General features: G+C 60.1%; 46 protein-coding genes and 2 pseudogenes (2 of these 48 running past the window's edge). 30 read left to right on the plus strand and 18 right to left on the minus strand.

Features of this window, described 5'->3' with window-relative positions:
• A protein-coding gene (locus NH396_RS04090; RefSeq protein ID WP_253061903.1) for a UTRA domain-containing protein crosses the window boundary here: on the minus strand, window positions 1-536 show its 5' portion. Its footprint begins 178 nt before the window's first position; the window shows 536 of its 714 coding nt (coding positions 1-536); the start codon lies at window positions 534-536; the stop codon falls past the left edge of the window.
• A 336-nt stretch (window positions 537-872) separates the two neighbouring features.
• Window positions 873-1505, minus strand: a complete 633-nt coding sequence (locus NH396_RS04095; RefSeq protein ID WP_253061904.1) for an antibiotic biosynthesis monooxygenase — start codon at window positions 1503-1505, stop codon at window positions 873-875.
• Window positions 1506-1884: 379 nt separating this feature from the next.
• Between NH396_RS04095 and aldA the strand changes: the two genes are divergently transcribed.
• The 4 genes from aldA to NH396_RS04115 all read left to right on the plus strand — a co-directional run bounded on the left by aldA (window position 1885) and on the right by NH396_RS04115 (window position 7292).
• Window positions 1885-3309, plus strand: a complete 1425-nt coding sequence (gene aldA, locus NH396_RS04100; RefSeq protein WP_253061905.1) for an aldehyde dehydrogenase — start codon at window positions 1885-1887, stop codon at window positions 3307-3309.
• Window positions 3310-3482: 173 nt separating this feature from the next.
• Entirely contained in the window at window positions 3483-4718 is a 1236-nt protein-coding gene (locus NH396_RS04105; protein WP_077373025.1) for a mandelate racemase/muconate lactonizing enzyme family protein, read from the plus strand.
• Window positions 4719-4723: 5 nt separating this feature from the next.
• The gene (locus NH396_RS04110; RefSeq protein WP_253061907.1) at window positions 4724-6352 is read left to right on the plus strand and encodes a GMC family oxidoreductase N-terminal domain-containing protein; all 1629 of its coding nucleotides are present in this window, start codon (window positions 4724-4726) and stop codon (window positions 6350-6352) included.
• Between the two features lie 181 nt (window positions 6353-6533).
• Complete coding sequence (locus tag NH396_RS04115; RefSeq protein ID WP_107335081.1) at window positions 6534-7292, plus strand: IclR family transcriptional regulator; 759 nt, start codon at window positions 6534-6536, stop codon at window positions 7290-7292.
• 306 nt (window positions 7293-7598) lie between these two features.
• On the opposite strand, the gene NH396_RS04120 is transcribed toward NH396_RS04115, so the two are convergent.
• The 5 genes from NH396_RS04120 to NH396_RS04140 form a co-directional block, all read right to left on the minus strand.
• Window positions 7599-9032, minus strand: coding sequence for an aldehyde dehydrogenase family protein (locus NH396_RS04120; RefSeq protein ID WP_253061909.1), 1434 nt, complete (start codon window positions 9030-9032; stop codon window positions 7599-7601).
• A gap of 108 nt (window positions 9033-9140) precedes the next feature.
• Window positions 9141-10100 (minus strand): NAD(P)-dependent oxidoreductase, encoded by a 960-nt coding sequence (locus NH396_RS04125; RefSeq protein WP_253061911.1) that lies wholly within the window; start codon window positions 10098-10100, stop codon window positions 9141-9143.
• 310 nt (window positions 10101-10410) lie between these two features.
• Window positions 10411-11325: a LysR substrate-binding domain-containing protein gene (locus tag NH396_RS04130; protein WP_253061913.1), complete on the minus strand. Its 915-nt coding sequence runs from the start codon at window positions 11323-11325 to the stop codon at window positions 10411-10413.
• Window positions 11326-11602: 277 nt separating this feature from the next.
• The gene (locus tag NH396_RS04135) at window positions 11603-12850 is read right to left on the minus strand and encodes a Xaa-Pro peptidase family protein (RefSeq protein ID WP_253061915.1); all 1248 of its coding nucleotides are present in this window, start codon (window positions 12848-12850) and stop codon (window positions 11603-11605) included.
• An 86-nt stretch (window positions 12851-12936) separates the two neighbouring features.
• A complete protein-coding gene (locus NH396_RS04140; RefSeq protein WP_366071411.1) occupies window positions 12937-13842 on the minus strand; it encodes a phytanoyl-CoA dioxygenase family protein in 906 nt (301 codons plus the stop codon).
• A gap of 98 nt (window positions 13843-13940) precedes the next feature.
• Here NH396_RS04140 and NH396_RS04145 point away from each other — a divergent pair, with 98 nt between their 5' ends.
• The 5 genes from NH396_RS04145 to NH396_RS04165 all read left to right on the plus strand — a co-directional run bounded on the left by NH396_RS04145 (window position 13941) and on the right by NH396_RS04165 (window position 21465).
• Window positions 13941-14858, plus strand: coding sequence for a LysR substrate-binding domain-containing protein (locus NH396_RS04145; protein ID WP_253061917.1), 918 nt, complete (start codon window positions 13941-13943; stop codon window positions 14856-14858).
• A gap of 361 nt (window positions 14859-15219) precedes the next feature.
• Window positions 15220-16830 carry a BCCT family transporter gene (locus NH396_RS04150; RefSeq protein WP_176676806.1) on the plus strand — a complete coding sequence of 537 codons (1611 nt, stop codon included), beginning with the start codon at window positions 15220-15222 and terminating at the stop codon, window positions 16828-16830.
• A gap of 313 nt (window positions 16831-17143) precedes the next feature.
• Window positions 17144-18766 carry a BCCT family transporter gene (locus tag NH396_RS04155; RefSeq protein WP_253061919.1) on the plus strand — a complete coding sequence of 541 codons (1623 nt, stop codon included), beginning with the start codon at window positions 17144-17146 and terminating at the stop codon, window positions 18764-18766.
• 825 nt (window positions 18767-19591) lie between these two features.
• Window positions 19592-21283, plus strand: coding sequence for a sodium:solute symporter family protein (locus NH396_RS04160; protein ID WP_253061921.1), 1692 nt, complete (start codon window positions 19592-19594; stop codon window positions 21281-21283).
• Window positions 21284-21336: 53 nt separating this feature from the next.
• Window positions 21337-21465, plus strand: a complete 129-nt coding sequence (locus NH396_RS04165) for a putative transporter small subunit (RefSeq protein ID WP_217485951.1) — start codon at window positions 21337-21339, stop codon at window positions 21463-21465.
• Between the two features lie 264 nt (window positions 21466-21729).
• Here the strand turns inward: NH396_RS04165 and NH396_RS04170 are convergent, their stop codons facing one another.
• Complete coding sequence (locus NH396_RS04170; RefSeq protein WP_253061923.1) at window positions 21730-23208, minus strand: carbohydrate porin; 1479 nt, start codon at window positions 23206-23208, stop codon at window positions 21730-21732.
• A 444-nt stretch (window positions 23209-23652) separates the two neighbouring features.
• On the opposite strand from NH396_RS04170, the gene NH396_RS04175 reads away from it, so the two are divergent.
• From NH396_RS04175 to NH396_RS04220, 10 genes are all read left to right on the plus strand, one after another.
• On the plus strand, window positions 23653-24921 hold the full coding sequence (locus tag NH396_RS04175; RefSeq protein ID WP_253061925.1) for an ABC transporter substrate-binding protein: 1269 nt from the start codon (window positions 23653-23655) through the stop codon (window positions 24919-24921).
• 15 nt (window positions 24922-24936) lie between these two features.
• Window positions 24937-25911, plus strand: a complete 975-nt coding sequence (locus NH396_RS04180; RefSeq protein WP_253061927.1) for a sugar ABC transporter permease — start codon at window positions 24937-24939, stop codon at window positions 25909-25911.
• An 11-nt stretch (window positions 25912-25922) separates the two neighbouring features.
• The gene (locus tag NH396_RS04185; RefSeq protein WP_043334057.1) at window positions 25923-26765 is read left to right on the plus strand and encodes a carbohydrate ABC transporter permease; all 843 of its coding nucleotides are present in this window, start codon (window positions 25923-25925) and stop codon (window positions 26763-26765) included.
• A 26-nt stretch (window positions 26766-26791) separates the two neighbouring features.
• Window positions 26792-28432, plus strand: a complete 1641-nt coding sequence (locus NH396_RS04190) for an alpha-glucosidase (protein WP_253062192.1) — start codon at window positions 26792-26794, stop codon at window positions 28430-28432.
• Window positions 28433-28477: 45 nt separating this feature from the next.
• Window positions 28478-29584 carry a sn-glycerol-3-phosphate ABC transporter ATP-binding protein UgpC gene (gene ugpC, locus NH396_RS04195; RefSeq protein WP_253061929.1) on the plus strand — a complete coding sequence of 369 codons (1107 nt, stop codon included), beginning with the start codon at window positions 28478-28480 and terminating at the stop codon, window positions 29582-29584.
• A 151-nt stretch (window positions 29585-29735) separates the two neighbouring features.
• On the plus strand, window positions 29736-31385 hold the full coding sequence (locus NH396_RS04200; protein ID WP_253061931.1) for an alpha-amylase family glycosyl hydrolase: 1650 nt from the start codon (window positions 29736-29738) through the stop codon (window positions 31383-31385).
• Between the two features lie 41 nt (window positions 31386-31426).
• Complete coding sequence (locus NH396_RS04205; protein WP_253061933.1) at window positions 31427-33091, plus strand: alpha-amylase family glycosyl hydrolase; 1665 nt, start codon at window positions 31427-31429, stop codon at window positions 33089-33091.
• Window positions 33092-33183: 92 nt separating this feature from the next.
• On the plus strand, window positions 33184-34488 hold the full coding sequence (locus NH396_RS04210) for an ABC transporter substrate-binding protein (RefSeq protein WP_253061935.1): 1305 nt from the start codon (window positions 33184-33186) through the stop codon (window positions 34486-34488).
• Between the two features lie 136 nt (window positions 34489-34624).
• The gene (locus tag NH396_RS04215) at window positions 34625-36343 is read left to right on the plus strand and encodes an alpha-amylase family glycosyl hydrolase (protein ID WP_253061937.1); all 1719 of its coding nucleotides are present in this window, start codon (window positions 34625-34627) and stop codon (window positions 36341-36343) included.
• 144 nt (window positions 36344-36487) lie between these two features.
• Complete coding sequence (locus tag NH396_RS04220) at window positions 36488-37543, plus strand: LacI family DNA-binding transcriptional regulator (RefSeq protein ID WP_253061939.1); 1056 nt, start codon at window positions 36488-36490, stop codon at window positions 37541-37543.
• An 84-nt stretch (window positions 37544-37627) separates the two neighbouring features.
• Here NH396_RS04220 and NH396_RS04225 read toward each other — a convergent pair.
• From NH396_RS04225 to NH396_RS04245, 5 genes and pseudogenes are all read right to left on the minus strand, one after another.
• A pseudogene (locus NH396_RS04225) lies at window positions 37628-37813 on the minus strand (IS3 family transposase); the annotation flags it as partial.
• A 16-nt stretch (window positions 37814-37829) separates the two neighbouring features.
• Window positions 37830-38066: pseudogene (locus NH396_RS04230) on the minus strand (IS481 family transposase); the annotation flags it as partial.
• Window positions 38067-38273: 207 nt separating this feature from the next.
• On the minus strand, window positions 38274-39047 hold the full coding sequence (locus tag NH396_RS04235; protein ID WP_253061941.1) for a phage Gp37/Gp68 family protein: 774 nt from the start codon (window positions 39045-39047) through the stop codon (window positions 38274-38276).
• 246 nt (window positions 39048-39293) lie between these two features.
• Window positions 39294-39527, minus strand: a complete 234-nt coding sequence (locus NH396_RS04240; protein WP_253061943.1) for a hypothetical protein — start codon at window positions 39525-39527, stop codon at window positions 39294-39296.
• Window positions 39528-39661: 134 nt separating this feature from the next.
• On the minus strand, window positions 39662-40474 hold the full coding sequence (locus NH396_RS04245) for an isocitrate lyase/phosphoenolpyruvate mutase family protein (RefSeq protein ID WP_253061945.1): 813 nt from the start codon (window positions 40472-40474) through the stop codon (window positions 39662-39664).
• Between the two features lie 117 nt (window positions 40475-40591).
• Here NH396_RS04245 and NH396_RS04250 point away from each other — a divergent pair, with 117 nt between their 5' ends.
• Together NH396_RS04250 and NH396_RS04255 are read left to right on the plus strand one after the other, a co-directional pair.
• The gene (locus NH396_RS04250; RefSeq protein WP_253061947.1) at window positions 40592-41638 is read left to right on the plus strand and encodes a helix-turn-helix domain-containing protein; all 1047 of its coding nucleotides are present in this window, start codon (window positions 40592-40594) and stop codon (window positions 41636-41638) included.
• A 765-nt stretch (window positions 41639-42403) separates the two neighbouring features.
• Window positions 42404-42898 (plus strand): phosphate-starvation-inducible PsiE family protein, encoded by a 495-nt coding sequence (locus NH396_RS04255; protein ID WP_176676791.1) that lies wholly within the window; start codon window positions 42404-42406, stop codon window positions 42896-42898.
• A 558-nt stretch (window positions 42899-43456) separates the two neighbouring features.
• On the opposite strand, the gene NH396_RS04260 is transcribed toward NH396_RS04255, so the two are convergent.
• From NH396_RS04260 to NH396_RS04275, 4 genes are all read right to left on the minus strand, one after another.
• Window positions 43457-44647, minus strand: coding sequence for an MFS transporter (locus NH396_RS04260; protein WP_253061949.1), 1191 nt, complete (start codon window positions 44645-44647; stop codon window positions 43457-43459).
• The gene (locus tag NH396_RS04265) at window positions 44644-45051 is read right to left on the minus strand and encodes a heme-binding protein (RefSeq protein ID WP_176676797.1); all 408 of its coding nucleotides are present in this window, start codon (window positions 45049-45051) and stop codon (window positions 44644-44646) included. Before NH396_RS04265 ends, NH396_RS04260 begins: the two co-directional genes overlap by 4 nt.
• Before the next feature lie 147 nt (window positions 45052-45198).
• Entirely contained in the window at window positions 45199-45879 is a 681-nt protein-coding gene (locus tag NH396_RS04270; RefSeq protein ID WP_253062194.1) for an IclR family transcriptional regulator, read from the minus strand.
• A 104-nt stretch (window positions 45880-45983) separates the two neighbouring features.
• Window positions 45984-46355: a helix-turn-helix domain-containing protein gene (locus NH396_RS04275; protein WP_253061951.1), complete on the minus strand. Its 372-nt coding sequence runs from the start codon at window positions 46353-46355 to the stop codon at window positions 45984-45986.
• 191 nt (window positions 46356-46546) lie between these two features.
• Between NH396_RS04275 and NH396_RS04280 the strand changes: the two genes are divergently transcribed.
• From NH396_RS04280 to NH396_RS04310, 7 genes are all read left to right on the plus strand, one after another.
• The gene (locus NH396_RS04280; protein WP_253061953.1) at window positions 46547-47173 is read left to right on the plus strand and encodes an NAD(P)H-dependent oxidoreductase; all 627 of its coding nucleotides are present in this window, start codon (window positions 46547-46549) and stop codon (window positions 47171-47173) included.
• A gap of 29 nt (window positions 47174-47202) precedes the next feature.
• Window positions 47203-47550 carry a cupin domain-containing protein gene (locus NH396_RS04285; protein ID WP_253061955.1) on the plus strand — a complete coding sequence of 116 codons (348 nt, stop codon included), beginning with the start codon at window positions 47203-47205 and terminating at the stop codon, window positions 47548-47550.
• 26 nt (window positions 47551-47576) lie between these two features.
• Window positions 47577-48377, plus strand: a complete 801-nt coding sequence (locus tag NH396_RS04290; protein ID WP_253061957.1) for an SDR family oxidoreductase — start codon at window positions 47577-47579, stop codon at window positions 48375-48377.
• Window positions 48378-48480: 103 nt separating this feature from the next.
• On the plus strand, window positions 48481-49197 hold the full coding sequence (locus tag NH396_RS04295) for a glutathione binding-like protein (protein ID WP_253061959.1): 717 nt from the start codon (window positions 48481-48483) through the stop codon (window positions 49195-49197).
• 135 nt (window positions 49198-49332) lie between these two features.
• On the plus strand, window positions 49333-50007 hold the full coding sequence (locus NH396_RS04300) for an NAD(P)H-dependent oxidoreductase (RefSeq protein ID WP_253061961.1): 675 nt from the start codon (window positions 49333-49335) through the stop codon (window positions 50005-50007).
• Window positions 50007-51914, plus strand: coding sequence for a monovalent cation:proton antiporter-2 (CPA2) family protein (locus tag NH396_RS04305; RefSeq protein ID WP_253061963.1), 1908 nt, complete (start codon window positions 50007-50009; stop codon window positions 51912-51914). Before NH396_RS04300 ends, NH396_RS04305 begins: the two co-directional genes overlap by 1 nt.
• Before the next feature lie 66 nt (window positions 51915-51980).
• Entirely contained in the window at window positions 51981-52652 is a 672-nt protein-coding gene (locus tag NH396_RS04310) for a DsbA family oxidoreductase (protein ID WP_253061965.1), read from the plus strand.
• A 371-nt stretch (window positions 52653-53023) separates the two neighbouring features.
• On the opposite strand, the gene NH396_RS04315 is transcribed toward NH396_RS04310, so the two are convergent.
• The gene (locus NH396_RS04315) at window positions 53024-54733 is read right to left on the minus strand and encodes a sigma 54-interacting transcriptional regulator (protein WP_253061967.1); all 1710 of its coding nucleotides are present in this window, start codon (window positions 54731-54733) and stop codon (window positions 53024-53026) included.
• 284 nt (window positions 54734-55017) lie between these two features.
• Between NH396_RS04315 and NH396_RS04320 the strand changes: the two genes are divergently transcribed.
• Complete coding sequence (locus tag NH396_RS04320) at window positions 55018-56403, plus strand: xanthine/uracil/vitamin C permease (RefSeq protein ID WP_152483100.1); 1386 nt, start codon at window positions 55018-55020, stop codon at window positions 56401-56403.
• 248 nt (window positions 56404-56651) lie between these two features.
• Window positions 56652-57671, plus strand: partial view of an FAD-dependent oxidoreductase gene (locus tag NH396_RS04325; RefSeq protein ID WP_253061969.1) — the 5' portion only. 669 nt of this gene lie beyond the right edge of the window; only the first 1020 of its 1689 coding nucleotides appear in the window; it begins with the start codon at window positions 56652-56654; its stop codon lies off the right edge, out of view.

Genomic DNA, 57671 nt, shown 5'->3' on the forward strand with positions numbered 1-57671 from the left:
AAGCGCAGCTCACGATGGGCCAGCGTGAGGCCATAGCGTCCGCGCAGCTCCGCCCACAGTGACACCCCGAACTGGCCCTCCTCGAGCAGTCCAGGGGCGCGCTCCGGCACCACCCACATCGACTCGCTGAGCACGGCGCGCTCATCCACGAAACGCCGGCGGCGAATATGATATAGCGGTGTCTGGGCCGCCAGGCCCAGCGCTTGCGCAGCCGGTGGGTAGGCCTGAACATCGGTCAGCAGCACTTCTGTCCGTGGCCGCCGCCCCTGCGCCGTCACATAGTCATTGAAGCCGGAGTCACGCGTGGGGTCGTAATCCAGCCGCGGCGGCGACACGAACCACCCACGCCGATTGCTGCGATGAATGCGCCCTTCTCCCTCCAGCTGCCCCAACGCCTGACGCAACGTCACGCGCGTGGTATCGAAGCGCTCGGCCAGCACGCGTTCAGAAGGCAAACGCCCCTCTTCAAAGGCATCAGGGTCCTTCAGCTGTTCGCGCAGGCGATCGGTAAGGTGGAGGTAATACGCATCACTCATGACGAGGAGTCCTGACCAAAGATGAAGAGGGTTGCCACTACCAGGTAATAACACGGCGCCGCTTGCCCCGCCGGCGAAGACAATGCCCGGGACCCTGCGCCGCCAAACGGCTGGATGCTCCAGAAACTATCACATTCGCGTGACTCGCACTGGCCTGCCAGCTTTCGTACCGGTGGCGCTGCAGGGTTTCATGACAGCCGCCTGGTTGAGCTCACAGGCGTGGATGGCGGTGGGATGGCACGCTGATGTTCAAGGAGGGGGGGAACGCACAATGCGCAGCCTCTAAGGGCTGCGCATTCAGTGGGCAAACAGAAAACGAATGACCGGTGGGATAACTCAGAACTCGCTGACGATATTCAGGTACTGCTGCATATCGCCGACCATGGCCTGCTCCAACAGCTTGCCTGTCTCGATGGCATAGGGCCGCTGGAAGTGAATGTCCCACAGGTCTGATTCCGTGCGCCAATGCTCGTATATCACCAGCGTGTCATCCTGTCCGTCGATGGTATACAGATCAAACACGAGATTGCCCGACTCCTCACTGCGCGTCTTCGCCACATGCGTGGTGAATTGCTTCAGCAACCGAGCGCGATATTCTTCCTTGATCTTGAAGATGAAGAAGATACTGAATACCTCATCTTCCGGCTGCACGTGCCTGGGGTTCGCCTCATGCAATGGCGCCGGGTCAGTATCGTTCAAGGGCATCACCTCGAATGGCGATGCCAACGCCGTGTCAGCCAGTTTCAGCAGGGCTTGCGCGTATGGCTGATTCACATGTGCCTGATGCGCCTCAGCACTTGCCCAGCGCTCGTAGGCGAAGATGGTGGTGGGAGAATCCTTGGCCGCGAAGAAACGCATTTCCAGCATCCCCGGTTCAGCCGCTGAGCCCAGCTTGTTGTCAGCCAAGGCCTGCTTGAAGGTAGCGAGTTGTTCGGGCTTGACGTCAAATTTCACGATCAAGGTGAGCATGGAGATGCCCCTTATAGTCAGTGGTTGTCATCGGCCCAACGGCAAGAGCTGCTGCGTCACGTGGCAGCAGGCCTGTCTCGGGAAGTGACTGACACTATCTTTCGCTGCCTGGCTGAAAAACCCGCGGCACGGAGAAAGACTTTCAATGAAAACTTGAACGTGAATGCAGCCCCTTCCACAGCAATGCGCCGCTTGAAACATGAGACCGCGCGCTCACGCAGATCCAGAACCAAAAATCCCGCAGCCAAGGCTACGGGATCATCGACTAGAAGCAAATCATAAATTCCATATGTGGAAATCTATTTCTACATGTGAAAAACAGTTTGACACCCCTGACGTCACTTCATAGCCTGTAGGCCAAATTCAGGAGGAGTGATGCATGCGCACTGACAAGAACTTCATCAACAACGAATTCGTCGCCTCATCCCAGGGCGAGATGATTTCGGTCTACAACCCGGCCACCGAAGCACTGGTAGGTCAGGTGCAGGCAGCAACCACTGACGAAGCGCTTGAAGCGGTGAGCATTGCGGCCAAGGCGCAGAAGGACTGGCGTGCCAAGACCAGCACCGAGCGTGCCGGCTACATGCACAAGCTTGCCGAGGCGCTGATGGCGCGCAAGGATGCCATCGGCCAGGCATTGGCAGATGAGTCCGGCAAGAGCCTGGAAGACGCCACCAATGAAGCCGTCTACGCCGCTGACATCACGCGCTACCACGCCGAGTGGGCACGTCGTATCGAGGGCGAGATCGTCCCCAGCGACACCCCCAATGAAAGCCTGCTGCTGCAGCGTGAGCCCATCGGCGTCGTGGCCTGCCTGATTCCGTTCAACTACCCGGTGTTCACCCTGCTGCGCAAGATCGCCCCGGCGCTGATCACCGGCAATGCCGTGGTCGTGCGTCCGAGCAACAACACCCCGACCTCCGCTTTCGAGATCGCCAAGGCGATCCAGGATGCCGGCATTCCGGCAGGCATCGTCAACATCCTGGCGATGGACCACGGCACCGCGGAAGCCGTCTGCACGCACCCCAAGGTGGGCATGATCACCCTGACCGGCAGCGTCGGCGCCGGTCGCAAGGTGCTGGAATATTCCCAGGTCAACATCGCCAAGTCCTCACTGGAACTGGGCGGCAAGTCACCGGCCATCGTCGAGCCGGATGCCGACCTGGCCAAGGCAGCGGCACAGATCGCGGCCTCTACCCTCACCAACTGTGGCCAGCTGTGTACCGCCATCGAGCGTGTCTATGTGCACGAATCCGTCTATGACGACTTCGTCGCCCAGCTGAAGCAGCAGATGGAAGGCGTCAAGTTCGGCAACCGTCTGGACGACGCCAGCCTGATGGGGCCGCTGATCAACGAGAATTCCCGTCTCAATATCCATCAGATGGTGGAACGCGCCATCGATGACGGCGCCACTCTGGAAATCGGCGGCTATATCCCCGAAGGCAAGGGCCACTTCTATCCGCCAACCCTGCTGACCGGTTGCCGTCAGGACATGGAGATTGTGCAGGAAGAGATCTTCGGTCCGGTGCTGCCAGTGCTGACCTACAGCGATATCGATGAAGCCCTGGAGCTGGCCAACGATCACCAGTTCGGCCTGGCCTCCGTGGTCTTCACCGAGAACTATCGCACCGCCATGAAGGTCGCCAACAACATCGAAGCCGGCGAGCTCTACATCAACCGCACCCCGGCGGACCCCTACCAGGGCTACCACGCCGGCTGGAAGCGCTCTGGCCTGGGCGGTGATGATGGCAAGCACGGCATGCTCGACTACACCCAGACCCGTCTGGTCGTGATGAACTACTGATCACGCCATTCCGTTTTACCTGTCACGCCTCCGGGGCGCCCTACTCCCCGGAGGCGCTGACGCCCTACCCCATTTCTTTCCGGAAGCGCGCTGTTGGCGTCGAATGACGGCATGCCAGGCAGTGCGCTTCCACCATCTCCTGCTAGCCAGTGACCACTGAAAGGCCTGCCACCATGAAAGTTGTCAGTTGCGAGACACACATCGTCGCCACGCCGCCGCCCCACGTCGGCGGCATGTACTGGATCTTCGTTCAGCTACGTACCGCTTGCGGCATCGAAGGGGTCGGTGAAGTCTATGCCGCCACCTTCCACCCGGAAGTCATGAGCAAGGCGATCGCCGATGTCTTCTCGCGTTATCTGGAAGGCAAGAACCCGCATCATATTGAACGTCTGTACCGCGAAGCCTTCTCCAGTGGCTTCACCCAACGCCCTGACCTCACCATGATGGGTGTGCTCAGCGGTCTCGAGATGGCCTGCTGGGACATCGTCGGCAAGGCGGCCGGTCTGCCGGTGTATGAGCTGATCGGGGGCAAGGTCCACGACAAGCTGCGCTCCTACACCTACCTGTACCCCAAGGATGCACGCGGCAACTACGACTATGACAACGTCGAGCTGGCTGTCGAATGCGCACTGGAAAACCGCGAGAAGGGCTTCACTGCGCTGAAGTTCGACCCGGCCGGCCCCTACACCGCCTACTCCGGCCAGATGCTGTCTCTGGAAGGCATGGACAAGAGCGCCACCTTCTGCCGCCGCATCCGCGAAGCGGTCGGCAACAGCTGTGATCTGCTGTTCGGCACCCACGGCCAGATGACGCCGGCATCCGCCATTCGTCTCGCCAAGTATCTCGAACCCTATGACCCGCTGTGGCTGGAAGAGCCGGTACCGCCGGGACAGAGCGAGGCCATGGCACGTGTGGCAGATCACACCTCCATTCCGGTCGCGACCGGTGAGCGCCTGACCACCAAGTACGAATTCCACGATGTGCTCAAGAACAACGCGGCCTCCATCCTGCAGATGAACCTGGGACGCGTCGGCGGCATTCTGGAAGGCAAGAAGATCGCGGCGTTGGCAGAAGTCTATTACGCCCAGATCGCCCCGCATCTCTACAACGGCCCGGTCGGCGCCGCGGCCAGTATCCAGCTGGCGACCGCCACGCCCAACTTCCTGATTCAGGAAAGCATCGGCACCTGGGATGGCTTCCACGCCGATGTGCTCAAGGAGAAGATCGAGTGGCGTGATGGTTACATCATCCCCTCCACCAAGCCGGGCCTGGGGGTCGAGCTGGACATGGACGTGGTCAAGGCCAATTCGCCTTACACCGGCCGAACTCTGCACCTGAGCATGGACCCGCGTCCCTATGACGTGAAGGAACAGTCCAGCACCGACTGGAAGCGCAAGCCGGAGGCGTAACGCCGATGCAATACGATTTCATCATTGTCGGTGCCGGGTCGGCGGGGTGTATCCTCGCCAACCGGCTCAGCGCCAGCGGACGCCACAGCGTGTTGCTGCTGGAGGCCGGCGGCAAGGACACCTCGCCCTGGATCAAGGTGCCGGTCGGGTTCGCCAAGACTTACTACAACCCGACCTACAACTACATGTATTACAGCAAGGAAGAAGCCGCGATGGGGGGGCGCAAGATCTATACCCCCCGCGGCAAGGTGCAGGGTGGCTCCGGCTCCATCAATGCGATGATCTATGTCCGGGGCCAGGCCTCGGACTTCGATGACTGGGCGCGCGCCGGCAACGACGGCTGGTCCTATCGCGAGGTACTGCCCTACTTCAAGCGTCTTGAATGCCACCCGGATGGCGACACCGAGTATCGCTCCGGCCAGGGGCCGATCGGCATCACGCCGCTGAAACATGGCGCGCACCCGATCTGCCAGTCATGGCTGGAAGGTGCCCGCGAGCTGGGTTACACGCTCAATGATGATTTCAATGGCGAACACTTCGAGGGTGCTGGCATCTATGAGGCCAACATCCGCAAGGGACAGCGGGATTCCAGCAATACCGCCTATCTGAAGCCGGCGCTGTCACGCGACAACCTCACGCTCAAGCATATCTGTCGGGTGGAACGCGTGACGCTGGAAGAGACGCCCGATGGCGGCAAGCGCGCCACGGGTGTCGTCTACCGGCTTGATGACGAGGTCATCGAGGTGTCAGCACATCGCGAGGTCATTCTCTGCGCTGGCGCGGTGGACTCCCCGAAGCTGCTGCAGCTTTCGGGGATCGGCGAGCGTGAGGCGCTGGCGACGCATGGTATCCAGACACAGGTAGACCTGCCGGCCGTCGGGCAGAACCTGCAGGACCATCTGTGTGCCAGCTACTACTACCGCGCCAATCGCACCACGCTGAATGATGACTTCGCATCCTTCTGGGGCCAGGCAAAGGCAGGGCTGCAGTATCTGATCAACCGCAGCGGGCCGCTGGGCATGAGCGTGAATCAGGCCGGAGGGTTCTTCCGGGGCAGCGAGGCGGAGTCAGAGCCGAACATCCAGCTCTACTTCAACCCGATGTCCTACCAGATTCCCAACGACCCGAAGGCCAAGCTGACACCGGAGCCGTATTCCGGCTTCCTGCTGGCCTTCAATTCCTGCCGACCGACCAGCCGTGGCAGCATTTCACTGGCCTCGGCAGACCCGGCGGTGCCGGCGACCATCTGCCCCAACTACCTCAGCACCCAGAAAGACATTGATGAGGTCATCCAGGGCAGTCGTCTGGTGCGCAAGCTGATGGGCGCGCCCGCGCTCAAGGCCATCACCGAGTGCGAGGTCGCCCCGGCCGAGACGGTCCAGGATGAGGACAGCATGCTTGCGTATTTCCGCTCCCAAGGTGGCTCCATCTACCACCTGTGTGGCTCCTGCGCGATGGGTCCGGACAAGGCGAACGCCGTGGTCGACAGCCGGCTGAAGGTGCATGGTGTGGCGGGACTGCGCGTCATCGATGCCGCCATCTTCCCCAATATCACCTCCGGCAATCTGAATGCGCCGGTGATGATGGTGGCGGAAAAAGGCGCGGACCTGGTGCTGGCCGATCACGCCGAGTGAGCCGAGATCAGCCACCAGACAACCCGCGCACGGCCCATGGGTCTGGTACCCTATGGGCCGTTTTATTTTCAGCGCATGAGAGATGCCGTGTGTGGCATCGTTCATCCGTCGTCAAAGCGTCACAGCCCCGGATGCACGCCGCCTGTGACCAAGATTCGCGTTTCGGAGTGTCCCCGCGTTCATGAATCACGAGAAGACCAAAGCCCCTGCCGTCGACCACAGTGTCATGATTCTGGATCTGCTTGCGGCAGCCTCCTACCCGCTGACGCTCTCGGAAATCTGCGAGTCCACCGGCATCTCGCCTGCCACCGGACACCGCGTGATCAACTCCCTGCTGCATCACCAGCTGGTCGCCCATGATCCCGGTCGCAAGAAGTCCTACTGCATCGGCTCGCGCATCTTCCAGATCTCCTCGACGATCTACAACAAGCAGAGCCTGATTCCGGTCTTCTACCCCATCGCCGAGATTCTCAAGAACGAGATTCACCGCTCGATCTTCCTGTGCATTCCCATCGGGGATCAGGTGGTGGTGATCTCGAAGGTCGATGCCTCCGGCAGTGGCAGCTACAACCTCTACATCGGCAAGACCATGGCCCAGCACGCTTGCGCCGCCGGCAAGGCGATTCTCGCCATGCGCCCCGAGGCCTCATGCCAACTGTATCTGGAAGCTGCGACGCGGAGCACGCCCGGCCTGGCCGAACGCCGTGACGAGATGGATGCCGAGCTTGAACGTGCACAACGCCTGGGATATGCGGTGTCCAGCGGTGAGGCCGAAGGACAGCTGAGCTGTATCGCGGCGCCTGTGCTGAACATGCGCAACGAGCCCATTGCCGCCATCAGCGCCGTCATCAGCCAGGACTGCCTGAATCCGCAGCAGGCACGCGCCTACTCCAAGCATCTGGTGCAGGCAGCGCGTCAGCTCTCCTCGCGCATCATCTGAGGTCCAAGACGGCACTTGGCGAGCCAGTTATGCTGCACCGCACAAAGTCTTGCCACTATATATAGGTATTTTTAGCACTGAGCATATAGGTATTTTTCAGTACTCAGCGATGTGACAGACGCGATGGAGTTGCTCTGATAGCAAAGCGCATCCGCGACAGCCGACAAGCGTCTTGAGGGTGTCTTTTGTCGATGGCGCGAATGGTCGATGGCGCGAATGCAAGATACCCGTGATTCACAAGGCCAGCCTGGCCTCACGAATCACGGGTATCTTGCGTGGCATCACGGCGGCGTCAATCGCCTCCTGTCAGGAGATGACCGGCGCGCCGAGCAGTGCCTTGACCTCGACATATTCCGCCAGGCCTTCGTCGCCCCATTCACGGCCGTTGCCGGAACGCTTGTAACCACCGAAAGGCGCATCGAAGGAGAACTCTGCCCCTTGCAGATAGCATTGCCCTGCCTGCATGCAGCGGGCGATCGGCAATGCTGCCTCGGCGTCACGCGCATAGACCGCAGATGACAGGCCATAGACGCTGTCATTGGCGATGGCGATTCCCTGCTTCACATCGTCGTAAGGCAGAATGCACAGCACCGGGCCGAAGACCTCCTCACGGGCGATCTCCATCTCATTGCTGACATTGGTGAAGATGGTCGGCCGTACATAGCAGCCCTTCTCGAGCCCTTCGGGCGGCTCGACGCCACCCAGCGCCAGCTCGACACCGTCGTTTATGGCCCGCTGCACCAGATCAAGCACCCGCTCGCGCTGACGCTGGGAGACCAGCGGCCCCATGGTGGTCGCCGGATCATTCGGGTCACCCACCACCTGCTCATTGGCGATCTCGACCGCCAGACGGGTCGCCTCTTCCATGCGCGAACGCGGTACCAGCAGACGCGTGAAGGCGTCGCAGGTCTGGCCGGTATTGGCCATCACGTTCTCGACGTTCAAGCGCACGGCCGCGGCCAGGTCGGCATCTTCCGTCACCAGCAGCGGCGACTTGCCGCCCAGTTCCTGACAGACCCGCTTGACGGTAGGCGCGGCACTCTCGGCGACCTTGCTACCGGCAATGGTCGAGCCGGTGAAGGACACCATGTCGACCTGCGGGTGGCCGGACATCACCGGGCCTATCTCGCTGCCCTCACCCGTCACCACATTGAAGACGCCTGCAGGCAGACCGACCTTCTCGAGGATCTCGGCCATGATGAAGTCCTGCAGCGGGGTCTGCTCCGCCGGCTTGGCGATCACGGTGCAGCCTGCCGCCAGCGCCGGAGCCAGCTTGCCAATCAACTGATGCAGTGGATAGTTCCACGGGTTGATCAGCGAGCAGACACCAATGGGCTCGCGCATTAGAGTCACATCGCCCTTGCGCTCGTCCTCTTCCATCTGGAAGGCGCGCTCGGCGTAGTAACGCATGCCTTCGATGGGGCCTTCCACGTGCAGCGCGCCGGCCAGTTGCACCGGGCAACCCATGGTGAGCACCTGCACGTCGCGCAGCTCATCGAAGCGACGCTGCATCTCATCCGCTGCCGCCATCAGGATGTCGTGGCGTTCCTGCGCGGATGTCGTGGACCAAGCAGGCAGCGCCTGACGTGCTGCCATGATGGCAGCCTCCACATCCTGCTCACTGGCGCGCGGCACACTGGCGCACAGCTCACCGGTGGCCGGATTGATGACCTTCATGCGCTCGCGCCCGAAGGGTGCCTGCCAGTGACCATTGATGTAGAAGTTGTCGTGATGTTGCATGCCAGACCTCTCGTTGCTGGTGGGAGATAACACTTTCCCTGAGGGTGAGTCTCAAACGCAAATGCCCCGGAGGCCATTCGCACGGCGCTCCGGGGCAGTCTTCACGGCTCAGTTGCGGCCGGTAACGCCGACTTCGTAGCCGACTTCTTCCGGCTCGTCATCGGTCAGCTCTGCCGGGAAACCGGTGCCGAGCACACGGACATCGGCGGCTTCCTCGAGACGACGGATGATGTTGGAGGACCACTCACGCGGACCGAAGCGTTCCTGACCATCGCGGAAGATGTCCATCAGCATCGGGGAGATTTCCAGCGGCACATCCAGGTTCTTGGCCAGGGTGTCGAACAGGCCGACATCCTTGAGCACCAGATCCATGGTGAAGCTGATGTTGCGGCTTCCGTTCAGGATGACCTGGGACTCGGTCTCGTGGACGAAGGAGTTACCCGAGGAAATCTTGATCGCCTCGTAGGTGGTGTTCATGTCCATGCCGGCCTTCTTGCAGACAGTCAGGGCTTCGGCGACGGCGCACAGGTTGGCGGTGGCCAGATAGTTGGTCATCACCTTGAGCACGGAGGCGGTACCCAGCTCCCCGGTGTGCAGGACACGACGACCGAGATTGGTCAGCACCGGCAGCACCTGCTCGAAGGATTCACGGTCACCGCCGACGAAGATGGAGATATTGCCGGTGGCGGCACGGTGGCAGCCGCCGGAGACCGGCGCTTCCAGTGCCTTGGCACCGGTGGCCAGCACCTTGTCGGCGATACGACGCAGTTCGCCATCGTCGGTAGTGCTCATCTCGAGCCAGATCTTGCCTTCACGCAGACCGGCGATGATGCCGTCGTCGCTTTCCATCACGGCGCTGCAGGCCGCCGGAGACGGCAGACAGGTGATGACCATGTCGTTGGCTTCGGCGAGCGCCTTGCAGGAATCCGCCCACTTGGCACCCTTTTCCAGGAAAGGCTTGGCGGCTTCCGGGTCAAGGTCACGCACGGTTACGTCATGTCCGTTGCGCAGCAGACTACCTGCCAGCTTGCCACCCACGTTACCGAGACCGATGAATCCGACTTTCATGTGCTGTCCTCTCTGCTGTCTGCCTGCTGGCTATCCGGTGTACTGCACAGGGCCGCTTGGGACGGAGTGGAATCCTGTCCGGCGCGGCCCATGTCATCTTGAGGCTCACCCTACTGGCCGACCTGTCTGCCAACAATTCATAAGAATTTGGCGATTGGTAACAATTTTTGTGAGCCCCCCAGACCCCACGTCTCCGAACAGCGAACAACCGGCAGATGCCCAGCCCCCAGAATCCAGAAGTCAGAACCCGGAAACAAAAAAACGCCACCCGAAGGTGGCGTTGTCACGTAACAGCTCTCGCTCTGGCGGATCAGGTGGGCACGCTGCGACTCTGTGCCTCCAACCAGCCAAGGAGGGTCGCGACGCGCGGATCCCGCTCCAGCTCGCGATGACAGACAGCCCCCCATTCACCGCGCCCGGTCGTCACCTGTCCGATCGGGTTGATGAGTCGACCGTTCGCCAGGTCATCGTCGGCAAAGGGCCCGTTGACCAATGCAACGCCCTCCCCGCGCGCCGCCATCTCCAGGGCGACGGCCAGGGTGTCGACCACGATGCAATTGCGGGTGGGGCACGGGCCTAGCGACAATGCCTCGAAGTAACTCTCCCAATTCCAGCCCTCGGTGTAGACCCCGATCAACGGCAGCGTCTTCAAGGCATCCGCGGGAACCGGGTGTGCGTCGTCGCCCAGCAGCTGGGGGCTGCATACCGGGAGGAGGCGTGACTCGAACAACGGCTGCCAGTGCAGGTGGTCCGCCAGCGGCGCATCGCGAAAGACGATACCGACATCGGCATTGGCCTCATCGAACTCCCAGCCGAGACTGCACGTCATCAGCTTGAGCTCGACCTCAGGATGCATGGCCTGGAAATGCGACAAGCGCGGTGCCAACCAGCGAATCGAGGTCGTCACATAGACCTGAATCGTCAGCGGCTGGGCATGCTGCATCTGGCGCAGAGACTCGGCGCCTTGCACCAGGCCCGCCAGCGCTTCACGCACTACCGGATAGAAACGCTCGCCAGCCGCCGTCAGCACCACATGACGGCCTTCACGGGCAAACAGTTTCACCTCCAGACTCTCTTCGAGACGCTGAATCTGGTTGGCAATGGCCGGATGCGTCAGGTTCAGTTCCTCGGCAGCCGCGCGGAGACTCAGCAGACGCGCAGCCGCTTCAAACCCTTTCAGCGAACTCAAGGGCGGCAGTTTCTGCAGTGGCAGAGGGGTTGGCATAGACGACACTCACGAAAGGCAAAAGGCGAGCAGGAAGCAACCGGTATCCCATGAACGATAGACGTTCTCGACACACTTTCCCGTTCACGGTACACGGTTGCCATCTGGCCCTCTTTCGCCATGAGACAATGGCAAAGCGGGTGACTGTCACAGACAGCCACCCGCACAATTGACCTCATGTTACCAAAGGCGCCATGCCGCGTAATGCCGATGCGCTTCGGCAAGCTACCCGGGACCGGCTCAACAGGCACGGCTCAACCGGCCTGACTCAGACAGCCTAGCTCAGCAGGCGCTCGTCGAAGGGGTAGTCGGACAACAGCTCCACCTGACCATCGTCACGAATGTACAGCTGCTCTTCGAGCTTGACGCCTTCACCGCCGGACTCATGCCCGATATAGCTCTCCACACACAGCGTCATCCCCGGTTGGAGGATGCCGTCGTACCCCTTGTCCTCGATATCCTCGCGATGAACGATGTAGGGATACTCGCCGTTCATCCCGACACCATGCGCCAGGGCGAAGTAACGACGCGCGCGGTAAGCGGGCGGGATTCGCCAGGCGCGTTCGGCGTACTCCTTGAAGCTGACCCCCGGCTTGAGATTTTCCATGTTGGTCTGGATCTGGTCATACGCCATGCGATAGAGCGATTTCTGCTCGGCGCTGGCCTCACCCGTGCCACACAGGAAGGTTCTCGAGAAGTCCGCATAGTATCCGTAACGCCCCACCACATCGGTATCCAGTGCGACCAGTTCTCCTGCCTGGATGACACGGTCGGAACATTCCTGGAACCAGGGGTTCGTGCGTGGCCCGGAATTCATGAGGCGTGTCTCGATGAAATCGGCGTCTGTCTCGATGATGTGCTGATGCAGTCGGGACCAGACGTGATTCTCGGTGACCCCAGGGCGGATGGAGGCCTCCAGTTTGCGCACTCCCTCCTCGACCGCTCTCAGCGAGGAGCGAATCATCTTTATCTCGTTGGGTACCTTGAAGGCTCGCGCCTGCTCAAGAGGCTCCTGAGCATCCAGCACTTGATAGCCTCGCTGCTCGAGCATGAAAGCGGCTTCCGCGGTCGCGCTTTCGATGGCGATCCGCTCACCTCCGCCGCACTGACGCACCAGATCGATGATTTCATCCGCCCAGGCCCTGGTGACGTCTTGTGTATTCTTCTCATTGAAGTAATAGGAAATCGCCTTGGCCGGACGAATCTCGTCCACGGTCGGCAGATGGCTGGCCAGGTGTTCACACCCCGAGAACTCGAACAGCACGACCGGCCCTGCCGCGGGGACGAATACGTAGCGAGCCGGATTGCGCGAACTGTATACCTGCATGTTGCGAGACCCGGTGGCATAGCGGACATGGGCCGGGTCGAACAGGACTACCGCCGTGATATCGCGACGGGCCAGCTCCTGGCGAACACGCGCAAGTCGGTCGCATTGGATCTGCGCAATCTCTTCCGACGTCGGTTCGCAGTCTTCCAGTGCATGGGTCGGGGCCAGAATGCCCATCGCTGTCAGGTCCATTTTCATGTGAAGTGCTCTGTGGGAAGTGTTCGATCAAGCGCTCAAGAGGCGCATGCAAGTTGAGAAGGCGTCACGGGAACACCGATCGTCGATCAGTCGAGCAGACCGTCGGCGCGCTGGACGTGCTGGGCTTCCGCCAGAATGTGCTGCTCCGAGACGCGTCCATACAGCTGACGCGTACGCTCAAGCCGGCCGACCACTCCCGGCGTTTCGGAATACGCGAAAATCGCCGTCAACCGTGGGACCTCACCCGACACCTGCGTGACGCGGTGCAGACTGAACCGCCCCTTAAACAACTGCAGATCGCCCGGGTTGAGGCTCAGGGTCTTTACCGCTTCACGTGACTCTCCCCGGATCACTTCGCCTACGGCAGCGTAGTGCTCATCGTTGGGGGTACGGATGCCGGGGCAATACTCGAACTGACCCCCGCTCTCGGGCTGTTGCGTCATCATGGTGACGATGAATTCGTTGGTGTCGTAGTGCCAGGGTTGCTCGGTGCCATCTGGCAGCACGTTGAGCACGAGCCCGGCAAAGGGGTCGGCATACTCGTACACCCGCTCACGACCAAGACAGGCCGACACCAGTTGCTTCATGGCCTGCGAGACATACAGCCGCTGCATCAGGCTATCGGCAGGGATCATGTCACGCGTCACGAAGCCGCTAGTGCGCGTCATGAACAAGCGACGCGGGTCCTGTTGGGGCAAGCGGTCGTCATCGGCCGTGAAATAAGCATTCACCTCGCGGGTGTTGTAGAACGCGGTCTCGGCGAGACGGGCCGTTTCCGCTTGCATCTGCGCAAGGCGCTCAGGACGCAGAAATCCTCTCAACACGGCACAACCCTCACGCTCGAGATCTTCACGCGCCTTGGCGATCGTGGCCTCAAGCACCGGAGATCGGGGGTCATGCAGGGGGTAACGCTCGATATCGACCAACGCGGAGAGATCGACGGTCTCGGCATCGGCCAATTGCGGGGGCATCGCGGAAGTCAGGTCAGTCACGGAAGTATCCTCACGTCGTGGGGCTGGGGGACAAGACAGCTCGTGGGTCAGGCACTATGCTGGCCAGAATCCATGCATTTGAGAAACGAGTCATTCCAATGAAATCCATCGGCAAACCCGATACATCAAGCACAGACGCCCCTCGCCCGCTGCCATCGCTGGATACGGATCTCCTGCTGGCATTCGTGACGGTGGCCGACAGCGGGAGCTTCACTCAGGCATCGCGGCATCTGCATCGCACGCAGTCCACTGTCAGTCTGCGCATCAGCACCCTCGAGGAGCGACTTGGCTATCGACTGCTGATGCGAACCAGCCGTCATATGGAATTGACCAATGCCGGGCGAACCTTTCTGCGTTACGCACGCCGCATCCTGCAACTGCAACGCGAAGCCGTGGCCGCCCTCAGCGAAAACGACCACCCGATCACGTTGCGCCTCGGCTTGCCGGAGGATTACGCCACCACCTGGTTGCCAGATCTGCTGGCACATCTCGGCGAGCGCCACCCCCAGATCCGTCCGCACATCCACTGCCGGATGTCCACGGAACTGCTGGAACAGCTCGATGCCGGCCAGCTGGATCTGGTCATCGCGGTCAGCCACAACCAACAACGCCAGGGGGAACTGCTGTCCCGCGAACCGGTAGTGTGGGCGGCGCATCAACGCTTCGTGCTGGACCCCTCTGCTCCGCTGCCGTTGGCGCTGTTCCCCGAACAATGCATCTATCGCGAAAGGGCATTGTCCGCTCTGACCCAGGCAGAACGCAGCTGGCGTATCGATTCCACCAGTCAGAGCCCCAGTGGCTTGAGAGTCATCGTCAATCAAGGCCATGCCATCACGGTGGCAGATCGACGCTCGTTGCCTGAGGACTGGTGTGAGCTGGGTACCGAGACAGGGCTTCCGGCGCTACCCACTGCCGAAATTGAACTCCATCGTTCCCCCAGCCTGACGCATCCGATCTTCGATACTTGCGCAGAGATGATTCGCGAATTGTTGCGAGAGAACCCTCAAGTGCGATGAGGCCTCATCAGGATCACTGGTCTTGCTGCTTATACGGGCGTTTTTACTATCTCCATTACGACCTCTGACATCCTGACTGCGACAGGATGGAAGATTTTCCGATCTGCCCTGCAATACGCTGCACGGCAGTTCGCTGCATGTCACAGGGAGCCCGGAAAGCTGACGTCATTCCGCCTCCTCCTCGAGCACTGACGTTGCAAGATCAGATGATCGTCCCTACATGATCAGACGCTCATTCCCCCCTTACCGATGAGGCCCCTGATCGGCGCAGACAAGACGTCAAGCGCCACCCCGAGATGATCGGTAACACCTGACAACAAGATGATCGGCTACACCCGACAACAAGATCGAGGAGTATCAAATGTTCGGAGCATCCGTGCGCCCACTGGTCTTCTGGCCACCTTTCATTCTGCTGTTCGCCTCCGTATTGGCGAGCTTGATCGATCTCGACAGCTTTCTGGCTGTCACCACCAATCTCAACAACCAGGTACTGAGCAAGTTCGGCTGGTTGTTTTCCATCACGGCGCTCAGCATGGTGGTGGCCTGCCTCATCGCCTATCTTTCGCCGCTGGGCCGCACGCGTATCGGCGGCGAGAACGCGACGCGACTGTTGTCCCCATGGCGTTGGTTCTCCATCACGTTATGCACCACGTTGGCCGTGGGCATCATGTTCTGGTCGACCGCAGAGCCGCTTTATCATCTGCACTCGCCACCCACCTCGCTGGACATTGCCGCCAATAGCCCGGAAGCCGCGCGGTTCGCGCTCTCGACCATGTTCCTGCACTGGTCGTTCACGCCTTATGCGATCTATACCGTCCCAGCACTGATCTTCGCGCTGATGCATTACAACCTCGGCAAACCCTTCTCGTTGGGTACGTTGTTCGTGCCACTGCTGGGGGACCGTCTGATCGGACGCAAGGGACGTGCACTGGATGCCCTGGCGCTGTTTGCGCTGGTCTGCGGGATGGCGTCGTCCCTCGGCACAGGCGCCATGACATTGGCAGGCGGCATCGACCGCTTCCTCGGCACTGGCTCGGGTCCGCTGATGCTTGGCATCGTCACCCTCGCAATCGTGCTGTGCTTCACCGCTTCGGCGGCCAGTGGCCTCCAAAAAGGCATCGCCAGACTGTCCGCCATCAACGCCAAGGCCTTCTTCGCCTTTCTCATCTTCGTGTTCGCCTTCGGTCCGACGCTGACCATCCTGGGCTACGGCACGGAAGCGGCTGGCGAATACTTCACCAACTTCATGAGCAAGAATCTGTTCACCGGGGCCTTCGACAATGACCCCTGGCCACAGAGCTGGACCATCTTCTACTGGGCCAACTGGATGGCATGGGCACCGATTTCGGCCTTGTTCCTGGGCAAGATCTCACGGGGGTATACCGTGCGGCAGTTCATGCTGATCAACATGGTGGCGCCCTCGCTCTTCTCGATCATCTATGTCGCGGTGTTCAGCAGCACGACATTGAAGCTCGACATGGATACCGCCGGAGCACTCAACACGATTCTCAGCGAGGCCGGGGCTGGCTCGGTGATCTACGCACTATTCGATGAGCTACCGATGAGCTCTCTGGTGGGAGGGATCTTCCTGGTCATCGCCTTCCTGTCCTTCGTGACAGCGGCCGACTCCAATACCGACGCCATCAGCCAACTCTGCAGCTCGGATAGCCAGGCGGCCCTGGCAGGCAACGAAAGCGAAGAGCGCAGCAAGGGCCGACTGATGATGAAGATCGTCTGGGGCTCGACCATCGGCGCCGTCGCCTGGATCATGACTTCCTTCGTCGGCATCGATGGCATCAAGATGCTCTCCAACCTCGGCGGGGTACCAGCGCTCTTCATCGTGATCGGTGCCACGGCGTCTCTGATACGTCTGGTCTCGATCGGCACCGCCAAGATCGGCCTCGAGCACACGCCGTCACGCAGTTATTCGGCAGAAGCCCATCAGCGTTGGCAATCTTCCCAGTCCAGCTGAGTCAGCTCGAGATGGCGTGATACTCAAGTCCTCAAGGAGAAACCATGACACCCCCGGCCGAGAGGCGACGGGGGTGTCATGGTTTTCTCTTGAGTGTCATGGCTCGCATGGTGGCGTGAGCCATACAGCCTGCTTGATGGTCAGAGGGTGTGAGCCACTGATGCAATTTCCGGACAGCACTTCCTGGAAATCCCGCCAGCGCATTACATGAACGCGCGCGTATATACGCCGTTGATGGGAGAATCTCAACGCTGACAAAACAGAAATTTATGAGTTAGCATCCGCATCCTCACAAGAAATTATAGGAATGCGCATGTTTGGTTCTTCCGTCCGTCCACTCGTCTTCTGGCCGCCATTCATCCTGCTGATGATTGCGGTGGCCGCGAGCCTCATCGACCTCGAAGGGTTTCTCGCCACCACCACCGCCATGAATGACTGGGTGCTCAACAAGTTCGGCTGGCTGTTCTCGATCACGGCATTGGCAATGGTGGTGACGTGCTTGATTGCCTACCTGTCTCCACTGGGACGTACGCGAATCGGCGGCGAGAATGCGACGCGACTGTTGACCCCGTGGCGCTGGTTTTCCATCACGCTGTGCACCACGCTGGCCGTGGGCATCATGTTCTGGTCTACCGCAGAACCGCTCTATCATCTGCATACTCCCCCGGGCTCGATGGGCCTGACACCGGAAACGCCGGAAGCGGCGAGATTCGCCCTCTCGACCATGTTCTTGCACTGGTCATTCACGCCCTATGCGATCTATACCGTCCCGGCCCTGCTGTTCGCCTTGATGCATTACAACCTTGGCAAACCCTTCTCGCTTGGCACCCTTTTCGTGCCATTGATCGGTGACAAGCTGATCGGTCGCAAGGGCCGTGCACTGGATGCCCTGGCACTGTTCGCGCTGGTCTGCGGCATGGCGTCGTCATTGGGCACCGGCGCCATGACACTGGCAGGGGGGCTGGATCGTTTCATGGGAACCGGTACAGGGCCGCTGATGCTAGCGCTGGTGACGCTCGCCATCGTGGCCTGCTTTACCGCCTCCGCGGCCAGTGGTCTGCAGAAAGGCATTGCGCGTCTGTCCGCCATCAACGCCAAGGCCTTCTTCGTCTTCATGGCCTTCGTCTTCCTGTGCGGCCCGACCCAGACCATTCTTGGCTATGGAACCGAAGCCGCGGGTGAGTATTTCAACAACTTCATGCAAAAGAGCCTGTTCACCGGGGCCTTCGATGACGATCCGTGGCCGAAAAGCTGGAGTATCTTCTACTGGGCCAACTGGATGGCATGGGCACCGATTTCCGCCCTGTTCCTGGGCAAGATTTCCCGTGGCTATACCGTGCGCCAGTTCATGCTGATCAACCTGGTCGCGCCGGCACTGTTCTCGATCACCTACGTGAGTGTCTTCGCAAGCTCCACTATCCAGTTCGACATGCAAAGTGGCGGTGCGCTTTACCAACTGCTGAATGAGTCGGGTGCAGGCTCCGTCATCTATGCCCTGTTTGATGAACTGCCGATGAGCACCCTGGTCAGCGCCATCTTCCTGATCATCGCCTTCCTGTCCTTCGTGACGGCAGCCGACTCCAACACCGAAGCGATCAGCCAGCTGTGCAGCACCGACAGCCAGGCCGCCATGGCCGGAGACAGCGACGAAAATACCAATGATCGTCTGCTCATGAAGATCATCTGGGGTTGCACCATCGGCGCCGTCGCCTGGATCATGACCGCCTTCGTGGGCATTGACGGTATCAAGATGCTCTCCAACCTCGGCGGTGTGCCGGCACTGTTCATCGTGATTGCCGCCACGGCGTCCCTGCTGCGTCTGGTGTCAATCGGTACCGCCAAGATCGGTCTCGAGCACACGCCGTCACGTAGCTATTCTCCTGAAGCGCACCTGCGCTGGGAAAGCACCCGCAAGACGGCAGAAAGCTCTCGGTAAGCCAAGCCTTGCGCTGCGCATGCCTACCTTGGGCATGTTTATAACGCCCTGTCTTCAGACAGGGCGTTTTACCGTGGGCCGGCCGCTTTGAAGACCCACCCTCCCATCAAGCAACGTCCTCTTCCAAGCCGAGTCAGTGGTTGCCTGAGCCATTGATCAAGTATGTGTCTGCAGTATTGGACAAGTAATACGCATATCGGAATGACAACCATTTATTCAAATTGCTGGTGAACTCCAGAGTTTATAAATAGTAATGAGTAATACCGAGGAAGCTTATTTATATAACAAGTCATGTCTCGCATGCTGCTCTGCCACGTCTTACCCCACTGCGTGTCGTTGCTCGCCACTCGTCCAACCATCGTTGACGTGGGTGAGAGGCAAGCTTCTCCTCCCAGGGTGTGGACATTGACATGCGCATAATTTATCGTTGTTGGCGCATTTGATAACGATAAAATATAAAAACACCGTTTCGCCAGGCTTGGGGCTGACCAACAACTCGCATCAGCGCCCTTGCAAGGCTTGACCGAGAACAAGGACGCGTATGCGATATCATTATTCCGATGAAGGCAGATGCATGCCACGCCGCCCTCCCCCAAGTTCCCGCCTGACCGGGAAGTGCCACCAACTCCGTCTTCATTGACCGAGATTGCCGATTATTGATGACGCGGCCCACGTGCTGCGCTGGATGCCATTTGCTTGAGCAAATGACGCTGAACTACGTCCACGGCTAAGAACCTTCCCCTCCTTACTCGTCGCTATCGACAACCGTTTGCCCTTGGGCGACTGCGTTGCGTAGCGCCCTGTTTCCCTACCGAGGGCCAGTTCTTGAACAACGAATCGCTATATCAATTCTCTACCCTGACTGTCGTACTGCTGCTGCTTGCCTTCTATGGCGGCACTTACTTGATGACGCTGGGAATCCGCAAGAAAAATGAAGATGCCGATGCCTTCATGGTCTCCAACCATCGCGTTGGCTTCGGCATGGGCGCGGCGAGCATGACGGCTACCTGGATCTGGGCGGCCTCCTTCTATGCTGCCGCCACCTCCGGCTATACCTATGGTGTCTCAGGGCCGATCCACTATGGCCTGTGGGGCGCTTTGATGATTCTGTTCATCTACCCCTTCGGCCGCCGCTTCCGCAAGCTGGCGCCCAATGCGCATACACTGGGTGAGCTGATCCATGCACGTCATGGCTCCTCCAGTCAGCTGATTCTGGCGCTCTCCAATCTCCTGGGTAGCGTGATCAGCCTGATGGTCAACTTCACTGCCGCCGGGGCGCTCGTTTCCGTGCTCTCACCGCTGTCCTTCCAGGCGGGCGTGATCATGGCGGGCGTGGGGGTGCTGTTCTATACCCTGTGGTCGGGCTTCCGCGCCTCGGTACTGACCGATTTCGCGCAGCTGGTTGCCCTGATGGCGATCGCCATCGTGATCATTCCAGCGGTGTTCTTTGCGATGGGTGGCCCGACAGAGCTGGTCGCTGGCCTGGATAACCTGACGCCCGAGCAGGCCAACTTCTTTTCGACGGATGCCATCCTGAACCAGGGGGCGCCCTTCTTCGTCGCGGTACTGGCCTATGCGATCGGTAACCAGACCATTTCCCAGCGCCTGTTCGCCGTCAACGAAGACCACATCAAGCCGACCTTCCTCACCGCGACGCTGGGCTATGGCGCCATCGTCATCGGCCTGGGCATGATTGGCCTGATGGCACTGACACTCGGGGTGGAGCCGCTCAACGGCGACATGAACAACCTCATCCCGCAGATGGTGTCCGAGTATCTGCCGCCGTTCTTCATCGCGCTGTTCTTCATTCTGGTGATCGGCTCGCTGTCCTCTACCGCGGATTCCGACCTCTCCGCGCTGTCCGCCATCATCATGGCCGACGTCTATGGCAAGAATATCGCCCGCGGCAAGCCAGACCCGAAGCGCATGCTCTTCATCGGCCGCTTGACCATGATCATTGCCACGGTGCTGGGCATCGTCTTTGCCAGCTTCTCACTGGATATCCTGGTGATGCTGGTCTTCGTCGGGGCTCTGTGGGGCGCGATCGTCTTCCCGGTCATCGCCAGCTGTTTCTGGAACCGAGTGACCAATACCGCCTTCACCACGTCGGTCATCGTCGCGATGCTGATGTTCTGTCTGGCACGCTTTGAACTGGTGCCGCTGACGGGCATGAGCGGTCTGTTCTTCGAACTGCTCGCCAGCATCGGTGGCGGCGTGATCATCGGACTGATGGTGTTCGGCTTCCTGGGGCGCATTCTCGGCATCATCGCTGCTGTCGCCGCCATGATCGCCATGCTGATCTTCGCGACCGACTTCCTGCGTGACTACACCGTTCTGCTCGCCTCACTGACCGCTTACGGCACCAGCACTCTGGTGTGTGTGGTCATGAGCCTCGCCAGCCGCCAGGAGCGCTTCGACTTCGACACCATCACCGCACGTGTCGGCAACTATGACGAAGCACTCGACGCAGACGACCACAAGACTTCAGCGCCCAACCAGCCACAGCCGGCGGCCTGAGCCTCGCATGAAGCTGGATAACGTCTGAAGACGGACAACAGGAGACATGCCCCATGACATTGCTTTTCGCTACCTATGTACTGATATGGCCAGCACTCACCCTGGCGGTATTGATCGTCATCTGTCGCGCGGTCGCACGTGATCGTCGCATCGCACGTGAAGAAAAGCGCGAGCTGGTATGAAGCTCTTGGCGTAATGTGACGCCATGAACGCAAAAGCCCGCCTCTGGAATGTCCAGAGGCGGGCTTTTTTACAACTTACCGAAGAATAGCCTGTCTATCACGCCTGCTCGACGATCCACTCATGCGCGAGGTCATTCTTGAACTTCCAGACCCGCTTGGGGCCGACACTGTCGTTGAGACCACGCTGGCCATCAGAAAATCGAGCACATTTCCACGGGCAAGATCGAAGCACTGGCAGGCGATGATCAGCTTGGCATCCTGCTCCTAGAACCATACCTCGCTCTGGACACCGAAGGCCCATTCGCCTCCCGTAAAGCCTGCACTCCCGAGGGCATCGTCTTCGGAGTAATCATTGAGCTCTTCATCCCAGTCACTCCAGGACGCGAACAAGCGAATTTCCGGACGCTTCCAGAAGCCACCGACTTCAGGCTTGAAGGTCGGTGCAATGGTGAACTTGCGATACCCGCCTTCCACGGCATTGCCTGTCGAGCCGGGGTCCAGGTCCATCCATTGATAGCTCAGCTCGTACTGCATCTCAAAATTCGTCGTCAGCTCATTGGCCAGACGCGCATTGAAGGTCGCCCAGGAATATTCATCTCCGTCGTCATAGCGATCTTTGCTCACCGCTGCCAAGACGGCTGGTGCGAAGCGCCACTTGGGTGCGAGGTAGGTCGTGCCGTAAAGCCCCAGGCGAGTAGAGGTGGCGTCATCCGTCAGGTTTCCGTCAGCCCCGATGACCTTGGTCTCCGCGCCGAGCCCGCGGCCATGCAGCACGGCGGCCTTGAAGCTGCCATCGGCGAGGCCAAAGAAGCTGTCTCCATGGTAGGCCAGCATGGTGTGGAAGCCGGAATCGGCCGCTTCGGCCTCCGTGTCCATGGCGCGCTCTTCATTGTCTGCCGCCGACAGGGCACTGACCATCCACTGCCAGTGGCCGACATAGTTGTTCATGGTGAACGTCAGGTTGTCGGTATTGCCGCCAGTATCGGAGTCCTCTGTCGGGTATTCACTGTAACTGCGGCCGTAGACCGAGAAGTTGGCTTTCCAGTCATCGGCAAGCTGGACGTCGTAGATACCTGCGCCGGTCCCGGCGAGAAAGATGAAATCGCTGTCGAGCCAGTGGATATCGAAGTTGTCCCGATCGAAACGCTTGCCCGCCCAGATGGAGGAATTCTCGAAGGCGCCGGTAAAGCTCGGCAGATTGCTCAACTCCACGAAGACCTGTCGTACGTTCAGACTGGTCTCGTCCGAGGTCCAGTCATTACTGGTCTCTACTCCGTCGGCAATCATGGTGCGGTAAAGCGCCTTCGTCCCGTTGTCGTAGCGGGTCTTGTAGTTGAATACCGACTCGACGTAGGTGTCGGGCTCGTTCCCCAGCCGCCCGACCGCCCCGCCCACCGAGCCCGCCGGCGTGAGATAGGGGCCGCCTTCGATGCTCTTGCCTCCTTCGCCGATCAATAGCCCGGAGCGGGCATAGGCATTGAAGGAGAAACCTTCTTCCCCACTGGCCTGACGCTCGACGGCCGCCAGACGCTCTTCGAGGTCCTCGGTCTGCGCGGTCACGCGCGCGGGTCGATCAGCCTCACTCGACTGGCGCTGAACGGCCAGCGCGCGCTCTGCCTCGGCGGCGCGACGCTCAGCCGCTCTGGCCCGTTGTTCGGCGTCATCGATACGCTGTTCCAGCTCTGCGAGCCGCGCCTCGATATCGGCTGTCCCGTCGGCATTGGCGAGTCCACTGGTACTCATGACCGCTATGGCAACGGCCATGACAAGTGGGGTCTTGAGCGGGTGCTGAGGGGGAGTTGTCATGCTGAAGAGAGCCTTTGTTGTTGTTGACGAATCACTCGCTTGGCGATGATCAGCGAAGTGGCGCCCGAATCATTGGCGTTGGCGTTGGAGGGATCACCCCATTCACTTAATCGTTTAAGACCCTAGTGGCAATCCAGCGCTCCAGACACACGACTTATGTCGAAATTCGACCAAAGGGGAGCGATCACCGCGTAAAACTTCCATTTCTGGCGACATATCGGTGACAGCAAGACCAAAGTTCAGGTTGCGGATATCGACGCCAATCGCTTGACTGTGACCACGCCTTAATCGATTAAGAAACCACTACCAGACGACGTTGTGACTCCCCCCCACCCGGACGTCCGATGCGGGTCAAACAACAACAAGTGACGAGGATCCACCATGCAACGCAAGACGCTAATCGCCTCAAGCTTCGCCCTACTGGGAGCGGCCACCACCTCCCCTGCCATGGGCGCGGACCTGACCATCTCCTGCGGTGCGGTCGGAGCCGAACTGGAACTCTGTGAACAGGGCGTCGCTGCCTGGGAAGACAAGACCGGCCATGAGGTCGATATCGTCTCCACGCCCAATTCCTCGACGGAACGCCTCTCGCTCTATCAGCAGATTCTGTCGGCCCAGTCCGGTGACATCGACGTCTTGCAGATCGATGTGGTCTGGCCGGGCCTGCTCGGCAATCACCTGCTTGATCTGCACCAGACGCTCGGCGAAAAGGCAGCGCAGGGCCACTTCAAGACCATCATCGACAACAACACGGTCGATGGCCGCCTGGTGGCCATGCCCTGGTTCACGGATGCCGGGGTGCTCTACTACCGCAAGGACCTGCTGGAGAAGTACGGGTTCGCACCACCCGAGACATGGCAAGAGCTGACAGAGACCGCTACGCGGATCCAGGCCAAGGAACGCGAAGCCGGCAGCGAGAAGATGTGGGGTTACGTCTTCCAGGGGCGTGCCTATGAGGGCCTGACCTGCAATGCGCTGGAATGGGTCGCCAGCAACAACGGTGGCGCCATTGTCGATGCCAATGGCGAGATCACCGTCGACAACCCCAATACGGCCTCCGCTCTCGACCTGGCCGCCAGCTGGATCGGCGAAATCACCCCGCAAGGGGCGCTCAATTATTCCGAGGAAGAAGCCCGCGGCATCTTCCAGTCCGGCAACGCCGTCTTCATGCGCAACTGGCCCTACGCCTGGTCGCTGACCCAGAGCGATGACAGCAAGGTGGCTGGCAAGGTCGGGGTGGTCAAGCTTCCCCACGGCGCCGAGGGAGACAGCGCGGCGGCGCTGGGCGGCTGGAATCTGGCGGTCTCGAAGTACAGCGAGAACCCCGAGCTCGCCTCACAGCTGGTGGCCTTTCTCACCGGTGAGTCCGAGCAGAAACGCCGGGCCATCCAGGCCGCCTACAACCCGACCCTCACGGCGCTGTATCAGGACGAAGAGGTGCTCACCGTCGTGCCCTTCTTCGGCACGCTCTACGACACCTTCACCAATGCCGTGGCACGTCCGTCTGCCGTCACCGGTGACAACTACGGCCAGGTCAGCAACGCCTTCTTCAATGCGACCCACAGTGTGCTGAGCGGCGAGCAGAGCGGCGCCCAGGCCGTGGCTCAGCTGAAGAGCGAGCTGGCTCGCATCAAACGTCGTCGCTGGTAACCCGGGAGGTTTCGCATGACAACCACGCTCAATGAGTCAGTGCCGACAGACACGCCCTCGGCCAGGACCCGCAAACGCGGCACCAAGGTCAGACGCCAGCGGGTACGTGCGGCCTGGACCTATCTCGCGCCGATGCTGGTCGCGCTGGCCCTAGTGGCCGGCTGGCCACTGCTGAGAACCTTCTACCTCAGCCTGACCGATGCCTCGCTCTCGGACACGACCGGCGCTGCCTTCATCGGCTTTGAAAACTATCTCGTGAAGGACGACGGCGTCTGGTACGGCCTGCTGACTGACCCGGTGTGGTGGAACTCCGTCTGGAACACCGTCTATTTCAGCGTCATTTCGGTGTCGCTGGAAGTCGTCTTCGGCATCATCGTGGCCCTGCTGCTCAACGCCGAATTCAAGGGGCGCATGCTGGTCCGCGCCGCGGTGCTCATCCCCTGGGCCATCCCGACCATCGTCTCCGCCAAGATGTGGGCCTGGATGCTCAATGACCAGTTCGGAATCATCAACCACCTGTTGATGGGGCTGGGGCTGATCGATGCGCCACTGGCCTGGACGGCGGATGCCGATCTTTCGATGTGGGCCGTGATCATGGTCGATGTGTGGAAGACCATCCCGTTCGTGGCACTGCTGGTACTCGCCGCGCTGCAGATGCTGCCCAAGGATTGCTATGAAGCCGCCGAGGTCGATGGCATCCACCCGGTGAAGGTGTTCTTCCGCGTCACCCTGCCATTGATCACCCCGGCCCTGCTGGTCGCCGTGATCTTCCGTCTTCTCGATGCACTGCGCGTCTTCGACGTCATCTATGTGCTGACCTCCAACTCATCCAGCACCATGACCATGTCGATCTACGCCCGCCAGCAACTGGTGGAGTTCCAGGACGTGGGCTACGGCAGTGCCGCCTCCACGATGCTGTTCCTGATCATCGCGCTGGCCGTCGTGGTCTACCTCTACCTTGGCCGCCGCCAACTGGGAGTGGATAAATGAATCAGCCTCCGATGAATCGCTACCAGATGACCCGACTCGCCAAGCTGGTCGGCAAATGGGCCTTGATCGCCATCATCATCGTCTACGCCGTGTTCCCCTTCTATTACGCGGTCATCACCTCACTGAAACCGTCCAGTGAGCTGTTCGAGGTCAACTACTGGCTGACCTCACTGGACTTCAGCAATTACGCCCAGATCTTTGCGCAGAAGAGTTTCCTGCAGGCAATCGGCAACTCGATCCTGATCGCCTTGAGCGTCGTGTTGATCGCGCTGCTGCTGGGCATCACCGCCTCCTATGCGCTGGGACGCGTGCGCTTTCGCGGCCGCTCCACCGTGATGCTGATCATCCTCGGGGTCTCGATGTTCCCTCAGGTCGCGGTGCTGTCAGGGCTGTTCGAGGTGATTCGCAGCCTGAATCTCTACAACAACCCCGGTGGCCTGATCCTCAGTTACACCATCTTCACCCTGCCCTTCACTGTCTGGGTGCTGACGACCTTCATGCGTCAGCTGCCCATGGAACTGGAAGAGGCCGCGATCATGGACGGCGCCACGCCGTGGGAGACCATCACCAAGGTCTTCCTGCCCCTGATGTGGCCGGCCATGGCCACCACCGGGTTGCTCGCCTTCATCGCGGCCTGGAACGAGTTCCTGTTCGCCTTGACCTTCACGCTGACCGACAGCGAACGCACCGTGCCGGTCGCCATCGCCCTGATCTCCGGCGGCAGCCAGCATGAGCTCCCCTGGGGCCCCATCATGGCCGCCTCCGTCACCGTCACCATACCGCTGGTCATCCTGGTGATGATCTTCCAACGCCGCATCGTATCCGGCCTGACCGCCGGCGCCGTCAAAGGATAATCTTCATGTCATTGCTCGAAGCCCAAATGCAGACCTCCTCCAACTGGTGGCGTGGTGGCGTCATCTACCAGATCTACCCGCGCAGCTTCCTGGACAGCAACGGCGACGGGATCGGGGATCTGCCGGGCATCACCGCCAGACTCGATTACGTGGCCTCGCTGGGCGTGGATGGCATCTGGCTGTCACCCTTCTTCACCTCTCCGATGCTCGACTTCGGGTATGACATCAGCGATTACCGTGATGTCGACCCGATGTTCGGCACCCTGGAGGACTTCAAGGTACTGCTGGAGCGCGCTCACTCGCTCAATCTCAAGGTCATGATCGACCAGGTGATCAGCCACACCTCCGACCAGCATCCCTGGTTCCAGCAAAGCCGTCAGGACCGTACGAATGACAAGGCCGACTGGTTCGTGTGGGCAGACCCCAAGCCCGACGGTACGCCGCCCAACAACTGGCTGTCGATCTTCGGCGGCTCGGCCTGGACCTTCGATTCGCGCCGCCAGCAGTATTACCTGCATAACTTCCTGACCAGCCAGCCCGACGTGAACTTCCATCACCCGGAGGCCCGTCAGGCTCAGCTCGACAACATGCGCTTCTGGCTGGAGCTGGGCGTCGATGGCTTCCGACTGGATACCGTCAACTTCTACTTCCACGATCAGGCCCTGCGCGACAATCCGCCGGTACCGGCGGGCGAGGCCAAGACACTGGGCGCGCCGGATTCCAACCCTTATACCTGGCAGCGACACGTCTATGACCTGAGCCGCCCGGAAAACCTCGACTTCCTGAGAGACCTGCGCGCCCTGATGGATGAATACCCGGGCACCACCACAGTGGGCGAAATCGGTGATGACAAGCCGCTGGAGCGCATGGCGGAGTACACCGCCGGAGGCGACAAGCTGCACATGGCCTACGGGTTTGATTTACTCAATGCCCCGCACTCCACAGGCTATCTGCGAGAAGTCATCGAGCGCTTCCAGCGCCTGGCCGGTGATGCCTGGCCATGCTGGGCCCTGTCGAACCACGATGTCGTGCGCAGCGCCACACGCTGGGGTGCCGACGAAGACCCGGTGGCCTATCCCAAGGTCGCCTTGGCCATGGTGTTGTCATTGCGCGGCAGCGTCTGCCTCTACCAGGGTGAGGAGCTGGGCCTGCCGGAAGCCGAGGTGCCCTTCGATCGCATCCAGGACCCCTACGGCAAGGTGCTGTGGCCGGAATTCAAGGGCCGCGACGGTTGCCGGACTCCCATGCCCTGGCGTCAGACGGCCCGGGGGGACTTCTCGAATGTCGAGCCCTGGCTGCCGGTCGATGAACGCCACCTGCCGCTGGCCGTGGCCAATCAGGAAGACGACGCCGACTCGGTATTGCATGCCACACGCACCCTGCTGAATTTCCGCCGCCAACACCCGGTCCTGCGCGAGGGGACCATTGAACTGGTGGACGTGGGCGACGAGCTGCTGGGCTTTCAGCGCGAACACGATGGCCAGCGCATGCTGTGTCTCTTCAACCTGACCGGCACCGAACGGACCACCGCAATGCCGCAAGCCTACGCAGGCGGCGCGCGCCTTCTCGAGGGCACGGGCTTCACTGCCGAACTGGACGAGGCTCAGCCCCAGGCAGCGCGCCTGGTACTGCCGGCCTATCAGGCTGCCTTCCTGGCACTCGACTAACCTTCTTTCGAAAGCCGGTGCCGAGCACCGGCTGGGAGTCGCAAGATGACAAGCGTAACCCTCTCCAAGATCAACAAGACCTTCGGCAGCACGCACATCATCAAGGACCTGGACCTGAAGATCGGCAGCGGAGAATTCGTGGTCTTCGTCGGGCCGTCAGGCTGTGGCAAGTCGACCTTGCTACGCCTGATCGCCGGGCTGGAATCGATCACCGAAGGTGAGATGCATATCGCCGGCGATCTGGTCAATGACCTCCCCCCGCGTGAGCGCGGCGTGGGCATGGTCTTCCAGTCCTATGCGCTCTACCCGCACATGACGGTGTACGAGAACATGGCCTTCGGCCTCAAGCTTGCCAAGACCGACAAGGAAAGCGTCGAACAACGCGTGATGGAAACAGCGCGCACTCTCCAGCTCGAGGAGTTGCTGAATCGCAAGCCCAAGGCGCTCTCCGGTGGCCAGCGCCAGCGCGTCGCCATGGGGCGCGCCATGGCGCGTGAGCCCAAGATTCTGTTGTTCGACGAGCCGCTCTCCAATCTGGATGCCTCGCTGCGCGTCCAGATGCGCAACGAGATTGCCCGCCTGCACCATCGCCTGGGCTCCACCATGGTCTACGTCACCCACGACCAGGTCGAAGCCATGACGCTGGCCGACAAGATCGTGGTACTGCGTGATGGGCGTATCGAGCAGGTCGGCAGCCCCCAGACACTCTATCAGGCGCCGGCGACCCGCTTCGTGGCCGGTTTCATCGGCTCCCCGACCATGAACTTCCTGCCGGCAGAGCTGCTGCGAAGCGAAGGCAATGGCTGTCGCATCTCGACGCCCGGGATCGGCGAACTGGATCTGCCTCGTGATGCCGGCGGCGAAAGCACCGGCAGCCGCCTGACGCTGGGGATTCGCCCCGAACACCTCTGCCTGGAAGAGGCCCTTGGCGACAACGCCTTCGAGATCGTCAACGTCGAGTACCTGGGCAACGAAGTCTATGTCTATCTGGATCCGAAAGACGGCGACAGCCTGCTGATCCACCGCAGTGAAGCCCCCAGTCAGTGGAAGATCGGCCAACGCGTCGGGCTGGTGCCGGACCTAGAGCACGTGCATCTCTTCGACAGCCAGGATCGCGCGCTGAGCCTGACCCAGCAACGCCAGGCAGCCTGACGCTCAGGGCCTGTTCTGCAGGGCTTTTCCTCGAGGACCTGGCAGCCAGGACTGAGTATTCAGTGCCTGCATACGGCGCCTCAGGCCAACCCCTTCATTCTCCGCAAGGACCGCACGGGCGGGCGCCATGGCTCCCGCCCAGGAGACTCGCATGTCCACGATTCGAGACACCCAGGTGTCAGCCCGCGATTGGTGGCGCGGCGCCGTCATCTATCAGATCTACCCGCGCAGCTTTCAGGACAGCAATGGCGATGGCATCGGTGATCTGCCGGGCATCCTCGAGCGCCTGGATTACATCGCCTCGCTGAATGTCGATGCGATCTGGCTATCTCCCTTCTTTACCTCCCCCATGAAGGACTTCGGCTATGACATCAGCGACTATCGCGATGTCGACCCGATGTTCGGCACCCTGGAGGACTTCGACCGTCTGGTCGAGGCAGCGCATGCACGCGGCCTGAAAGTCATCATCGATCAAGTGCTCTCACACACCTCCGACGCCCACCCGTGGTTCGAGGAAAGCCGCCAGAGCCGCGATAATCCGCGCGCCGACTGGTATGTCTGGGCAGACCCCAGACCCGATGGCGCACCGCCCACCAACTGGCAATCGATCTTCGGGGGCTCCGCGTGGCAATGGGACACTCGCCGCTGCCAGTACTACCTGCACAACTTCCTGATCGAGCAGCCGGACCTCAACTTCCATCATCCCGAGGTCGTGACGGCCATTCTTGAAGAGGTGCGATTCTGGCTGGAGCGGGGGGTGGATGGTTTCCGCCTGGACGCCATCAACTTCTGCACACATGGTGAGCTAAAGGATAACCCGCCGCGGCGTGAGATCACTGAAGGCTTCATTGGCGTGCGCCCGGACAACCCCTACGGCTATCAACAACATCTTCACGACAAGACCCAACCCCAGAATCTCGCCGTTCTCGAACGGTTGCGGAGTCTGCTCGATGAGTACCCCGGCACCACCAGCGTGGGCGAGGTCGGCGACGATGACTCCTTGCGCGTGATGGCCGAGTACACCCGGGGCGACCAGCGGCTGCACATGGCCTATTCCTTCGATCTGCTGACCGAGAACGCCTCACCCGACCACCTCTTGGCGACCCTGCAGACGATGGAAGCGCAGATCGGGGACGGCTGGCCGTGCTGGGCGCTGGGAAACCACGATGTCACACGTCTGGCAACGCGCTGGGACGCCGAAGCCTCACCGGCGCGCCTGCGCCTCTATCTCGCCTTCCTGCTGACCCAGCGCGGCAGCGTCTGTCTGTATCAGGGCGAAGAACTGGGGCTGAGTGAAGCCCAGCTACACCATGACCAGTTGGTGGACCCCGCCGGCATCACCTTCTGGCCACGCTACAAGGGACGCGACGGCTGCCGGACGCCCATGCCGTGGCAGGCCGGTGAGTCACATGCGGGCTTCTCTCGCGTGTCTCCCTGGTTGCCGGTTCCCGACTTCCATCATGCCTTGGCCGTCGACCATCAGGAACACGACCCGGCATCGCTGTTGAATGCCAGCCGGGAGCTGCTCGCCTTCCGCCGCCGTCACCCCGCTCTCAGCCGAGGGGAGATCCACTTCCACTCGCTGCATGAGGAAGTCATCTGCTTCACGCGCCTCTCAGACGGCGAGTCGTTGCTGGTCGCGCTCAACTTCTCTGCACAGGCCCTGACTCTGGAGACCGCCTGGCGAGCGGAAGCCCTCGAGGATGCCCCCGGCATGATCAATGGTCACTGGCAGGCAGGTCGCCTGACGCTGCCGCCCCACGGCGTTGCCATCGCGCGCTGTGTTGGCGAGGCGCACTGAATCTCCCGCTTGCCGATCACGCAACTCACAAGGAGGTCATGATGACCCTGTCTCAACTCGATCCTCACGCTCGCCTCGACTGGTGGCGTGGTGCCACGATCTATCAGATCTACCCCCGCAGTTTCATGGATGCCAACGGCGACGGCATCGGCGACCTGGCCGGCATCATCGAGCGCCTACCCCATGTGGCCAGTCTCGGCGTGGATGCCATCTGGCTGTCCCCCTTCTTCACCTCGCCGATGAAGGATTTCGGCTATGACGTCGCGGACTATCGGGATGTCGACCCGATGTTCGGCCATCTGGAGGATTTCACGCGGCTGGTCTCACAAGCCCACCAGCTGGGGCTGCGCGTGATCATCGACCAGGTGCTGTCTCACAGCTCCGATCAACACGTCTGGTTCCAGCAAAGCCGTCAGGACCGTCACAACGCCAAGGCCGACTGGTATGTCTGGGCCGACCCGCTTCCGGATGGCAACCCGCCCAACAACTGGATGGCGGCCTTCAGTGGTCGCGCCTGGACCTTCGATGCCAAGCGCCGCCAGTATTATCTGCACAACTTCCTGGCAAGTCAGCCGGATCTGAACTTCCATCATCCCGCGGTGCGCCAGGCGCAGCTGGACAACCTGCGCTTCTGGCTGGATCTGGGGGTGGACGGCTTCCGCTTCGACGTCGTCAATTACTACTTCCATGACCGCGCCTTGACCGACAACCCGGCGATGGCGCGCGAAGGCGTCAACCCGGGCAACCCGCAGAGCTATCAGCGGATGCAGCACAATATCGAACAACCGGAGAATCTGGCGTATCTGGAGCGCATCCGCGACCTGCTCGATGAGTACCCGGGCACCACCAGTGTCGGCGAGATCGCCGGCAATGACCCTCTCCCGACCATGGCTGCCTACACCGCCGGCCAACGCCGCCTGCACATGGCCTACACCTTTGACCTGCTCAACAGTGATGGCGATGCCCGCGCGCTGTACGGCGTGCTGACGCGCTTTGCCGAGCAAGGCGAAGACACCTGGCCTTGCTGGGCCCTGTCCAATCATGACGTGGAACGCAGTGCGACCAGCTGGGGAGAATCGCGCGCCCTGCTCGCCCTGACGGTCTTGTGTTCGCTGCGTGGCAGCCTGTGCCTCTATCAGGGAGAGGAACTGGGGCTTCCCGAAGCGGAGCTGGCCTTCGAGGACCTGCAGGACCCCTTCGGCATCAACCTGTGGCCCGAGATCAAGGGCCGCGATGGCTGTCGCACGCCAATGGTCTGGGATGACGGCCTGAACGGTGGATTCAGCCGCTGCGCGTCGAAGTCCGGCGTTGAGGCCACGCCCTGGTTACCGGTCTCCCCACGCCAGTTGCCATTGTCGGTGGCGCAGCAGGAAAACCGTGATGACAGCTTCCTGTCGCGAGCACGTCGCCTGCTGCGCTATCGCGGCACCAGCCAGGTGCTGCGCGAGGGTGATCAGACCCTGATTGCCCCCGAGCGGCTCCCGGACGACGTCTTCGCCAGCGTGCGCCAGCATGGAGCGCAACGCCTGCTGTGTCTGGCACACCTCGGGACAGGCGATACCCCGAGCGTGATCGATCCGAGTCAACTGGCGCCAGACATCACCACCTGGACCACCCTCGAGATCGCCGGTATCACGGCGACACCCGCCTCTCACCATCCCCTGTCGCTGATGCCAGGCAGCGCCATGTGGCTCGCCCTCAACTGACGTCTGGCAGATTCGATGCTTCATGGGATGCTCGGTTGATGACGGTCATCCCGGACGCCGCAACAACAATCACAATGATGGAGTCGCACGCCATGCCTTCTGTTATCAGCACCCCACGCCAACGGATGCTCACGACCCTCAAGGGTAGCGCCGGTGCCCTGTTGTTGAGCGGGGCCTCATTGACGGCCCCCCTCGCACTGGCCACCGAGGTCACGATTGCCTGTGGCCCCGGCGGAGATTCCGACATGTGCCCGGAGCTCGCCCAGCAATGGGCCGAGCAATCCGGCAATCGAGTCAATGTGATCTCCACTCCCAACGACACCACCGAGAAGCTCTCGCTGTATCAGCAGCTGCTGAGCAGCGGCTCCAGTGACATCGACGTGCTGATCGTCGACATGGCGTGGCCAGGGCTGCTCGACGATCACCTGGTCGACCTTTCCCGTTACCTGCCCGACGACGCCACCGAGGGCTTCTTCCCCGCGCTGGTCGACAACGGCACCGTAGCGGGACGTCTGGTGGCCATGCCCTGGTACACCGACGCAGGCGTGCTCTATTACCGCAAGGACCTGCTGGAAAAATACGACCAGCAGGTGCCGGAGACCTGGCAGCAACTCACCGAGACGGCGCGCACGATCCAGACGGCGGAACGCGACGCCGGCAATGCCGATTTCTGGGGATACAGCTTCCAGGGGCGCGCCTACGAGGGGCTGACCTGCAACGCACTGGAGTGGGTTGCAAGCCAGGGCGGCGGCACCCTGGTGGATGATGCCGGAGAGGTTACCATCGACAACTCGCGCGCCGCCGAGGCACTCGACCTTGCCGCCTCCTGGATCGGCAGCATCGCTCCGGAAGGCGCACTGAATCATACCGAGGAGGAGTCACGTGGGTTGTTCCAGTCGGGCAATGCGCTGTTCCTGCGCAACTGGCCCTATGTCTGGAAGCTCAGCCAGGCCGAGGGCAGTCCGGTGGCAGGCAAGGTCGGCATGGCGCCACTCCCGCATGGCCCGCAGGGCAAGTCACGCGCAACCCTGGGCGGTTGGAATCTTGCGGTATCACGCTACTCGGAGCACCCCCAGGCCGCTGCGGAGCTGGTCGCCTACATCACCGCTGCTCCGCAGCAGAAGGCCCACGCCATGAAGATGGGGCGCAACCCCACCATCGAACACCTTTATCAGGATGACGAGGTGCTGGCGAGCAACCCCTCGATGGGCGAGCTCTATGAGGCGCTCAGAACCGGCGTCGCGCGCCCGGCCTCGGTGACGGGCGATGCCTACGCACGCGTCTCCAATGCCTTCTTCAACCGCACCCATCAGGTGCTGTCGGGCGAGGAAACCGGTGCTCAGGCGGTGGAAGCGCTCGGGAGGGAACTCACCCGCATCGGACGCCGCGGCTGGTAACGCCCACGACCTCCCCCCGCCAGGCCTTGCGCCTGCAGGCTGATGACGTCCGGAAGGTTTCGCGCAGAGACGCGGGGCCTTTCCGGCGCTCTAGCATGCCCGTGCCCCCTGCCGCCTCGACAACAAGGATCGTGCAATGACATCTACCCAACTCCATCGCCATTCCGCACACGACTGGTGGCGCGGCGCAACGCTTTACCAGATCTATCCGCGCAGCTTCATGGACGCCAATGGCGATGGTGTCGGCGATATTGCCGGCATCATCCAACGTCTGGACTACCTCGCGACCCTGGGGGTGGACGCCATCTGGGTCTCCCCCATCTTCACCTCGCCCATGCAGGACTTCGGCTATGACGTCTCGGACTACCGTGACATCGATCCCCTGTTCGGCACTCTGGAGGACTTCTCGCGGCTCGTCGCCCGCGCACATGAGCTCGGGCTGGGCGTCATCATTGATCAGGTGCTGTCACACAGTTCCGATCAGCATGCGTGGTTCCGGGAAAGTCGCCAATCCCGGGACAATGCCAAGGCTGACTGGTATGTCTGGGCAGACCCGCGTCCGGATGGCGGCGCGCCCAACAACTGGTTAGCCGCCTTCGGTGGCCCGGCCTGGACCTTCGATTCACGGCGCTGCCAGTATTATCTGCACAACTTTCTCGCCAGCCAGCCGGACCTCAACTTTCATCATCCCGAGGTGCGTCAGGCACAGCTCGACAATCTGCGCTTCTGGCTGGAGCTGGGCGTCGACGGGTTCCGCTTCGACACCGCCAACTTCTACTTCCATGACCAGGCGCTGACGGACAATCCGCCGTCCTCGGACGACTACCGTAGCCGTGGTCATCCCCGCAGCTATCAGCTACTGAAACACAATGCGGATCAGCCAGAGAATCTCGACTATCTGGAAGAGATTCGTGCCCTGCTGGAGGAATACCCCGGCGCCACCAGCGTCGGCGAGGTCGGGGGCAGCGACCCGCTTCCCGCCATGGCAGCCTACACCGCGGGCCAGCACCGCCTGCATATGGCCTACACCTTCGACCTGCTCAACAGCACGGGCGATGCCGTGGACTTGCACGCCGTTCTGGCACGCTTTGCCGAGCATGGCGAAGACGCCTGGCCGTGCTGGGCATTGTCCAATCATGATGTTCCGCGCAGTGCCAGTCGCTGGGGGAGCGCACGCGCCTTGCTGGCACTGACGGTACTCTGCTCATTGCGGGGCAGCCTCTGCCTCTATCAGGGAGAAGAGCTTGGATTCGAGGAAGCCGAGCTGAGCTACGCCGAGTTGCAGGACCCCTTCGGAATCGCGCTATGGCCCGAGGTCAAGGGACGCGATGGATGCCGCACGCCCATGGTGTGGGAGCCTCATCGCCATGGTGGCTTCTGCGCTGACTCCCTGTCGCCCTGGCTTCCCGTCCATGCCCCTCATCAGTCACAGGCGGTCTCGCTGCAACAAGAGGCGCCCGAGAGTCTACTGAATCGCGTTCGCAAGCTGCTGGAACTGCGTCGCGATAATGCGACGCTGAAGACGGGGCAACAGACGCTCATCTCCCCGTCCGTGCTGCCGAAGGGTGTCTTTGGTGTGATACGTCACACTCCTCACCAGCAGATGGTGTGCCTGGCCAATCTGGAACACGAGGCAGGTCACGCCCCGGAACACGACAACGCCCCCGTCATGCTCGATCTGCCTACCCTGATGGGCTCGCGAATGCCTCATGGCCACCATCATGATCCGATAGAGGTCGTCTCGTTGCCCGGCATGGCCACGCCCTCGCTTGAAGCAGGCCAATTGAGCCTGGCGCCGGGGATGGCAGCCTGGCTGGTCGTGCCAGCCGATACCTCTCAAGTGCAGGACCGCTAGCAGGCATTGCCCGGCTGGACGCCTGGTGCCAGTTGGCCGCTCGGTCGGCCAACTCCGTCACTTTCTGGGCATTTCTGGTACGCGGCGATATGCTATCTCTGCGCTTAATCGTTCAAGCTTTTCATGTTCAGGAACCCGACGCCTGTGTCATCGCCTCGCCGCATCACTCTCAAGGAGCTAGCCGCAGAACTCGGCGTCTCCACCGCCAGCGTCTCCAACGCCTTCAACCGCCCCGACCAGCTCTCGCCAGCATTGCGCGAACGGGTGCTCGAGGAGGCCAGACGCCTTGGCTACCGTGGCCCAGATGCCAAGGCGCGTAGTCTGCGCACGGGGCGCTCACGGATCATCGCCGTGGTACTCGCGGAGACGCTGACCTACAGCCTCAAGGACGCCGTCGCCAGCGAACTGCTGTCGGGCATCGCGGAAGTGCTGGATGCTCACGGCCATACCCTGCTGCTGCTTTCAGGCCGCCAGAATGCCTCCCAGGTGCCCGGATCTTCCAGCATTGCCGATGGCTTCATCGTCTACGGGCTGATGGCCAGCATGGCACTGGTGGAAGAACTCCAGAGCGCGGGTCACAAGCCCATCGTGGCAGTCGACTTCGATCTGGGCGATCACCCCGCCATCCATGTGGATGATGAGCCCGCCTGCTACGCCATCGCGCAACATGCCTTGCAGACACCCGCCAGTCGTATCGGTATCGTCAACCTGCGCCTGACCGACACGCCCTGCAATGGCCCCATCACCGATGCCCATACGCTGCTTCCGGCCGGCCGTACCATTACTCGCTCGCGTCTGGCGGGGTTTCATCGCGCCCTGGCAGAGCGAGAGGTGTCTTTGCAAGACGTCGCGATGTGGAACATCGAGGAAAACACCTATGAGGTCTGCGCGCCGGTATTGGCAGAGATTCTGGATCTGCCGGCCAGTGAACGGCCAGACCTCCTGCTATGCATGTCCGACCGTATCGCGTTGACCGCCGTGACCCTGGCCGAGCAACGCGGCATCCGGATTCCCGAAGACCTGCGTATCACCGGCTTTGATGGTATCGAGGAAGGACAATATCGGTCACCGCGCCTGACCACCGTCCATCAGGACAGTACCGAGAAAGGCCGCCTTGCCGCGCGAATGATTCTGGGGCTGGAGCCCGCGTCATCACACCGGCTCTCGACACAGCTGATCCAAGGCGAGACCTGTCCGTGAGGAAGGAACCATTGGCAGTCCTATGATGTACCCCGCACTAGGCAGCTCTCTGATTGATCTTACCCAGTAACCATGGACACCCACCTAAGCGATCATTCGGGCTTCGAAGGCCTCTGGGCTAATCATTCCGATGGCACTGTGCCGGCGATGCCGGTTGTAGTCCAATTCAATATACTCGAACATCTGTCGTTTCATCGCTTTCCGGGTGTGAAATCGCTCACCGTGAATCGCCTCGACATTGAGACTGTGGAAGAAACTCTCGGCACAGGATCACTGGGCAAGATCAGAACGTTCTGGCGGCGATGAGCACTTCTTCATGCTCCCTGTTGAGGGTGGCCAGGAGGTTATGACGCGTGTGAGGACGATCATAGACGTCGTCTCGATGCCGCCACCGGCGGATGGTCATATCGTTCACGCCAAATCGCTTCGCCAAAACCGTGTCTGGGATGTGGGCAGGAACGGCTTGGATCTCAGCACGGACCTTGGGTATGGTAGTCGCTTGCTTATGAAGCTTGATTTCCATCTCGATGCTCCTGAGCGAACTGACGAATAAGCCCTCTGGCAGCAAGCAAAGGATAGCTTATTTTAGTCAATTGAGCATCCGAGATCCTACGCCTACCGAAGAAATGCCGAGGTAGATTGCGGATGTAATGATATAGAGATCGTCCAACAGACAAGGCCTTCCCTGAACTACAGGATAATTCGATAAAAATATCTCCAGCTAAATTCATCATATCGAAAGCTCATCGGGAATGGACAGGTAGGACTTACCTTCGATCAAATGCCCCGTTCGATTTTTGCTGCTGCGAGAGCCATCAGGGCCATAGGTTCCCCATTGTTTCCAATACAGATGGACGTTCTGGGCAAGGCATTGATCTCGTAGAGAAATTACCCATTCGGGCATCGCGCGCCGAGCCTCTGGTCCACTTTCTCCGCCGCCTACCACAAGCCGTATGCCAGACAGGTCCAGCTCACCAAGGTCACCCAGGAGAGGCTCACAACAAATATGCTTGTTCCTCACCCTTGTTTTCTTGAGATCTTCAAGGCGCGGGAGGCCATACTTCCGGTCTTCAACAGTCACTCCCGCCCACAGATTTTCGGGAGCCTCTCGCCTGTCGAAATACGCTCGCATGTTTTGGCTTCGCTTGGTCAGAATGTAGAACACATGCCAGTGTGCTTTTCTGACAACATCCATCACCTGATCGATGCTCGCATCATCCGCATCTTCGTGAAAGATGTCGCTCATGGAGTTGATGAAGTAGAACGTCGGCTTCTTGCGCTTCAGGGGCGCTGCTTTTTCTATGCGGTCCGGGTGAATCGTGAACTCGAAGCCGTTTTCGTAGCCCGACGTGCCCCATTTATGGAGTTTCGCGGCGATGGTTTCTGCGTAGCAATGCTTACAACCCGAAGACACTTTCGTACACCCGGTAAACGGGTTCCAGGTCTTGGCGTCGATCTTCATCTCCTCATCGTAGGAGATCTTTCCGTCTTCCGTCGTTGTCATGGTTACTCAGTACCTTTTTCGCCGGTTTTGTCATAGCCCCAATAGGCCGCCTCAATATTGTGTCTATCTGGGACTATAACGAAAGCCGCGCAATAGCCTGCCCAGTAGTCTTCGCGATAACCGGGACAACCGTTGTCCGTCGCCCCCTCAGCCATGAAGGTTTTGTATAAGGCTCGAACCTCTTCATTGAACTTATCCTCGAAGACCAAATACATAGGAACGACGCCCTGTTTCAGAAACCAAAGATCAGTATTTCTCCATCGAAAAACATGCAGCCTGACCAAACTCTATGTTGTTCGTGTAGCTAAGAGTGGCGAGCCTCTTTGTGTTAAAAGCTTTGAACGTCTTGTAGTCAATGACGTACAGATCATATTTTTCTTTCATCTGACTCTCATTCAGAAGCTTCATGAAAATTTCACCGTATGCGAAGGCCATGTAACCGGTTGGGCTGATCTCGACATCAGAAGGTTCGAATGGCATATCCAACCCTTCGGTTTTCTGGACTTCCTCTAAGCCTTCAGCTGTATAGAAGGCCTACGATTGCATACCCCCCAAAACTCTTATAACTTCATATAAAATAACGTTAGATGCATGCGCTTTGTGATTGCTTCGAATTAACGACGAGACGTGAGCAACGGCTCTATAGCGTTTTCCGATGAGAGATTTTTCATCCAATCGAAAGTGCCCTGTTCCTTCATCTCGCGCGCCCCCTCGATCAGGGCAGCGTAGGCAGCCATCGCCATAGCGCCCCCGATACTTACCCTTCTTGCGCCCGCCTCGGCCAGCTTGGCAACCGAGAGATCGGGCGACATTGCCACAACGCTCAACGGAGTCTTGATCTCATTCACCACCGCTTTGACTTCCTCCGCCGTGCGCAAACCGGGAGCAAACAAGACATCAGCGCCTGCAGCTTCATAGGCTTTCAAGCGGCGAATGGTGTCGTCCATGTCATTCTTCCCGCGAAGCAAATTCTCACAGCGGCCAATGACGGCAAATGGAATATCGAGCGTCCTCGCAGCCTCGACCGCTGCCTCGATCCGTTCGACAGCATGGTTGTAGTCGTAGATACCCTCACCACTCCAGTCCTCTATAGACCCACCAACAACGCCCGTTTCTGCAATTCGGCGAATCGTTTCCGCAACACCGTCCGGGTGGTGAGAGTAGCCATTCTCCAAATCGGCCGTGATCGGGATCTGGGTGGCCGCTGAAAGAGCGCGGCAATGGGCCAGCTTCTCATCGAGAGTGACTTCCCCATCAAGCTTGCCCAGGGCGTACGCCAGCCCACCGCTCGTCGTGGCCAGCGCCTGAAACCCGAGTGCCTCGAATACGCGCGCCGAGGCAACATCCCACGGCCCTGGTATCAGGAAGGTCTCAGAACCTTCGTGAAGGGCCTGCATTGTCTGAGCTTTCTCCAGCTGTGTCGGCATTTCTCGCCCTCTCAGTAACTGCGTTTTTCAATCCTAGATGGTGTAACTGTCAAAGCCGTGTCACAATGACAGATATCCCGACGATCGTGCCATATTGCTCCCCCCTTTGGATTGCCCATGCCTCACTACCAAGTTCCCACGCTACAAACCACGTTCAATGGAGAGGGCTTTCCACGACGGGTCGTCATTGTCACCAACCATGCCTCTTCTTCTTTGGAATATATTGATTTTATAAGAACTTTTTCAGAAACGACGTTCTTTTTGGAACAGGCCGGTCAACCTCCCGCCTATCAAGTGGAAGTCGTATCACGTGGAAAGGGAACGATTTACAACGTCCCAGGGCTCAGCATCGTGGCATCCAACGCCTATGATGAGCTCGAGGGCGCAGTGGACACACTGATCGTCCAGGCTGTCGATGATGACGATGAATGCCTAAATGACACCGACTTCATTGACTGGATCAGGATGATGGCACCGCGCGTTCGCCGCACCGTAAGTGCCTGCACCGGCGCGTTCATCCTGGCTGAGGCGGGGCTTCTCGATGGAAAGTTAGCAACCACGCACTGGGCTGCGGCTAACGACTTCCGGAAGCGGTACCCCAAGGTCAAACTCAATCCAGAACGAATGTATATCAGCGATGACGGTGTTTATACGGCGGCTGGCGTCACGGCTGCTATAGATCTCGCTATCGCATTGATTGAAGAAGATCTCGGCTCCGAATTGGCAAGAAGGGTTGCTCAGGCGATGGTGATGTTCATGAAGCGCCCCGGCAACCAAGCTCAATTCCATGCCCAAACGGCTCCCCACGATTTTGATACCCCTGCGGACCCCTTCGTGCAATATATCGTGGATCATCTTGAAGGTGACTTACGCCTTGAAAGGCTCGCTGATCACTTCAATCTTAGCTTGAGGAGTTTCAACCGAAAATTTCGAGAAAGAGTGGGTATTCCTCCGGGACGTTTCATTGAGCAACGTCGAGTAGATTGCGCGCGGCAGTACCTTGAAAGCACTCACGAACCGATTTCAAGAATCGCCAACTGGTGCGGCTACGATACATCAGATGGCCTGTTACTCGCTTTCGAACGCCACCTGAAGGTCTCTCCCCGTGAATATAGAAAGCGCTTTACAAGCTCGTTACATGTAGGATCTCGGATATTAAATTGACTAGAAGAAGCTATCCTTTGCTTACTGCCTGACCTGCAGCAGTCAAGTGTTTCTGGCCACCGAGCTTTATGCATACCAGTAGTTCTTTTCTGCCAGGTTCGGCGGTAACCCATCGTTATGCTTGTGCGGCCTGAGGCTACTAAAGTCACCGACCATATAATCACTGGCAGATCGCTTCGCCGCAGCAATGTCGGGATAGCCGATCTCTGGTAATCATTCCGTTTTCAGGATTTTGAAGAAGCGCTCTGTTGGGGCATTGTCCCAGCAATTTCTGCGGCGACTGAGACTCAGCGTCATTCCATTTGGTAGCGCAAAAACATCAGATCCTGCCCAGCAACAGTGAACTTACTTAACAGGATGTCCACTGCCACTGGGCAAGATCAGGTGGCCAGATTCACTATGCCACTACACCCCGAACTGACGAGCGAGATCTTTGTTCGTCATGCTTGAATGTCGGCACGAATTTTCGGTGTCGTCGTCGCTTGCTTATGCAGCTTGATGTTCATGAAGCCTTTCCTGAATAAATTGCTTGATGAGCTCACGCGGGACTAACAAAGGATAGCTTCGTTGTGAAATCCGATCATCCGGCACCCTACAACTATACAGCAAAACAACAAGCAATATATACATCATCTTATCAATAAAAAGACAAGATAGCGTGTCCGCTAGTAGAGGACAGCGTGTGAATCAAGCTATATTTTTCACTTTACTCAACTTACTGAGAACAATATAAAGAAAGTATGCAGCATACTAAAAGGAGATGACATGAGCTTAGACAGCAATAACCATCATCTACCTGACGCTACTGAGAAAACTCGCCATATAATTCATGAGGAGCTTCCACAGGAGCACGAGGACTCACTAATTCGCGCGCTCCACAAAGTTATTCGACTCGGCGTGAAGGTGCTAGCCTGCCTTATGGTCCTCGTGATCATCTGGGGTATTATTGACATTATATATGTATTGTATCAACAGCTGACTGCACCGCCCTATCTTTTACTTGAAGTCAGTGATATATTTCGTCTCTTTGGCGCTTTCATGGTGGTGTTAATTGCCATTGAAATATTCGTCAATATTCGATTATATCTGGGAACAGATGTTTTTCCTTTACAACTGGTCATTGCGACAGCCTTGATGGCTATTGCGAGAAAAGTAATCATCATGGACTTCGACACTATTTCTGCTCAGTATATATATGCAACTGCTGCTGTCGTCGTCTCTTTAGGAATCGCTTATTGGCTGGTGGCACACAAAAAATAATGCTGCCACGACATCAGCGCCTCGCCTTGATCAGCGGCACCTTGCCTGTCCGCTCAGCTCAAAGCCTGCGTCCCTAATACCCCATGGTGGACTTGCTCCACCATGGCCTCACATGCCGCCTTCAGCGTGTAACCCTGGTAGACCACGAATTGGGTGACTCCAAACGGAATTCCGGACTAAACCTTCTCTATTTCGTCATCATCTTCACCTGATTATCTCTGTGAGCCATCATACTCTCTAACTTAGACGGCCAGATTCACTGTGCCACTACACATTCCGTTTTCAGGATTTTGAAGAAGTGCTCTGTTGGGGCATTGTCCCAGAAATTTCCTCGGCGACTGAGACTCAGCGTCATTCCATTCGGTAGCGCAAAAGCATCAGATCTTGCCCAGCAACAGTGAATTTCCTTAATAGAATATCCACTGCCACTGGGCAAGATCAGGTGGCCAGATTCACTATCCCACTACACCACAGCTCCCCTCTCGCCTCATGGTGCGCTCTCCACCCCGCCATTGCTCCTTACAAAGGGAGCTGTATCGTAATTGAAGAAAGATTTCATCACGCCATCGCCTCAGCGTGGTGAGAGCCGTTTACCTTCCCCTGGAACCACAGCGCAACCAGCGCCAGAAGCGCCAAGCCACTACCGGCCAGCGGCGTCACCTCCAGCGCCTGCTGTGCGACCAGCGCACTCCCCACGGCGGAGCCGGCCGAGATGCCGATGTTGAACGAGGAAATGTTGAGCGCCGAGGCGAAGGCCACCGCCCGCGGCCGATGCTGCTCGGCCGTGGCCAGCATGCCGGACTGAAAGGCCGGCGACAGCCCGAAGGCCAAGGCGCCCCACACCGCCAGCCAGACCGGCATCAGCCACCTCGCCTCGCCACAGGCGTGGATGATCGCCAGGATCGCCGCCAGACCGACCAGCAACCAGGCGGCCGTGCGCCGCCAGCCGATGATGCCGACCAGCCGCCCACCCATCAGGTTACCTACGAGGGTCGCGCCACCGAAGACCACCAGCAGGCCACTGGCGGCCGCCGTGGAGAAGCCCGTCTGCTCGGTCAGCCAAGCGCTGATGTAGGTAAACAGCGGGAAGGTCGCCCCAAAGCCCAGCGCCGTCAACACCATGGTCAACACGATAACTGGATGTCCGAGGGCAGATAGCTGCTCCCTCCAACTCCCTGTGGGCTGAGCCGCCAGCGAGGCCGGAATCCAATGCCAAAGCGCGATAAGTGCGATGACCGCCAAGACTAGAATCGCCACGAAAGGCATCCGCCACCCCATGCCGTTCCCCAGCAGGCTGCCGATTGGCACGCCCACGACCATGGCCAGCGTCAGCCCCGAAAACATCAGCGCAATGGCACTGCCGGATCGCCCCTCCGGCGCCAGCCGACTGGCCACAGTGGCCCCCAAGGCGAACAGGGCACCATGCGCCACGGCGGTGGTGACACGACCGAGCATCAGGCTGGTAAAGTCCTGGGCGACGACCGACAACAGGTTGCCAATCACGAAGAGCGTCATCAGCCCCGTCAGCACCCGACGCGGCGCAAAGCGGGACAGCGTCAGCATGAGCAGCGGCGTACCGATCGCCAGGGCCAGGGCGTAGCCACTCACCAGCGCACCGGCACGATCCTGAGTGACGCCCAGATCGGAGGCGATCGCGGGCAGCACCCCGACCACGATGAACTCCGCCATGCCGATGGCAAAGGCGGCGACCGCCAATGCCAGGACGGCAGGATGCTGGCCGCGCATCATGCCGCCTCCCGGGCCATCAGGCGCGGCCCCAGCTGGGCAAGGGTCTCATCCAGTTCGACGGTCGCGCCGGCCACACCGACCGCCCCGACCACGCTCTGTTGTGCATCGCGCAGTACCACGCCGCCCCCGAAGCTGATCAGGCCTCCGTTGGTGTTCTCCAGGGTATAGATCGCCTCTCCCGGGGCGGCGATCTGGCCCAGCTGGGCACTGTCAGTCTGGAACAGCGACGCCGTGCGCGCCTTCTTGATCGCGACGTCGATACTGCCGGGGACCGCGCCATCCATACGTTCGAAGGCGACCTGAAGGCCGCTGGCATCCACGATGGCCAGCGAGACGGCGAATCCCTCATCGGCGGCGGCTTGGCGGATACCGGCGATGATGTGGTGGGCATCGTCAAGATGCATGTCATTCTCCTCAAGAATCTGGTCAAGATCAGCGCCGTCGGCGACGACGCGATGAGGAGCATGCCAATGCCGCGCAGGCAGGCATAGGAGGAGCGGCGGATGCCGACCAACATTCGACAATGTCGAACGGCGGGACGGACAGGAGAATCAGCGCGCCAGTAGCTGCTTCGCCAATCGATTCAACCGCGACGGTGACCAGCGCGAGGCCGGCCCTGCCATGCCCAGTGCCGCCACGCAGTCGCCCCGCTGCCGCAAGGGGATCGCCAGACAGCAAAGACCCGCCTCGACTTCCTCGAGATCCAGCGCGAAGCCGCGGGCGCTGACCTCCCGAAGCTGGGCCTCCTGCACATCGCTCAGGGGGCCATTGCGTCTGACCTGGCGCAGCAGGCCATCATCGTTGGCCAGGAAGACATGGCCAATGGCCGAATGACGCAGCGATTCCCGGCGCCCTCGAGGACTCTGGACACGACGCGGCTGCCGACCCTCCACGGCCTCAAGATACAGGTACTCCTGGCTACCGCAGGGAGTGGCCAGATAGACGGTCTCATCACTCAGCGCCGCAGCCTCGTCCAGCAGCGCGCGGTAGTGTTGACGGAGCTGCTCGCGCTCCTGTGCCAGAGGCTCGGCCAGCTCATCAAGTCGCAACCCGAGCCAGTAACCCTCGGACAGGCGACGCACGTAGCCCAGCGCCACCAGGGTATCCAGCAGCCCATGAACGGTAGTCTTGCTCAGGCCCGCCTCGGCACTGAGGCTCGCCAATGTCAGTGGCTTATCTGCGTGACGTAGCGCCTCCAGCAGCAGGAAGCTGCGTGATACCGACTGAATCATCCTGGTCACGAGCATGCCTCATCGTTTCGTCGGGGCCACTTCATAGGGTCTCCCAGAGGCCGCGGTATTCACCTCGTGATTCTGTACATGGTGCTTTCATGCCGTCACTCCTCCACGACATCGGCCGGTAAGGACTCGCTCCATTCGCGCAGCTCATCGAGCACCTTGATGGCCGTCTCCCCCAGCGGCGTGATCGCATATTCCACAATCACCGGGGATGTCTCGCGCACATGGCGAGAGACCAATCCCTTCGCCTCGAGGAAGCGCAGTCGCTCGGTGATCATCTTCTTGCTGGCACCGCCCACCATCCGGGCCAGGTCGTTGAACCTTACCGGCCCGTCCTTAATGTGCCACAGCAAGGACCCCGTCCACTTGCCACCGAGCACGCGCATGCCCTTCTCGATGGCGCAGGGTTCCATGCAGGGCGCCGCGACCCGGCGCCGGCCTTTCGGATCTTCCGTCACATGCGCATCCAATCGCACATCTCCTGTCGTGTCTGCCTAGAGCCAAGGGGCTCTGGACTTGCAACCGCTCGTCGATTCCCGAGTTCCCCCGGGAGATGCCACCTCAGGGCAAGCATGGTCAGTCCCGCGAAGAATAAGGTTACTAAAAGTATACTAGTTGTTTTTGGTTACCCATCGCGTCATCTTAACGCCTGCAGAGCTTGTTGATCCACTACTCGTTGCCCGTCGTGGCGGAGGATTTCATGCGTAAGGTATTGATCATCAACGGACACCAGCCCTATCCGTTTGCCAAGGGCGCGCTCAACGACAGCCTCGTCGAACGCGCGCGCTCCTGGCTGGCCGACAAGGGACACGAGGTGCGCGTCAGTCGCATCGCAGAAGGTTATGACGTCGAGGAAGCGATCGCCGATCACCAGTGGGCCGATGTCGTAATCATGCAGTTCCCGATCAACTGGATGATGGTGCCCTGGTCTTTCAAGAAGTATATGGATGAGGTCTATACCGCCGGCATGGATGGCCGCTTCTGCAACGGCGACGGCCGCACCGCCGAGAAGCCGAAGGAGAACTACGGCCTGGGCGGCACCCTCACCGGTACTGAGTACATGCTCAGCATCACGCTCAACGCCCCGGCAGAAGCCTTTGATGATCCCGACGAACGCTTCTTCGCCGGCAAGTCACTGAATGACCTGGTCGCGCCCGTGCATCTGAACGCACGCTTCTTCGACATGAGCCCACTCCCCACTTTTGGGGCCTTCGACGTGATGAAGAACCCGGATATTGCCAGTGACCTAGAGCGCTTCGAGGCTCATCTTGAGGATGTTTTTGGTTGAGCTATCCGCCACTTTAAGGAAATCACCCGATGACAACATCTCAATGGCCTGGCGCTGGGCGCCCGGTGCCGCTGGCCGACCAGGCCTCTCCAGAGTTCTATCGCGAGCTCGTCAATACCGGTGAGACAAGGCTGGTACACATGACCATGGCCCCCGGCGCCGCTGATGCGCCTCATCGCCATCCCGAAGAGATCGTCTACTTCCTTTCTGCCGGACGCCTGCGCATCGCGCTGGAAAGCGGCGATGTCGTGGAGCGTGACGTGGTGGCAGGCGACGTCATGCACAACGAGGCCTGGGCGCACCAGGTGACCAACGTTGGCGAGACTTCCGTCGAGGCCATCATTTTCGAGCGCCTGGATCGCGACGACCTGGCGTAATCCCACTTATCTCGAGGAGAGAGACGATGAAAACCATTCTGATGACCGGGGCCGGCAGCGGCCTGGCAGAAGGGGCGGCACTGGCACTGGCGCAACAAGGGCACCGGGTCATTGCCACGGTGGAAATCTGGCCCCAGGTGTCGGCCCTGAAGGAAAAGGCGCAGCAGCAGGGCGTTGACCTGGAGGTCGAGAAACTCGACATCACCGATGCCCAGGATCGCGACAGCGTCTTTGCGCGCTACGGCGCCGAGGTGGATGTCGTGGTGGCTAACGCGGCGATCGGCGAGACCGGCCCCATCGCCGAGATTCCCGTGGCGCGCGTGCGCAAGGTCTTCGAGACGAACGTCTTCTCGACGCTGGAGTTCGTGCAGCCTTACGCCAAGGCCTTCGCCGATCGCGGCCAGGGCAAGATCGTGCTGGTATCGTCCATCGCCGGCTTCACCACCTTCCCCTACCTCGCGCCCTATGTGGCGTCCAAGCATGCCTTGGAAGGGATTTCCCAGTTGCTCCATGAAGAGCTGGCACCGCTGGGCGTGAAAGTCGCCACCATCAACCCGGGCCCCTTCCGCACCGGCTTCAACGACCGCATGTACGACACCCTCGACCAGTGGTACGACCCGAAGACAAACTTCACCCCTGAGGCGCCGATCCGCGAGACCCAGCAGCTGTTCGCCGGGGACGATCTGCAGCTCGCCCCCTCCTCCATGATCGATGAGATGGTGCGCCTCATCCCGCTGGACGAGCATGCCTTCCGCAACGTGCATCCCGCACGATTCGAGGAAGACGTGAAGCGCTACCAGGAGAGCCTCTGGGACCGTCAGATGTGACCGTCCACAGGCAACCGGCCATGCGCGTCGGGCCCGATGCAAGAGGATACCGGGCCCGACGCGCAACACCCGTCATCGCGTCACCCCCATGAGGATGTTCCCCATGTCACAGCCGGATATTCACCTGTACACCGCCGCCACCATGAACGGCTACAAGCCGGTTATCTTCCTGGAAGAAGCCGAGATCCCCTACGAACTCACCTTCATCGACTTCAATAAGAAGGAGCAGAAGGCTCCCGACTACCTGAAGCTTAACCCCAATGGTCGCATTCCCACCATCGTCGATCGGGATAATGACGACTTCGCCGTGTTCGAAAGTGGCGCTATTCTGTGGTACTTGGCAGAAAAATACGGTCAGTTCCTGCCCAAGGAACCGAAGGCACGTAGCGAGACGCTGCAGTGGCTGATGTTCCAGATGGGCGGCATCGGCCCGATGATGGGGCAGGCCATGTACTTCCAGCGCATCGCTGCCCCCAATGGTCAGGAAGAACCCTTCTCGATCAAGCGTTACGTGGAGGAATCCCGTCGCCTACTGGAAGTCCTTGACACTCGCCTTCAGGGTCGAGAGTGGCTGGCGGGCGATCAATACACCATCGCCGACATGGCCACCTATCCCTGGGCACGGGCCTACGCCTGGGCCAATGTCTCGGTGGAAGGGCTCGACCATTTGAACGCTTGGTTCGAACGGCTCGATGCGCGCCCCAAGATTCAAAAGGCGTTGACGATTCCCCAGGCACGCCCCGGTTTCTGGGGAGATGCCAACGATAGCGACTTCCTTAAGGAGAATGCGGCTCGCTTTGCCTCCGACGTCAGGAAGTGAGAGCCCATCACGGCTTCACGAGAATGCTGGTCCGTGACCCCGTCAGGATAGTCGTGAGTGGCCTCACCGGGAGTGTGAGGCCATTCGCTTGGCGCTCCACAAGTGCGTGGAGATCAACGATAAAGAGAGAGTCCCATGAAGGTACTCGTCTACCTCGCTCATCCACGACCTGATCGCTCAGAGGTCAATGCCACGCTCTTTCGTCAGGCAAGCAACGCCGGACATGTGACCAGCGTCGATCTCTATGCCACCTACCCTAGCATGGACATCGACATAGACGCCGAACAGCGGCGTCTCGTGGAACATGATGTTATCGTCTTTCAGCATCCATTCTATTGGTACTCCTGCCCAGCACTGCTCAAGGAGTGGATAGACCTGGTGCTGGAATACGGCTTCGCCTATGGCCCTCAGGGACAAGCGCTCAAGGGCAAGCAGGTGATGCATGTGATCAGCTGTGGTGCCGCTCGGCATGCCTACACTCAGGCGGGCTACAAGGGCGTCACGGTGCCCGAACTCCTACGGCCTTTCAAGGCAACATGGCAGCTTTGCCAAGTTGAGTGGCTGCCCCCGCTGGTGCTGTTCGATGCCGGCAGGGCGGAGGCAGATGGGCGTCTCGATGAGCACTGCCAAGACTACCGTGCCCTGCTCGACCTGCTTCATCACACCCCTCTGGATGCCGCTCAGCTGAGCCGTCACGCGCTCTTTAATGACTACCTCAGCGACGCGCCTTTCGACACGAGCCATGAGACGTCATCGGCCGCGTCCTTGGCATCATCTCCTTCTTTTCACTCACCGCGCGGACGAAACTGATGGAATTACTGGCAGCGGGATTCGTCTATCTGGCGGCGGCCGTCATCGCCGTGCCACTGGCCAACCGTCTGGGGCTAGGATCGGTACTCGGCTACTTGATCGCCGGCGTGATCATCGGTCCGCTCTTGGGGGTCGTGGGGCAGGAAGCCACCGAGGTGCAGCACTTCGCCGAATTTGGTGTGGTGATGATGCTGTTTCTGGTCGGATTAGAACTTCAACCCTCCCAGTTGTGGGCCATGCGCTACCAGTTGGCAGGACTCGGGGGGCTCCAGGTCGTGCTCAGCACGGTGGCGATAGGCGGCGTGGCCTGGTGCTTCGGGCTTGCCTGGCAGGGTGCCTTGGCGCTCGGCATGATCCTGGCGCTGTCCTCTACGGCCATCGTGCTGCAGACCCTTCACGAGAAAGGGCTGATGACGACTCACGGCGGTCAAAGTGCTTTTTCGGTACTGCTCACTCAGGACATTGCCGTCATTCCCATGCTCGCCTTGATGCCACTGCTGGCGGTGACCGGAGCGAGTCAGGGCCATGAGGGCAGCCAGGCGGCACATGGAGATACCGAAGCCAGCACCCACGGGCAGTTAGCACACCTCTTCTCGACACTGCCGGACTGGCTACAGGTGGTCATCATTCTCGCCGTGATTGGCGGGATCATTCTGGCAGGGCGTCTTCTGATGCGCCCCCTGCTGCGCTTCATCGCCCAGAGTGGCCTGCGCGAGATATTCACCGCGGCGGCCCTGCTGCTGGTGATCGGCATCGCCCTGCTCATGTCCCTGGTGGGCCTATCACCGGCACTCGGAACCTTCCTCGCCGGTGTCGTGCTTTCGGACAGCGAGTACCGCCATGAGTTGGAAAGTGATGTGGAGCCCTTCAAGGGACTGTTGCTGGGCCTGTTCTTCATCACCGTGGGCGCCACCATCGATGTCGGCCTGCTGATGTCCGAGGCCACCGCCGTGGTGTCGATCGCCCTTGGACTGCTCCTGTTCAAGGGCAGCATCCTGTTTGCCCTCGCCTCCCTGTTCGGACTGCGCGGGGCCAACCGCTGGCTGTTTGCCCTGGGGCTGGCCCAGGCCGGGGAATTCGCGTTCGTATTGTTTGCCTTCGCCACCAGCAGCGGAGTTCTTGACGACGAGATCACCCGCATCATGACCCTGGCCGTGGCCCTGACCATGCTGATGACGCCGCTGCTGTTTATCCTGTTCGAGAAAGTGTTGGCTCCCCGTGCCCAACAAAGCAGCACTGGTGAAAGCCCTACGATCGACCAGCGCGAGTCCATCGTGGTGGCCGGCATGGGACGCTTCGGTCAGATCGTGGCACGGTTGCTTACCTCACGAGGTCATGAAGTCACCATTCTCGACCATGACCCGGAAACCATCGAACACCTCGCCAGGATTGGTTTCCGGGTCTACTACGGCGACGCCACGCGCCCTGATCTGTTGGAGTCGGCAGGACTCCCGTCGGCGTCCCTGCTGATTGCAGCGTTGGACGACCGCGACAAACAGACTCGCCTGGTCGAGCAGGTGGCTAACCGATGGCCCCATGTCACGGTCCTGGCCCGAGCCCACGATCGCCACCATGTTTATGAGCTTGAGAAGGCCGGCGCCCATCATGTCGAACGAGAGACATTCGAAAGCGCCCTGCACCTTGGCGGAGAGGCGCTGACAGTCCTGGGAGAACACCCGTTCGCTGCTCGCAAGGCGACCAATCGCTTTCGTCAACACGACCTCCAGAGCCTGGATGAACTACGCGGAGCCTGGGCAGAGGAAGGGGTCTCCGGTCGATACATCGATGCGATGCGGGCCCAGCACGGCATGCTGGCGCAGGTCATGCAAAGCGATCGGAAAGACGATGCCCTCTCTCGGTCTGAACGCGGCTGGACTCCACCGCCAGATGGCGATGCCACACAATGACCCCCTGGAACTCCTTTCAGGCAGTTGTATCGGCTTGATTATCAACCACTCCATCGGAGCATCCTCATGACACTCCCATCCCCGACCATCAACGTGGATATCGTCTCGGACGTCGTCTGCCCCTGGTGCGTCATCGGCTACCACCAGCTGGCCGAGGCGTCACGCCTGAGCGACATCCCGCTCGAGGTGCGCTGGCACCCGTTCGAACTCAATCCCCAGATGGCCGCCGAAGGCGAAAACCTGCGTGAGCACCTCGCGGCCAAGTACGGCACCACCCCCGAGGGCTCTCGCCAGGCCCGGGAAAAACTCACCGCCATGGGGGCCGAGCTGGGCTTCACCTTCCACTACACCGACGATATGCGCATGGTGAACACCTTTCGCGCCCACCAGCTGATCGACTGGGCCGAACAGCAAGGCCACGATGCGGGGCATCGCATGAAGCTGGCCCTCTTCAGCGCCTTCTTCACCGAGCGCCGGGACCTGCATCGCATCGAGGTCCTGGCAGACATTGCCGCTGTCCTCGGCCACGACAAAGCGGCGGTCACGGCCATGCTGGAAGCCGGGGACAGGGCGGACAGCGTGCGAGAGCGTCAGGCCTACTGGCGCCGCCAGGGTATCAGCGGCGTGCCGGCCATGGTGTTCAACCATCGCTATCTGGTCACTGGCGCCCAGGGCGTGGACAATTACCGGGAAGTGCTGAAGCAGGTGACCGCCGAGCAGACCGATCATGCCCATTGAGCAGAGAGGCATGCTGCCGAGAGTGGCTCCCCGAGCAGGGAGCTCCTCAATCCCGGACACGCGAAAAAGCTCCCAGGCACAGCCAGGCTCACTCGGTGATAGCGCGCTCGCACCGAGTGAGCCACTCGATCAGGCTCGGGCCTCCCCCATTGAATAAGGACATTTCCCATGATCAGCGCCAACGATATCAACGCCATGCTGGCCGAGCACTGGCCAAGCTGTCCGTTCACCTGTGAGCGACTCGCCATCTGGATGGATGGACTATGAAAGCCAATCCTGTGCGATCGCTCAGGGCGTCTATATCCTCCCCGCCTGATTCTCCGAGCCCGACACCTACTCGTCATTCGGACCCGGGCGGCACGTGACCCGACTCAAGAGCGCGAGTGTTTCAACTTGCGCTTGATGGTGGACTCGCTGATCCCAGTGGCCGCCGCCACCTTTCTGATGCTGCCGAAGTGCGCCACTGCTTCGTCGAGAATGTCCGCCTCGAACTGCCCGACGGTCTGCTTTAGCCGATCAGCGCTGAGCGACCCCACCAGGTCAGCAGGCACCTCTCCCACCTGTGTCGCAGGTTCTTCCTGTGCCAGGGGAATATCGTCGGCTGCAATCTGATCGGACGTGCTGACCACCATCACACGCTCGACCAGATTACGCAGTTCTCGCACGTTGCCCGGCCAGCCGTGAGATACTAATCTCTCCATCGCCTCGGGCGAGAACCGTCTGTTCAGTCCGTACTTGTCGTTGAAATACTCGAGAAAATGGAAGGTCAGCCCGATAATGTCCTCTGGCCTGTCGCGAAGCGGTGGAACCTCCACGGGGACCACACTCAAACGGTAGAACAGGTCTTCGCGAAAAAGCCCCTCCTTGACCCTGTCCGCGAGATTTCGGTTGGTCGCAGCGATAATGCGAAAGTCGGCATGAATGCTCTTGGTGCCACCCACCCGGGTGAAAGTGTGATCCTGGAGTACCCGCAACATCTTGACCTGAAGATCCATCGGCATCTCGCCAATCTCATCAAGAAAAAGACTTCCCCCATCGGCCAGTTCCAGCAGTCCTTTCTTGCCGGTCTTTCTCGATCCGGTGAAGGCACCTTCCTCGTACCCGAACAGCTCCGACTCCAGCAGCTCTCCCGGAATGGCCCCACAATTGATTTCAAGTAGGGGACCATCGCGACGGCTGCTGTTACGATGCACCAGGCCCGCCACCACCTCCTTGCCCACACCAGACTCACCCGTGATCAGGATAGTGGTGTCGAAACGTGCCACGCGAATCACCATGTCGACCACGTGCTGCATCCGATCGCTACGCCAGACCAGATCTCCTTCCTTTCCCTCTTCCTTTCTAAGCCGTGTCAATTCGCTCTCATAGCGTTCGATAACCTTTTCGGCGCTGTCGAGACGTTCCTTCAGTTCGAACAGTTCGGTGATGTCTCTCGAGTTGATGATGACCTTGCGTACCTTGCCATCCTTGCCCATCAAGGGAATACCTGTCGCCAGCACACGCTTGCCGGACTTCGTCGTCTGCATGGCCGTTGTTCGCTGCCGGGTGGTGATTACCTTCCAGGTAATCAGGGGCCGGACATATCCCTGACGTTCCAGCTCGGAAGCATTGCGACCGATGAAGTTACGCGCACTCAGCCCATAACAGCGTTCGAAGCCATCATTCATCCACAGCGTCTTTCCTTCGCCATCGGCGACATAGATGCCATCGAAGCAGTTCTGAAAGATCTCGACGAAATCATTGTAGGACTGGCGTAACTCCTGGAGGTCGGGGTCGATACCGGTCAGGTAATGGTCAGGCAGAAAGATGATGACTTTGGACGCCTCGTCCGCGTAGACGTCGACATTGAACAGTACTCCATCGATATCAACCCATCGGCTGAGACTTGTCCCCGTCTCCGCCTCATCGAGAAAGGCTAGCTCAGGATAACGGGACAGCAGTATTGACACCTCGGAGTAAACGTCTCCAAAGACGCTGCGTAGGGCACGGTTCATATATGTAACGGCGCCACCCTCGATCTGCATGTACCCATGTGGTAACCGGTCAAGAATGGTCGTTTCGCTGACTGCCATGCTGTTCATGCCTCTGTCGCTCCCCGCGGCTGGTGAGAGAACCTGGCCTCAGCATACCCCGGAGGCGGGGTCAAAATAGCCCCCTATGAAGGTCGAAACTGGCCCCAGCCAACACACCCCAGTGCCAAGGAAAAATGTAATATCTTGATTTTTATATTTTTTATAAGTTGGCATCGTTCTTGCTCTTCCATTGAACGGACGGCGAAAGGGGCGCACGCCAGCAGTCGAGAAGCGTTCCTCCGACCGTGAACCCTCTCCCCATGGGAAAATAACGACAAGACAAGGTGACAACGATGCCTATCTACCAACGCACACACGGTGAGGAGCACCCCTACTGGCCAGCGGGCCCCTTCAAGATTCGCCTGCCCTTCATCCACTATCGCTGGGAATGGCCCGAAACGATCCAGGCCCTGATCATGTTCGTGGTGGCCATGGCCGCCATTCCCCTGCTCGAGACGTACCTGGGCTTGCCCTACGAGGTGGCGCTTGCCTACGTCACAGTCTGTGGCATCGGCTTTCTGCTGCCGAACCTCCTCGGCGTCCCCTACGTACCGGGGTGGATCACGCCGGCGGTGCCCGTCGTCATTCTCTACCTGCAGAACTTTGAACCCGGCCCCGAGGCCATACGCGCCCTGGTCGGACTCCAGCTCATCGTGACACTGATCTTCTTCATCCTGGGCATCACGCGTCTGGGCAGCAAGCTGGTGGAGGTGATTCCCGACTCCATCAAGGGCGGTATCCTCCTGGGGGCCGGCATTGCCGCCATCAGCGGCGAGATCAGCGCCGGCGGCCGCCTCGCCGAGACGCCACTGTCGCTGATACTGGGCAGCATCGTGACCGCCTATGTGCTGTTCTCACTGTCCTTCCGCGACTGGGTGGAGGAACATCGCTGGGCCAAGACCATCGCCAGCTATGGCATGGTACCCGGAGCCCTCGTGGCAATGGGCATCGGCTGGAGCGCCGGCGAGTATCCCTTGCCCGACATCGAACTTGGCCTCGCCTTGCCCGACTTTTCCGAGATCTGGGGCTATCTGCCGTTCACCGTCGGCTGGCCTAGTCTGGAAATGCTGTGGATGGCCATTCCCACGGCCGTCATCGCCTACATCATCGCCTTCGGCGATATCATCGTCGGCCGGACGCTGCTCAAGCGCGCCGATCACCTGCGTCAGGATGAAGTCATCGAGGACAACGTCGACCGTGTCCACCTAGTCACCGCCATTCGGAATCTGATGCACTCGCTGTTCGCTCCTTACCCGGGCCTGGCGGGCCCCCTGTTTACCGGAGGTATGGCTACCATCGCCGAACGCTACCGCTATGGACGCTCCGCCATGGACACCATCTACTCCGGCGCCGGCGTTTTCTGGATCGTGGCGCTGCTTGCGCTGTTCGTGCTCCCCCTGGTCACCATCGTCAAGCCGGTGCTGCCGATTGCACTTTCCCTGACGCTGCTGATCACCGGCTACCTGTGCATCTCGGTGGGGGTCGAGCAGATCAAGAGCTCGACCGCCATGGGCGTTGCCGGCACGATGGGCATCGTGCTCGCGGTACATGGCGCCGCCTATGGCCTGATTGCCGGAGTGGTGCTCTACCTGCTGCTGGAACGCCGTCGCAAACCGAGTGCAGAGAAATGCGGCGATATGGCGATGCCGCTGAAGGAGTCCTCCCTCGACAATACATGACGCCTGATCGGCGCAAGTCCTTCGAACCGCATGGCCTGGCCATGCGGTTTTTTGTTGATCACCCTGGCCACGGCTTACCGGTCCATAAATGACCCCATCGCGAGGTCATTTCCTACCCGGCAGGGTGTGGAGCACCGCCACTCTCACCATCAACTTATTGTTTTTAATCGAATATCAGTATTGGCATGCCACTTGCTATGTCTAATCGAGGCAACAACATCGACAACCCCCTCAGCGAGGACTACGCCATGCAAGACGTTATCGAAACCGACGTGCTGGTCATCGGAGAAGGCGCGGCAGGCCTTACCGCCGCTCTCGCCGCCCATGAACAGGGTGCGCAGGTCACCCTGCTGTACAGCGGCCAGGCCTCCTCGACGGCGATCTCGACCGGATTCGTGACCTACGCGGCCCATGAGGACATTTCTCAGGATGACATCCTCGAGGCCATGGCCCATACCACCGGCAAGGGCCTGTGTGACATGCCCCTGCTGGAGCGACTCGTGCGTGAAGGGCCGCTGGAAATGGCCGAGACCATCGAGAGCTACGAGATCCCCGTAGACAAGGCCCCGCGGGGCTATCGCGTGAAACGGTCCACCGGGCGCCGTGGCAAGGACATGCTGAATGAGGATTACGGCGCGGACGGTGCCAACGATATGACCGGGCTGATGATGGAATTTTCCTCCACCCACGGCACCGCGCTCTTCTCGCAGCTCCGCAAGGCCATCAGGAAGACGGATGTCCAGCGCTTGCGAGGCAGCGCCCTGAGTCTGTCGGCAGAAGGCCCCAGCGCCTGGGCCATCATCGATGGCAAGGCGGTCAAGATTGCCGCCCGCGCAGTCATCATCGCCACTGGCGGCATGCAGGGGGTCTACGACTTCACCGATACGCCTCGGAACCTGCTCGGTGACGGCCAGGCCATGGCGCTGGAGGCGGGCGCCAGCCTGGTCGACATGGAGTTCATCCAGTTCTATCCGCTGGCCGTGTGCGAGGAGGGGGTGCCGGCCATTTTCATGTACCCGGACTACCCGGAAACCGCGGTGCTTATCAACTCGGATGGCGAAGACCTGATCGAGAAGCACATCGGCGGTTCCACCACCCTCGGCGCCCTGCACAACTGGGACCAGTTGAGCTTCATCATGCAGTCCGAAATCGTCAGAGGGCAGAAGGTCTACGTCGACTTTCGCCACACTCGCGAAGAGGAATGGGCCCCCGACTCGCTCACCGCCACCTTCCTCTCGAAATACATCCCCGACTTCCGTCAGCGTGCC

It is taken from the genome of Cobetia sp. Dlab-2-AX (genome assembly GCF_024124625.1).
Classification (GTDB): domain Bacteria; phylum Pseudomonadota; class Gammaproteobacteria; order Pseudomonadales; family Halomonadaceae; genus Cobetia.

What these genes read in the sequence shown, in the direction of transcription:
- NH396_RS04095 (WP_253061904.1), bottom strand. Translation starts at nt 1,505, where the DNA reads ATGCTCACCTTGATCGTGAAATTTGACGTCAAGCCCGAACAACTCGCT.
- aldA (WP_253061905.1), top strand. Translation starts at nt 1,885, where the DNA reads ATGCGCACTGACAAGAACTTCATCAACAACGAATTCGTCGCCTCATCC.
- NH396_RS04105 (WP_077373025.1), top strand. Translation starts at nt 3,483, where the DNA reads ATGAAAGTTGTCAGTTGCGAGACACACATCGTCGCCACGCCGCCGCCC.
- NH396_RS04110 (WP_253061907.1), top strand. Translation starts at nt 4,724, where the DNA reads ATGCAATACGATTTCATCATTGTCGGTGCCGGGTCGGCGGGGTGTATC.
- NH396_RS04115 (WP_107335081.1), top strand. Translation starts at nt 6,534, where the DNA reads ATGAATCACGAGAAGACCAAAGCCCCTGCCGTCGACCACAGTGTCATG.
- NH396_RS04120 (WP_253061909.1), bottom strand. Translation starts at nt 9,032, where the DNA reads ATGCAACATCACGACAACTTCTACATCAATGGTCACTGGCAGGCACCC.
- NH396_RS04125 (WP_253061911.1), bottom strand. Translation starts at nt 10,100, where the DNA reads ATGAAAGTCGGATTCATCGGTCTCGGTAACGTGGGTGGCAAGCTGGCA.
- NH396_RS04130 (WP_253061913.1), bottom strand. Translation starts at nt 11,325, where the DNA reads ATGCCAACCCCTCTGCCACTGCAGAAACTGCCGCCCTTGAGTTCGCTG.
- NH396_RS04135 (WP_253061915.1), bottom strand. Translation starts at nt 12,850, where the DNA reads ATGAAAATGGACCTGACAGCGATGGGCATTCTGGCCCCGACCCATGCA.
- NH396_RS04145 (WP_253061917.1), top strand. Translation starts at nt 13,941, where the DNA reads ATGAAATCCATCGGCAAACCCGATACATCAAGCACAGACGCCCCTCGC.
- NH396_RS04150 (WP_176676806.1), top strand. Translation starts at nt 15,220, where the DNA reads ATGTTCGGAGCATCCGTGCGCCCACTGGTCTTCTGGCCACCTTTCATT.
- NH396_RS04155 (WP_253061919.1), top strand. Translation starts at nt 17,144, where the DNA reads ATGTTTGGTTCTTCCGTCCGTCCACTCGTCTTCTGGCCGCCATTCATC.
- NH396_RS04165 (WP_217485951.1), top strand. Translation starts at nt 21,337, where the DNA reads ATGACATTGCTTTTCGCTACCTATGTACTGATATGGCCAGCACTCACC.
- NH396_RS04170 (WP_253061923.1), bottom strand. Translation starts at nt 23,208, where the DNA reads ATGAGTACCAGTGGACTCGCCAATGCCGACGGGACAGCCGATATCGAG.
- NH396_RS04175 (WP_253061925.1), top strand. Translation starts at nt 23,653, where the DNA reads ATGCAACGCAAGACGCTAATCGCCTCAAGCTTCGCCCTACTGGGAGCG.
- NH396_RS04180 (WP_253061927.1), top strand. Translation starts at nt 24,937, where the DNA reads ATGACAACCACGCTCAATGAGTCAGTGCCGACAGACACGCCCTCGGCC.
- NH396_RS04185 (WP_043334057.1), top strand. Translation starts at nt 25,923, where the DNA reads ATGAATCGCTACCAGATGACCCGACTCGCCAAGCTGGTCGGCAAATGG.
- NH396_RS04190 (WP_253062192.1), top strand. Translation starts at nt 26,792, where the DNA reads ATGCAGACCTCCTCCAACTGGTGGCGTGGTGGCGTCATCTACCAGATC.
- ugpC (WP_253061929.1), top strand. Translation starts at nt 28,478, where the DNA reads ATGACAAGCGTAACCCTCTCCAAGATCAACAAGACCTTCGGCAGCACG.
- NH396_RS04200 (WP_253061931.1), top strand. Translation starts at nt 29,736, where the DNA reads ATGTCCACGATTCGAGACACCCAGGTGTCAGCCCGCGATTGGTGGCGC.
- NH396_RS04205 (WP_253061933.1), top strand. Translation starts at nt 31,427, where the DNA reads ATGACCCTGTCTCAACTCGATCCTCACGCTCGCCTCGACTGGTGGCGT.
- NH396_RS04210 (WP_253061935.1), top strand. Translation starts at nt 33,184, where the DNA reads ATGCCTTCTGTTATCAGCACCCCACGCCAACGGATGCTCACGACCCTC.
- NH396_RS04215 (WP_253061937.1), top strand. Translation starts at nt 34,625, where the DNA reads ATGACATCTACCCAACTCCATCGCCATTCCGCACACGACTGGTGGCGC.
- NH396_RS04235 (WP_253061941.1), bottom strand. Translation starts at nt 39,047, where the DNA reads ATGACAACGACGGAAGACGGAAAGATCTCCTACGATGAGGAGATGAAG.
- NH396_RS04240 (WP_253061943.1), bottom strand. Translation starts at nt 39,527, where the DNA reads ATGCCATTCGAACCTTCTGATGTCGAGATCAGCCCAACCGGTTACATG.
- NH396_RS04245 (WP_253061945.1), bottom strand. Translation starts at nt 40,474, where the DNA reads ATGCCGACACAGCTGGAGAAAGCTCAGACAATGCAGGCCCTTCACGAA.
- NH396_RS04250 (WP_253061947.1), top strand. Translation starts at nt 40,592, where the DNA reads ATGCCTCACTACCAAGTTCCCACGCTACAAACCACGTTCAATGGAGAG.
- NH396_RS04255 (WP_176676791.1), top strand. Translation starts at nt 42,404, where the DNA reads ATGAGCTTAGACAGCAATAACCATCATCTACCTGACGCTACTGAGAAA.
- NH396_RS04260 (WP_253061949.1), bottom strand. Translation starts at nt 44,647, where the DNA reads ATGATGCGCGGCCAGCATCCTGCCGTCCTGGCATTGGCGGTCGCCGCC.
- NH396_RS04265 (WP_176676797.1), bottom strand. Translation starts at nt 45,051, where the DNA reads ATGCATCTTGACGATGCCCACCACATCATCGCCGGTATCCGCCAAGCC.
- NH396_RS04270 (WP_253062194.1), bottom strand. Translation starts at nt 45,879, where the DNA reads ATGATTCAGTCGGTATCACGCAGCTTCCTGCTGCTGGAGGCGCTACGT.
- NH396_RS04285 (WP_253061955.1), top strand. Translation starts at nt 47,203, where the DNA reads ATGACAACATCTCAATGGCCTGGCGCTGGGCGCCCGGTGCCGCTGGCC.
- NH396_RS04290 (WP_253061957.1), top strand. Translation starts at nt 47,577, where the DNA reads ATGAAAACCATTCTGATGACCGGGGCCGGCAGCGGCCTGGCAGAAGGG.
- NH396_RS04295 (WP_253061959.1), top strand. Translation starts at nt 48,481, where the DNA reads ATGTCACAGCCGGATATTCACCTGTACACCGCCGCCACCATGAACGGC.
- NH396_RS04300 (WP_253061961.1), top strand. Translation starts at nt 49,333, where the DNA reads ATGAAGGTACTCGTCTACCTCGCTCATCCACGACCTGATCGCTCAGAG.
- NH396_RS04305 (WP_253061963.1), top strand. Translation starts at nt 50,007, where the DNA reads ATGGAATTACTGGCAGCGGGATTCGTCTATCTGGCGGCGGCCGTCATC.
- NH396_RS04310 (WP_253061965.1), top strand. Translation starts at nt 51,981, where the DNA reads ATGACACTCCCATCCCCGACCATCAACGTGGATATCGTCTCGGACGTC.
- NH396_RS04315 (WP_253061967.1), bottom strand. Translation starts at nt 54,733, where the DNA reads ATGAACAGCATGGCAGTCAGCGAAACGACCATTCTTGACCGGTTACCA.
- NH396_RS04320 (WP_152483100.1), top strand. Translation starts at nt 55,018, where the DNA reads ATGCCTATCTACCAACGCACACACGGTGAGGAGCACCCCTACTGGCCA.